The organism is Massilia sp. (assembly GCF_046293535.1).
Lineage (GTDB): Bacteria > Pseudomonadota > Gammaproteobacteria > Burkholderiales > Burkholderiaceae_D > Telluria.
Genome location: NZ_JBKBOV010000045.1, coordinates 1 through 44953 on the forward strand (window position 1 = coordinate 1; position 44953 = coordinate 44953).

Sequence of the window (44953 nt, forward strand, 5' to 3'; positions counted from 1 at the left end):
AACTCGCCCGCCACCACCGCGAAGCCGCGGCCCCGCTCGCCGGCGCGCGCCGCGTACAGCGGTTCGAGTTCGCTGTTCCTCACCGTATCGGCCGTCTGCAGCGCACGTTCGATGCTGTTCACGCGCGCCACCGAGAACGCTGCGAGGATGAGGGTGAGCGACAGGATCAGGGCGAACGCCGTGCTTAGCCTGCTTGCAATACCCGCGTGCTGGAAGAAGCGCATGCCAGCCTTTTCAGGTAAATGGACGGAAAGTTATTAACAAACCAATTGAAACTGATTAAATTGGGCATGATTGCGTATGCGAAATTTCTTGAAGACAACTTAATTTGAGCTATTTGTGTATACCTGAAAGGAATCTATGGAATGCGTGTTTTAAAATGAGGATTTTCGTCATTTCGGGTATACTTCAAGGGATAACCAGGACCGCTAATGCAGAGCAAGTTTACCGAAGAGGACCCGATCCTCACTACCAGTGCCGCGGCGCGCATGCTGGGCGTCGCAACCAGCACCGTTCAATTATGGATGGAGAGTGGCGCTATTCCTTCTTGGAAAACCCCGGGAGGACATCGGCGCACCCGTCAAAGTACGATCCAGGCCATGCTGGACCGTGCAGGCCCCTTGTCGGGCGCGCTTTCCGGCGAAACGCCGGTGCAGGCGCCGACCGATCCCGAATTCATCCTCCAGGGTGACGTGACCTTCCCGGTCATCGCCGACGAGCCGCAGCGCCTGGCCGCGCTGGCGGCCTCGCGCCTGGTCGACAGCCCGCAGGAAGAGCGCTTCAACCGCATCGTCCGCCTGGCCGCGACCGTGACCGCTTCGCCGATCGCCCTGGTGTCGCTCCTGACCGCGCGCCGCCAGTGGTTCAAGGCCAGGGTCGGCCTGGGACCGCAGGAAACGCCGCGCGAATGGGCCTTCTGCTCGCACGCGATCCTGCAGGATGCGCCCTTCATGGTCGAAGACGCCGCCACTGACGAGCGCTTCCGCGAGAATCCGCTGGTGCTGGCCGAGCCGCACATCCGCTTCTATGCCGGCGTGCCGCTGCGCGACCGTTCCGGCCTGCCGATGGGTACCTTGTGCGTGATCGATCGCGAGCCGCGCCGCCTGCGCTCGGCCGAGTTGCAGGCGCTGTGCGACCTGGCCGATATCGCTTCTTCCGAGTTCCAGGCAAAGGTGGCTTGAGCCGGACGCAACAATGCGCGACATTGTGGCGTCCCCGATCCGGTATGCTGGTCGGCACTGACCACCATTCGGAGACCGCCATGAAGCTTGCCGCCGCCGTATTGACCCTCGCAGTTTGCATCCAGCCTGCCAGCGCGCAGGAAAGCGCCGCCCAGGCCGCCGCCACGGCGGCACAGGACTGGCTGGTCCTGGTCGATGCGGGCGACTATGCCGCCAGCTGGACCCAGGGCGCCGCCGCGTTTCGCAGCGCGGTGACCCAGTCCCAATGGAGCGAGGCGATGGGCGCCGTGCGCGCCCCGTTCGGCGCAGTCAAGTCGCGCAAGCTGGTGTCGGCGCAGCCCACCCGCCAGTTGCCGGGCGCGCCCGCCGGCGAGTACGTGGTCATCCAGTACCAGACCGAGTTCGCCGCCAGGACCGGCACCGAAACCGTGATCCCGATGCGCGAGGCCGGCGGTGGTTGGAAGGTGTCGAGCTACTTCATCAAATAGACCCGTTACCTAGAACTGCCCGCCGGTCAGCTTCCATAGCTGCGTCGGCAGGGCCGCCGGCGCATCCGGCTTGAAAAAGGCCGAATCCTGGATGTGCGAGGCGGTCACGTAGACCGTGCCGTCCGGGCCTTGGGTGAAGGTGTCCGGCCAGCGCAGGCGTTCGTCCCGTACCAGCACTTCAGGCCGGCCCGCCGGGCCGGCGTCGAGGTCGCGCACTTTCACCGCGTCGTCCTCGACGGCGCTGAGCAGCATCCGGTTGGTCCCGCGCGGAATCAGGAGGCCGTCCGAGACGCCGTTCTTGCCGAACTCCTCGACCTCGGCGCCCAGGTCCTGCCCCTGCAGTCCCTTGCCCGTAAGCGTGGAGGTGGCGATGCGATACAGGGTGTCGCCCTTGATCGCCTGCCAGTACAGCCACTGCCCGTCATCGGACAAGGCGATGCCGTCGGCCGAGAACTCGACGCCGCGCCCGTCAGGCCGGCGCAGCTCCTGGCCGTCGGCCTTCACGTTCAGGCCTTTCTTCATCTGGGTCGATGGATGGCCGTCGAGCAGGCGCGTGGTCTTGCCGCTGGCCAGGTCGACGACCAGGATCGCCCCGACCACGCCCGAGTCGGTGATGAAGGCGTACTTGCCGTCGTGCGAGAAGCGCACGTCGTTCAGGTAGGACCCCTGCGGGGCCGCTTCCTCGTCGAAAGCGATGCTGCGCTCGACCCGGTCGCTGGCCAGGTCGATCTGCACCAGCTTGGCGCCGTTCGAGACCAGGTGCGCTTGCGCCGGCGCGGCCGGATCCAGCACCCACAGGCTGCCGCGGCCGTCGGCCACGATGCTCTGCACGCATACCCAGTGCCGGTCCGGCGTCAGTTCGTCCTTGCGCGCGTTGCGCCAGGCATTCCATGCTTCGTCCGGATAAGGGCGCAGGCTGCCGTCCTTCCCCAGTTCGGCCACCGAGACCGCGGTGTCCTCGGTCCAGCGCGGAAAGTTCACGAAGATGCGCCCGTCCTCCGAGACCGAGACGCCGGTCACCTGGTGATCGAAGGCCGCGACCTGTTCGATCGTCCATGTCGATTGCCCGCTCATGCTGCTCCTCTCATGGCTTGTGGCGCGCCGCGGCGGCGCGGCGCGCGCTTGGGTTTGTCCTCCTTCGCGGGTGCCGCCCTGGCGCGCTCCTGTTCCTGTTCACGGCGCAGGCGCTGCTGCAGCATGGCCAGCACCGCGGCCTCCTCGGGCTGCAGGGCGTGCAGGTCTTCCGTCAGTTCCTGCTCGGTACGTTCGCGCAGGCTTTCCAGCACCGCGCCGTCGAGGTAGGCGTCGAGCACCACCGGGTGCACGTAGCACTTGCGGCAGACCGAAGGCGTGTTGCCGAGCTTTTCGGCCACCGATTCGATCGCGCGCACGATGTTCTTCTTGGCCTGGGCCTCGGAGTCGAACTTCTCGAACTCCTGCAGGGCCAGGGCGGCCAGCACCGTGCCCGACCAGGTGCGGAAATCCTTGGCGGTATAGTCCTCGCCGGTGATCGAGCGCAGGTAGTCGTTGACGTCGCTCGAGTCGATGGTGTGGGTTTCGCCCTCGTCGTCCACATACTGGAACAGTTCCTGGCCGGGCAGGTCGCGCGAGCGCCGGACGATGCGCGCCACCCGGCGGTCGTGCACCTGCACCTTGTGGTAGACGCCGCTCTTGCCGCGAAAGCGGAACTCGACGTCGCTGCCGTCGACCTTGGCGTGGCGGTTGCGCAGGGTGGTCAGGCCGAAGGATTTGTTGGTGCGCGCATATTCTTCGTTGCCGACGCGCATCATGGTTGCCTCGAGCAGGTAGACGATGGTGGCCAGCATCTTTTCGCGCGGCATGCCCGGCAGCGACAGGGCGCGGTCGACTTCCTTGCGGATGCCCGGGAGGGCCTGGCCGAAGCTCAGCATGCGTTCGTACTTGACTTCGTCGCGCGCGGCGCGCCACTTCGGGTGGTAGCGGTACTGCTTGCGGCCGCGGGCGTCGCGGCCGGTGGCTTGCAGGTGGCCATTGGCCTGCGGGCAGATCCAGACGTCCTGCCAGGCCGGCGGGATCGCCAGCGACTTGATGCGCCCGAGCGTCGCTTCGTCGGTGACCGGGTCGCCGCCGGCGTCGAGGTAGCGGAAACCGTCGCCTGCCTTTTCGCGCCGGATGCCGGGCCGGTCGTCGTGGACGTAGCGCAGGCCGGCGGCTTTCGCGGCGGCGGGTGGATCGCTGAGCGGATTGTCGGCACCGGCCTTGTCTTCGCTGTGCATGGGGCTTCCTTCCAGTCTGGTTGCCCGATCCTACGCCGAAGCGGCGGTGCGCGCCGTACGCGAGCTAACGTAGCGCTAGTGCTTGCCGGTGCCCTGGTAGCGCGCTTCGACCAGGTCGATCTCGCGCACCAGGCGGCGCGCTGTCTCGTCGGAAATCTGCCGGTTGCGCGCCATCCGCAGCAGCACCTGGCGCTCGGCCGCCAGTGCCGCCAGCCGGTAGTGGCGTTCGGCTTCCTCGGCCACCCGCGCCCGGCCCGGATGGCTGCTGTCGCCGGCCCCGCCGAGCCGGTGCTGGTACATGCCACGCACCTGTTCGGCGGCGCTGGCGTGGAGGTCGGCATCCTTCGCGTCGAAGGGCTGGGGCGGGCCGGCGCCGTCGATGGCGCCCAGCGCCGCCAGCGCGGCGGCCTGGCGCGCCCGGTCCTCCTCGTCGTGGAGGGCGGTTTCCGGCGGCAGTTCGAGGCCGTGCAGCACGCGCGGCAGGCCGATGCTGGCCACCACCAGCGAAATGACGATGACGGCGCTGGCCAGGAACACCGCCAGGTCGCGTCCCGGGAAGGGTTCGCCCCCCGGCAGCGCCAGCGGCAGGGTGAGGATGCCGGCCAGGGTGATGGCGCCGCGCACCCCGGCCAGCGAGGTGGCCAGGATCAGGCGCTTGCGCGGCATGAGCCCCTCGCGTCCCTGGCGCCGCGCCGCCGCCGTCGACAGCCGCAGCGAGACCCAGACCCAGGCCAGGCGCAGCGCGATCAGCCCGAAGCTGATGGCCAGCGCATGTCCGGCCAGCCACCAGAAGCCGTGCGGCAGCGCCAGGCCCGGGCCGGCGACGGCCGCGCGCACGGCATTTTCCACGATCGCGGGCAGCTGTTCGCCCAGCAGCACGAACATCACGCCGTTGAGCGCGAACTGCACGGTATCCCAGACCACGTTGCGGCGCACCCGGGTGGTCGCCAGCGCCCGCCCGCTGAGCTCCACGTAGCTCATCGTGACGCCGGCGGCGACCGCCGCCAGGATGCCCGAGGCGCCGATGTGCTCGGCCACCAGGTAGGCGCCGAAGGGCAGCAGCAGGTTGAGCAGGATCGGGGCGCCGGGCTCCTCGCCGAAGCGCTTGGCCAGCAGGCGCTGCACGCCGGCCATGGCCAGCGTGACGAGCACGCCTGCGGCGATGCCGGCCAGCGCCACCCACAGGAAGGTCAGGGCCGCACTCGACAGCGAAAAGCTCCCTGTGAGGGCGGCCGCCACGGCGAAGCGGAAGCACACCAGGCCGCTGGCGTCGTTGAGCAGCGACTCGCCTTCGAGGATGTGCATCAGGCGTGGCGGGATCGGCACCCGCGCCGCGATCGACCCGACCGCCACCGGGTCGGTCGGGGCCAGGATCGCGGCCAGGGCGAAGGACACGGCCAGCGGCAGTTCGGGAATCAGCCAGTGGATCAGGAAGCCGGCGCCGAGCACCGTGAACAGCACCAGGCCGAGCGCCAGCTGGAGGATCACGCCCTTGTCGCGGAACAGCCCGACCTTGGGAATGCGCCAGCCGTCCAGGAACAGCAACGGCGGCAGGAACAGGATGAAGAAAACGTGCGGATCGAGCCGCACCGGGTGCCAGCCCATGCTGGCGATCAGGACGCCGAGCCCGATCTGGACCAGCGGCAGGGGCAGCGCGACCGGCAGCAGCCGCACCAGGTAGCCGCTTGCCACTACCGCCAGCAACATGGCCAGCACCACCCCGACTTCGCCCATGCCCGCCCCTCGACCCAAAGCCCGATGATATGCGAAGCGCCGCCGCGGCGGCGTCGCCTACGGCAAGCCCGGCTGGCCTCAAGCGCCGGCCGGCGCCGCCCCGGCCGAAGCCAGCAGCTCGCTCAGCTGCACCGTATTGACCGGTTTGACCATGTAATGGTCGAAGCCCGCGTCATGAGCGGCGTCGCGGTCCTGCTGGCGGCCGTAGCCGGTGGCGGCGACGAGCAGGGCGCCGGCGGTCTGCGGCAGGCGGCGCAGCCGGCGCGCCAGTTCGTTGCCGTCCAGGTCGGGCAGGCCGATGTCGAGCAGGCAGACCTGGGGCGAGAACACTTTCGCCACCTCGATCGCATCGAAGGCGTTGTAGGCGATCTCCACCCGGTGTCCGCTGGAAGCCAGGAACAGGTTGAGGGTATGGGCGGCATCGAGGTTGTCGTCCACCACCAGCACGCGCAGCGGCGCCTGGGCGCTGGCCGCATGGCGCACCGCGTCCGCTACCGTCGCATCGGTTTCCTGTTCGAAGCGCGGCAGGCGCACGGTGAAGGTGCTGCCCTTGCCGAGTCCCGGGCTGGCCGCGCTGACGCTGCCGCCGTGCAGCTCGACCAGGCTGCGCGCCAGCGCCAGGCCCAGGCCCAGGCCGCCCTGCGAGCGGTCCGGGGTGCGCTCGGCCTGGGTGAACAGGTCGAACACGCGCTCGACCAGCGCCGGTTCCATGCCGATGCCGTCGTCGGCCACCGACAGCACGTAGCTGTCCTCGCTCTGCGCCAGGCGCAGTACGATATGGCCGCCCTCGGGCGTGTACTTGGTGGCGTTGCCCAGCAGGTTGGCCACCACCTGCACCAGGCGCTTGTGGTCGCCCTTCACGCGCACCGGCTCGCTCGGCAGGTCGAGCACCACCTTGTGGCGCCGCGCGTTGAACAGCGGCCGGATCTGCTCGGCCGCGTCGTCCACCACCTTGCGCAGGTCCAGCACCCCGGTCGACAGCGAGACCAGGCCGCGCGTGACGCGCGAGACGTCCAGCAGGTCGTCCACCAGGCTGGTCATGTGCTCGACCTGGCGCGCGATGATGGCGCAGGTCTGGGTGATCTGGGCGTTGTCCGAATGCAGCAGCTTGAGCAGGTGGGCGCCGGTGCTGATCGGCGCCAGCGGGTTGCGCAGCTCGTGGGCCAGCATCGCCAGGAACTCGTCCTTGCGCTGGTCGGCCGCGCGCAGTTCGCGTTCGGCCTGGCTGCGCGCCGCTTCCTTGGCCTGCAGCGCGGCCGCCATCTCGTCGAGGGCGGCGGCCAGGCGGCCGATTTCCTCGTTGCCGTGGCTGATGCCCGAGCGCGCCTGCAAGTCGCCGGCGGCGATGCGGCGCGCGGTGTCCATCAGCTTGCGCACCCGCTGCACGATCAGGATGTCGCCGGCCAGCCAGGCCGCCAGCAGGGCCAGCATGGTGGTCACGCCCAGGCCCAGCAGCGACATCAGCTGGGCCTCGCGCGCCGCCGCGGTGATGGTCTCGACCGGCACGCCGATGGTCACGGTGTACTCCGACAGCGAAGGGCCGCCCACGCGGGCGAACGCGTGCAGGCGCTCGATGCCGTCCTCGCCGCGCAGCAGCACCGGGCGCAGCGCCGGATCGCGCATGGCCGCCAGCAGAGGCGCGCTGATCTTCTTGCCGAACCAGCGCTCCGGGTCGGGCCGGCGCGAGATCAGGAGGCCGTTGGCGTCGGCCGTCTCCAGGATCGAACCGGCCGGCAGGTTGATGTCGTTGACGAAGGTGTCGAGCCCGGCCAGGTCCATGGCCGAGAACACCACCGCCACCACGCGCCCGGCGCGGTCGGTGACGGGATAGGTGAGGTTGATCGTATGACGCCGGATCACCCGGCCGAACACGTAGTCGCCGGCGATGAAGCGGCGTTCGGCGATGGCGCGCCGGAAGTGGCTGCGGTCGCCCAGGTTCACCGGATGCAGCATCGGCACCGCGCTGCAGCTTACTTCGCCACTCAGCTGGATCAGGCCGAAATTGGCGTAGCCCTCGTTGCGGTCCAGGACATCGGCCAGCAGCGCATTGCAGCGCTCGGTCGGACCCATCAGGTCCGGCACGCTGACCAGGTCGACCAGGATCTGGCGCGCGCGGTCGAGCGACTGGGCTTCGTTGGCGGCGGCCATGCCGGTCAGGCGCTGCAGGTTCTCCTCGGAGGCGCGGATCGCCGCTTCGCGTTCGCGGATGCCGCCCAGCACGGTCATGACGGCGATGGGCGTGATGGCCAGCGCGACCAGCAGCATCAGGCGGCTGCGCAGGCTGTTCAGGCGTAGGCGCTGGAGCAATGGATTCATGAGGAGTCGGTGAATGTGCGGTTGCGCATGCACCAACAAGGTGCAATCGTTCTGTATTGTACTAAAACAATGCTGTCGGATATACCGCTTGCGGGCGGCATCTGTCATTACTTGACACTTGAAGCATGCGCCCATGTAAGATGTCGGCAACACCAGGGCACTTCGAAAAACCGTCGCGAGCGGCAGCAATGGTGGTCGGGAAGCGCAGCTGTACGAATGGTACAGCCGGTCCGCCATAGCGGAGCATCGCAGACCACCAGTGCAATGCGCAGTAGGTTTCTCGAGGCGTCCACCAGACTGGGAGCGGGAATGAACATTGTGTGCGTGGGCGGCGGTCCGGCCGGCTTGTACTTCGGTCTCCTGATGAAAAAACGCCATCCGGACTACGCCGTCACCGTCATCGAGCGCAACCGCGCCAGCGACACCTTCGGCTGGGGCGTGGTGTTCTCCGACCAGACCCTCGGCCACCTGGCCGGGGCCGACGAGGACAGCGCGCGCGCCATCCTGCAGTCCTTCAACCATTGGGACGCGATCGACGTCCACTTCAAGGGACGCACCGTCACGTCGAGCGGACACGGCTTCTGCGGGATCGGCCGCAAGCGCCTCCTGAACATCCTGCAGGAGCGGGGCGCCGCGCTGGGCGTGCGCCTGGAATTCGAGCACGAGGTGCGCGACGAGGCCGAGCTGGCGCGCCGATACCGTGCCGACCTGGTAGTCGCCTGCGACGGCGTCAACAGTGCAATCAGGAACCGCCATGCCGGCGTGTTCCAGCCCGAAGTCGAACAGCGCCACTGCCGCTTCGTGTGGCTGGGCACGCGCAAGAAGTTCGACGCCTTCACCTTCGCTTTCGAGGAGACCGAGCACGGCTGGTTCCAGGCCCACGCCTACCAGTACGACGGCGACACGTCGACTTTTATCGTAGAGACGCCCGAGGAAACCTGGCAGGCGGCCGGCCTGGAAGCGATGGACCAGCAGGAGGCGCTGGCATTCTGCGAGCGCCTGTTCGCGCGCCACCTGGACGGCCAGCCGCTGCTGGCCAATGCCGCCCACCTGCGCGGTTCGAGCATGTGGATCCGCTTCCCGCGCATCGCCTGCCGCCAGTGGGTCCACTACCACGACATCGAAGGGCGGCGGGTGCCCGTGGTCCTGATGGGCGACGCCGCCCATACCGCGCACTTTTCGATCGGCTCCGGCACCAAGCTGGCCCTGGAAGACGCGATCGAGCTGGCGCGCTGCCTCGACGAGCCCGCCGCGCCGCTTGGCCAAGCCCTGGGCGCCTACGAGGAAGCGCGCCGGGTCGAAGTGCTCAAGCTGCAGAGCGCTGCGCGCAATTCGATGGAATGGTTCGAGAACGTCAGGCGCTACACGGCGATGCAGGCCGAGCAGTTCGCCTATTCGCTGCTCACGCGCAGCCAGCGCCTGTCGCACGAGAACCTGCGCCTGCGCGATCCTGCGTACGTCGCCGGTTTCGAGCGCTGGTTCGCCGAACGGGCGGCGGCGCAGGCCGGGCTGCCGGCGCCCGAGGGGTTCACGCCGCCGATGTTCACGCCGTATAAAGTACGCGGCGTGCTCTTGAAGAACCGCGTGATCGTCTCGCCGATGGCCCAGTACTCGGCGGTCGACGGCACGGTGGGCGACTTCCACCTGGCCCACCTGGGCGCGCGCGCCCTCGGCGGCGCCGCGCTGGTGATGGCGGAAATGACCTGCGTTTCGAGCGATGCGCGCATCACGCCCGGTTGTCCGGGACTGTACACCGCGGAACACACGGCGGCCTGGAAGCGCATCGTCGACTTCGTGCACGCGCACTCCGACGCCAGGATCGGCGTGCAGCTGGGCCATGCCGGCGCCAAGGGTTCGACCCGGCCGATGTGGGATGGGGTCGACCTGCCGCTCGAGGACGGCAATTGGCCGCTGGTCTCGAGCTCGCCCCAGCAGTACCTGAAGGGCGTGTCGCAGCTGGCGCGCGAAGCCACGCTCGAGGATCTGGAGCGCATCAAGTGCGACTTCGTGCGCGCCACCCGGGCTGCCCACGAGGCCGGTTTCGACTGGCTGGAACTGCACTGCGCCCACGGCTACCTGCTGTCGAGCTTCATCTCGCCGCTGACCAACCGTCGCCAGGACGCTTACGGCGGCAGCCTGGAAAGCCGCTGCCGCTATCCGCTCGAGGTTTTCGCCGCGATCCGCGCCGTCTGGCCGCTCGACAAGCCCATCAGCGTGCGCCTGTCGGCCCATGACTGGGTCGAGGGCGGTGTCACGCCAGGCGATGCGGTGGCGATCGCGCGCCTGTTCAAGGAGCTTGGGGCCGACATGATCGACTGCTCGTCGGGCCAGGTCAGCAAGGAAGAAAAGCCGGTGTACGGGCGCATGTTCCAGGCCCCGTTCGCCGACCGCATCCGCAACGAAGCCGGCATCCCGACCATCGCGGTCGGCTCCATTTACGAGGCCGACCACGTCAACGGCATCGTCTCGGCCGGCCGCGCCGACCTGTGCGCGGTCGCCCGGCCGCACCTGGCCAACCCGGCCTGGACCTTGAACGAGGCGGCGCGCATCGGTTACACGGGCGCCAGCTGGCCGCGCCAGTACCGCCCCGGCAAGCTGCAGCTCGAACGCAATCTCGAACGCGAGCGCCAGATGGGGGCGCTGGGCGGCGGATTGACGCCGCAGCAGCTGGCGGCGCGCCTGCTCGAGGGTTGACATCACTTATTTCAGGAGCCACCGCATGCATCATCTACCGGGCGAAGCGCACCGGCTGCCGGGCAGCCGCGCCAGCCTTGCCGACTACCAGGCCACCCACTTCCAGTACGCCGTGCGGGACCGGGTGGCGACGATCACCTTGCACCGGCCGGAGCGCAAGAATCCGCTCACCTTCGACTCCTACGCCGAGCTGCGCGACCTGTTCCGTGCGCTTGCCTACGCGGACGACGTCAAGGCGATCGTCGTTACCGGCGCGGGCGAGAATTTTTGCTCGGGCGGCGACGTGCACGAGATCATCGGGCCCCTGACAAAACTCGACATGCCGGGCCTGCTGGCCTTTACCCGCATGACGGGCGACCTGGTCAAGGCCATGCGCGCCTGTCCGCAGCCGATCGTGGCCAGCGTCGACGGGGTCTGCGCCGGCGCCGGCGCGATCCTGGCGCTGGCTTCCGACCTGCGCTACGGCACCGCGCGCAGCAAGACCGCCTTCCTGTTCACCCGCGTGGGCCTGGCCGGCTGCGACATGGGCGCCTGCGCGCTGCTGCCGCGCGTGATCGGCCAGGGCAGGGCGGCCGAGCTGCTGTATACCGGCCGCGCCATGAAAGGAGAAGAAGCGGAGCGCTGGGGCTTCTTCAACCGCCTGTGCGAGCCAGGCGAGGTGCTGGCGCAGGCGCAGGCCCTTGCCGCTACGCTGGCAAACGGCCCGACGTTCGCGCACGGCATGACCAAGAAGATGCTGCAGCAGGAATGGAACATGGGCGTGGATGAGGCCATCGAGGCCGAAGCCCAGGCCCAGGCGATCTGCATGGCCACCAAGGACTTCCACCGCGCCTACCACGCCTTCGTGGCCAAGGACACGCCACGCTTCGAGGGGGATTGAGATGGCGGACCGCGACTACCTCGACTGGCCCTTCCTGGAGCCGCGCCACCGCACGCTGGCGCTCGAACTCGACGCCTGGGCGGGCGGGCACCTGAACGACGCGCACGGCAGCGACGTCGATGCCGCTTGCCGCGCGCTGGTCAAGCAACTCGGCAGCGGCGGCTGGCTGCGCCATGCGGTCGGCGGCGCCGGCCGGCCGATCGACACCCGCGCCATCTGCCTGATCCGCGAAACGCTGGCGCGCCATGCCGGGCTGGCGGATTTCGCTTTTGCCATGCAGGGGCTGGGCAGCGGCGCGATCTCGCTGTTCGGCAGCGCGCCGCAGCAGGACGCCTGGCTGCCGCGCGTGGCGGACGGCGCGGCGATTGCCGCCTTCGCGCTGTCCGAGCCCCAGGCCGGTTCCGACGTGGCGGCGCTGCAGTGCGCCGCCCGGCTCGACGGCGACAGCTATGTGCTCGATGGCGAAAAGACCTGGATCTCCAACGGCGGCATCGCCGATTTCTACGTCGTGTTCGCCCGCACGGGCGACGGCGGCGGCGAGGGCGGCAGGGGCGCGCGCGGCATCTCCGCCTTCATCGTCGAAGCCGGCACGCCCGGCTTCGACGTCGCCGAACGGATCGACGTGATCGCCCCCCATCCGCTGGCGCGCCTGCGCTTCGCGGGCTGCCGGGTGCCGCTTGCCAACCGCATCGGCGAGGAAGGGCAGGGCTTCAAGGTGGCGATGGCCACGCTCGACGTGTTCCGCACTTCGGTGGCGGCGGCCAGCCTCGGTTTCGCCCGCCGCGCCCTCGACGAAGCCCTGCGGCGTGCCCGCGAACGGGCGATGTTCGGCAAGACCCTGGCCGACTTCCAGCTCACCCAGGCCAAGCTGGCCCAGATGGCGACCGGCATCGACGCCGCCGCCTTGCTGACCTATCGCGCCGCCTGGATGCGCGACGGGGGAAAACGCGTGACCCGGGAAGCGGCGATGGCCAAGCTGACCGCGACCGAGACCGCCCAGCAGGTCATCGACGCGGCCGTCCAGCTGTTCGGCGGGCAGGGCGTGGTCAGCGGCGAGACGGTCGAGACGCTGTACCGGGAAATCCGTGCGCTGCGCATCTACGAGGGCGCCAGCGAAGTGCAGCTCCTGATCATTGCGCGCGAACTGCTGGCCGGGGAGGGGAACTGATGGATATCCTGCAACCGCCGGGCTGGGTGCGCCCGAAGGGCTATTCGAACGGCATCGCGGTGCGCGGCCGCCAGGTCTACGTGAGCGGCATGGTCGGCTGGGATGCCGAGTGCCGCTTCCAGACCGACGATTTCGTGGAGCAGACGCGCCAGGCGCTGGAAAACGTGGTCGCCGTGCTGAGGGAGGCGGGGGCCGGCCCCGAGCACATCGTGCGCATGACCTGGTACATGCTCGACCGGCAGGAATACCTGCAGGCCGGCGCGGCGCTCGGCGCCGCCTACCGGGACGTGATCGGGCGCCATTATCCGACCATGAGCGCGGTGCAGGTGGCGGCGCTGATGGAAGAACGCGCCCGTATCGAAATCGAAGTGACGGCCGTGGTGCCCGACTGAATGGAAGACCGATGCCTGACCATCTCGTGACCGACCTCGCCTCGCTGGAGGCCCTGTTCGGCGCCGTCGCAGCGCCCTCGCTGGCCAAGGAAACCGATAGACTGCATCCTGTCTACGCGCGCTGGCTCGCCCAGGCGCGTTTCGCCCTGCTGGCCACCGGTGGTGCGCATGGACTGGACGTCTCGCCGCGTGGAGACGCCGGGCCGCTGGTGCGGATCGTCGATGAACATACGCTGCTGCTGCCGGAGCGGCGTGGGAACAATCGGATCGACAGCCTGCGCAACCTGATCTCCGATCCTCGCGTCGGCCTGCTTTTCATGATTCCCGGCGTGGGTGAAACCCTGCGGGTGCGTGGCCGCGCGCGCATCTGCGTCGAACCGGCCTTGCTCGCGTCGTTCGAACATGCAGGCAAGCGGCCGCTGTGCGTCCTGCAGATTGCCGTCGACACGGTATTTTTCCAATGCGCGCGCTCCATCCTGCGCTCGCGGCTCTGGCATCCGCAGGAGCACGATACCGCGGGCGTGCCCTCGCCGGGAGCGATGCTGGCGGCGCTCACCCGGGGGCAGATCGATGGCGGCGCGTATGACAGTGCGCTGCCTCAGCGGCAGCGTGAAACGCTTTATTGAAGACCTCGAACGAAGTCTGCCAGTGGCCCTGAAAGGTTTGCTTCATTTCCGTGGGGCGGTGCAAGGTCGAATTCGGACTTTTGTGACAATTCGCCGATTTTTTTTGTTTAGCAAGCTGTTATCCTCAGGCGAGAGGCTGATTTAAAGTGGAAAGTTCCGCTATACGATCTGCACCATCGCACTGCTGACACAAAATAAAATGACAAATCAAAAACCATCCTTTTGCAGTTCATGCCTTGAGTTCGCAAAAACGTTTCTGATCGTGGTGATCTCGGCATTCATAGCCGGGTTTGTTGTGGGAAGTCTCGGAGGATCCAGGGAAGCGTCGGGTGCCGGTGCGGCCGGGGTGGCGTTGGCTTTGCTCTGGTTGCAAAGGGGCCGCAAAACGCGTAAATCGCGACGCCCGGGCTAAAGAACCGCGATCGCCAACGCGCGTCAAGGACAGGTAGCACGGCTCCAACCCGGGCATTCATCCTCCCCGTAATGGCAGTCCATCCGCAGCAGGTCCTCGAGCATCCCGGGCGGACGCCGCCGCAGGAGCGCTCCTACGTCAACGCAAGTGTCGAGCACCTTGCCCATTTTTTCGCATCGCGGTAAGTTGGCGGAACCACGCTGACATAGGGAGAACCGCCATGCGCGCATTGATTGTGACGGCAGCAAGCGCACTGTGCTTGCTCGGCTGTGCGACACCCCAGGAAAAGGCAATGAAGCAACAGGCCGAGATGGAACGCCTGATGACCGTGTACGGGCCGGCATGCACGCAACTGGGCTTTGCGGCCAATACCGACCCCTGGCGAAATTGCGTCGTCCAACTGGCCGAGCGGGACGGCGTGCGGCGTGGCGGCGTGTCGACCTCGATCTTCGGCGGCTTCGGCAGCGGCGGACGCAGCGGCCTGGGCATCGGGATCGGCATCGGCCGCTAGCCTGCTTCAGCCGTGCGATAAGTGAGTTTCCACGCATATCTTTAGAGCAGGACATGGCATCATTCGCGATGAGATCCTCATCCGAAAGGGAAACCATGAAGTTTGCAGTCCATGCCATGCTCGGCCTGTCGCTGGTCGCCGTGAACCCCGTCCATGCCGCCGCCCCGGCGGCGCCGGCCCAGGTGGCGGCGCAAAGTCCCGCCCACATCAAGGCCGTGCAGGACCTGCTGGCCGCCATGCAGGCCGAGAAGACCCTGCGCGGCGTCGCCGCGCGCAGCCGCTATCCGAGCGAAGCACAGCGCAAGGACGTATTCGCCAAGCTCGACCGCACGCCGGCTGCGGAAGTGCACCAGCGTCTGGCCGTGCCGATGGCCAAGGTGATCTCCGTCGATACCGCGACCGAGATGACCCGCTTCTACAATACGCCCTACGGCAAGCAGGTCATCCAGCAAAAGTACAACAGCGGTCCGCAGATCATGTTCCCGGGCGCCAAGCCGACGGTGCCGCCGGAAGAGAAGAAGGAACGCAAGCGCGCCGCCTACGTCAAGGCGAGCAAGGAGCTCGCCGATGTGCAGCCCGTGCTGGAAAGCGAAGCCTTCAAGCTGCTGCAACAGATCAACAAAGCGCGCTAGAAGCAGGGTGAGCGCCGGCGTGCGGGCATTTCTGGTACGGTCTCTCCATCAGGAATCGATGGAGGCACCATGAACAATCAGATCGTACGTGTGATCGAGAACGTCCAGGATGCGGAGCGCGCGCGCCAGGCGCTGCTGGACGCCGGCTTCGACCGGGACGGCATCGAGATCAGCCATACCGGCGACGAAGCCGGCCCGTCGGAAGCCAACTTCACGGTGGGCGATTCGCCTGCGGTGAAGGGCGGCACCGACTACAAGGACGTGTACACGCCGGGGCTCGAAATCGGCAAGTGCGTGGTCACCGTCACCGCCGACCCATCGCGGCTCGAGAAAGCCGCGTCCATCCTCGAGTATCACGGCGCCAAGGACAACGACCCGGCGCACCGGCATTGAAACGAAACGGGCGCCATCGGCGCCCGTTTACCATCAGCTCCAGCTCAGGTCGTTCTTGCTCAGCGGCAGTTGGCGCACCCGCTTGCCCGTCGCGGCAAAGATCGCATTGCAGACGGCCGGCGCCAGCGGCGGCAGGGCGGGTTCGCCCAGGCCGGTCACCGGGTTGTCGGTCTTGATGAAATGGGTCTCGATCCTGGTCGGCGTGTCCGGCATGCGCAGCAGCCCGTAATCGTGGAAGTTGCTCTGCACGATGCGCCCCTCCTCGATGTTCAGCTCCGGGAACATCATGGTCGACAGGCCGTCGATGACCGAGCCTTCCACCTGGTTCTCGGCGCCCGACAGGTTGACGATCTGCGCGCCGACGTCGGCCGCCACCACCACCCGGTCCACCTTCAGCTTGCCTTCGCGTGACACCGTCACCTCCGCCACCTGGGCTACATAGCCGCGGTGGCTGAAGTGGAAGGCGATGCCCTGGCCTTGCCCGCGCGGGAAGGTCTTCTTGCCCCAGCCGGCGCGCTGCGCCACTTCGACCAGCACATTGCGCATGCGCTTGACGTCGTAGGGCTGGCCGCGCTCGAAGCTGGCCGGCACCAGGTCCCGGCTTCCCAGTAGCTCGAGGCGGAACTCGAGCGGATCGCGCCCGCCGGCATGCGCCAGCTCGTCGATGAAGCTGTGCAGCACCCAGGAAAATACGCAGCTGCCCGGCGCGCGCCAGGGGCCCATCGGCACCCGGGTTTCCAGCATGGTCTGTTCGAACAGGCAGTTCTCCAGCCAGCGGCCGGGAAATTCGTCGCTGGAGAGGTTGCCGCCGCTGCCGGGTTGCAAGACGCTCTTGCCGTCGCGCTCGACGCGGTTGGCGAAGGTCACGAAGTGGTTGTGCCAGGCGACCGCGCGGCCGGCGGCATCGACGCCGCCGCGCAGGAAGTGGAAGCCGCCCGGGCGGAAGTGGTCGTGCTGCAGGTCGTCCTCGCGGGTCCAGGTCAGCTTGACCGGCGCCGCGACCCGCTTGGCGATGGCGGTCGCCTCGACGATGAAGTCCGAGCTCAGGCGGCGGCCGAAACCGCCCCCGCTGCGGATGATGTGGAGCAGGATCTTCTCTTTCGGGATGCCGAAGGTGCTGGTCACCAATGCCTGGCCGGAGCCCGGATTCTGGGTCGGCGCCCACAGCTCGAGCGCGCCGTCGTCCTTGAACCAGGCGGTGCAGTTCTGCGGCTCCATGCTGGCGTGCGAGATGAAGGGGTAGCTGTAGGCGGCTTCCACGACCTTGGCGGCCTTGCCGAGCGCGCCCGGGACGTCGCCGTCCTTGCGCACGGTGGCCGCGCCGGCTTTTTTCGACGCAGCCTGGGCCTGGGCCGTGTAGTCGGCCCAGCTGTGGCGCGCGCCTTCGCCTTCGTCCCACACCACCTGCAGCTCGCGGCGGGCGCGCAGCGCGGCCCAGGTCGAGGTGGCGACGATCGCCACCCCCGGGCGCAGGCCGTTCAGGTTGCTCGTGCCCTCGACGATGAAGGCATCCTTCACGCCCGGCATGGCCTTGATCGCGTCCAGGTTGGCCGTGACGGGCTTGCCGCCGAAGACCGGGCACTTGGCGTACACCGCGTACAGCATGCCGGGCAGGCGCACGTCGATGCCGAATAGCGGGCGGCCGGCGACGATTGCCGCGTTGTCCACGCCGCCGACGCGGGTGCCCAGCAGCTTGTAGCTGGCCGGGTCCTTCAGCACCACGCTCTTGGCGTCGGGCACGGGCAGCTTCGATGCCGCCTGCACCAGCGCCCCGTAGCCGAGGCGGCGCCCCGTGCGGGCGTGGACGACCGCGCCCTGGCTGGCCGCGCATTCGGCCACCGGCGCGCCCCAGGTATTCGCGGCGGCCTGCACCAGCATCATGCGCGCCGCGGCGCCGAGGCGGTGGAAGTTCTCGTAGTTGTTCGGGGTCGAGGTCGAACCGCCGGCGCCCTGCGGGCCGTACAGCACCGGGTCGAGGTCGCCCTGGACGATGCGCACGTCGGACCAATCCACTTCGAGCTGTTCCGCGATCACCATCGGCAGCGAGGTCTTGATGCCCTGGCCGATTTCTGGCTGCTTCGAAATGAGGGTCACGCGGCCGTCGCGGCCGATGCGGATGAAGGCGTTCGGACTGAAGTCGGCGCTCGCGGCCGCATTCGCGGCGGCGGCCAGCGCGCCTTCGGCCGACATGCCGAGCATGAAGGCGCCGCCGGCGGCAGTGCTGCGCAGGAAGCTGCGGCGGGAAGGGGAGCGCAATGCGTTCATTTCTTGCCCTTTCCGGTGGAGGCGATCTCGGCTGCGCGATGGATGCCGGCGCGGATCCGGGTATAGGTGGCGCAGCGGCACAGGTTGCCCGCCATCGCCTCGTCGATCTGGGCGTCGGTCGGCTTCGGATGCTGCTTCAACAGGTGGCAGGCGCTCATGATCTGGCCGGACTGGCAGTAGCCGCATTGCGGCACGTCGAGTTCCTGCCAGGCCAGTTGCAGCGGATGCTGCGCCTTCGGGTCCAGGCCTTCGATGGTGGTGATCTTCTGCTTGCCCAGGCTCGATACCGGGGTCAGGCAGGCGCGCGCCGGGACGCCGTCGATGTGCACGGTGCAGGCGCCGCATTGGCCCAGGCCGCAACCGTACTTGGTGCCGACGAGGCCGAGGCTGTCGCGCAGGGCCCACAGCAGTGGCGTGTCGGCTTCGACGTCCACGGCCTGCGTCCTGCCGTTGATGTGCAGCGTGTATTTACTCATTCGTTGGCCTCGTCGTTTGCGGGGAAAGAAATAAGAGGGAATCCGCCATGCTAATCCAATCCACCGGTCTCAACAATATTGATCGCTCCCCTGTGCAACGGGACGGTATGGATACAAGGAATATGTAATACTTTGTCATTCTCTTGAGCCGCATCGCGACATTTCATGACCCAACACGGTCCACGCCTGGCATCGGCGAACCTCAAGCTGCGCCTCGCCTCGGTGGCGGCCGTACTGGTGTTCGCCGCCACCCTCCTGGTAACCCTGTCGACCCTGTCGGTCGCCGAGCGTGGCATGAAGGGCGTGATCGGCGACCAGGAATACACCTTGCTGTCGGGCGCGGCCTCCTTCATGGACGACCGCCTGGCCGCGCGGCTGGAGCAGATCGAAGCACTCGCCGCCGGTATTCCGCCGAGGCTGCGCACCGACTGGGCCGGGCTGCGGCCCTTCCTGTCCGACCAGGTGAAGCTCTGGGGCGCGGACGAATACCTGAACCTGGTGGTCTTCGATGGCGACGGCGAGATGCGCCTGTCGGTTCGCGAGCTGCCCGGGCCGACCACGCTCAACGCACGCGGCACCGACTACTTCGAGCGGACGATCCAGACGCGCAAGGGCGTGATTTCGCGACCGATCCGCAGCCGCCTGACGGGCAACCACATCGTGGTCTTCAGCGCCCCGGTACTGGACGAGGCGGGCCGGGTGGCGGCGGTGCTGACCGGCAGCGTGGACCTGCGGCGTTCCGGTTTCCTGCGCCAGATCAGTACCCTCAAGCCGGGCAGGACCGGCTACCTGTTCCTGATGACGGCCGATGGGTTGGTCATCGACCATCCCGACCAATCGCGCCTGTTCAAGCACGTCGGCAGCACGCCCGGCGTGAACCAGGGCACCGACCGCGCCCTGGCCGGCTTCGAAGGCTGGCTCGAAACGCAAAGCAAGGACGGCACCGATTCGATCTATGCCTACAAGCGCCTGCGCAGCACCGGATGGATCCTGGCGGCGCGCTATCCGAGCGCGGAAGCCTTCGCGCCGATGGACAGGATGCGCCACAACGCCTTCTTCAGCGCCGGCGGGCTGGCGCTGGCGGCCGGCCTGCTGGCCTGGGTGCTGGTGTTCCGGCTGCTGGCGCCGCTGCAGGACCTGCGCGACAACGTCGCCGCGATCCGCGAGGACGGCGCCGCCATCGACGTGCTGCGCGACGCGCGCAAGGATGAAATCGGCGAACTGGGGCGGGCCTTCCATGCGCTGATGGCCGAGCGCGAACTGGCCGAGAACGATCGGGCCGCGAGCGAGCGGCGCCTGCGCATGATCACCGATAACCTGCCTGTCCTGATTTCCTACATCGACCCCGAGCACCGCTTCCGCTTCGGGAACGCGACTTACGAAAAGTGGTTCGGCATCGCGCCCGAGGAGCTGGTCGGGATGCCGGTGGCAAAACTGCTGGGCGCGGAAACCGAGGCGGACATCTCCCCGCACCTGGACCAGGCCTTCGGCGGGCAGGCGGTGACGCACGAAGTGCGCATTCCGGTGCACGGCGAGCCGCGCATCCTGCAGGCCACCTACATCCCCGACCAGCAGCCGGACGGCAGCGTGGCCGGCGTGTACGCGCTGGTGCACGACATGACCCATGTGAAGGAAGTCGAGGAGCAATTGCAGCAGCTGGCGCGGGTGGACACCCTGACCGGCATCGCCAACCGCCGCATGTTCGGCGAGACCCTGCACCATGCGCTCGACCGCGCACGCCGCAGCGGCAAGCCGCTGGCCCTGGCCTACCTCGACATCGACCGCTTCAAGGGAATCAACGATACCTTCGGACACGGCGTCGGCGACGAGGTGTTGAAGGAGTTCGCGCGCCGCCTCGCCGCTGGCGTGCGCGCCACCGACACCCCGGCGCGCCTGTCGGGCGACGAGTTCGTGGTCATCCTCGAGGAAATCGGCACGCGCACCGAGGCCGAGCGCATCGCCGGGAAGATCGTGGAGAGCATGCGGGTGCCGTTTCGCACCAGCGCCGGGGCGGTAGCGGCCTCGACCAGTGTCGGCGTGGCCTTGTCGCAGCCGCGCCAGCCGCAGGAACAGCTGCTGGCGGCGGCGGACAGCGCGTTGTATATGGCCAAGGGGCAGGGCAGGAATGGGTATGCGTTCTTCGAGGGGTGAGCCTCGGTGCCGCTCGTTAGCGTGCGCTATACCGGTTAAGCCGTCAACGTCGTTCCGGCGAAGGCCGGAACCCAATCATGCGTGCACCGCAACGCTACGAAACCTGGGCCCCGGCCTTCGCCGGGGCGATGGGCTGGGGGTAACTGTGAAATTGATTGCTCTGGCCGTTCAACAATGTGAGCCTAGGCGCTATATCACAAGCCCTGCGGATACGTCTCCGGCGGCTCGTCCGAGTGCCAGCCGCCAGTCGCATCGAGCGGCGTCACCGCGCTGGTACGGTCGATGTGGATCACCGCATCGAACTGGCGCGCCAGCTGGGCCATGAAGTAATGGCTCTGGCGCTCGCTGCGCGGCAGGTAGAGCACGCCGATGGCGCGTTCCAGCCGCCCTTCCATCAGCACCTCGCGCGCGGCGCCGGGTTCGCGCAGCGGCAGGAAGAAGCGCTCCATGCCGACCCTGTGCAGCAGGTGCTCGTAGCTGCCGGGCAGGGCGGGCCGGACCTGCTTGTGCTCGGCGGGGCCGTCCCATTCCGAGGCCGCCGTGACCCGGCCGTCGTAGGTGGTGAAACCGATCAGGCAGGCATCGGGGCCATAGGACTTGCGTGCCAGTTCGCCCACGTTCCATTCGCCCTGGCGGCCGATCTCGGTCGCGCGCGCGTCGCCGATGTGCGAGTTGTGTTCCCACACGACGATCCTGGCCGGCTTGCCCTCGCGCCCCAGGTGCCGCGCGAGTGCGTCGAGGGTTTCGGCCATGTGGCTGTCGCGCAGGTTCCAGGACGAGACGCGCCCGCGGAACATGGTGCGGTAATACTCTTCGGCGTTCTTGACCAGGCGTGCGTTCTGTTGCGCGTAGAAGAAGGCATCCTCGGCGCTGGCGCCGTCGGCCTGCATGTAGTCGAAGGCGCGCTGCTGCAAATCCTGCAGCGCCGCGTGCACGCCCTTCTGGCACGATTCGGACAGGCCGACGCTGGCGGCATAGCCATAGTGCTGGCTGTCCTCGCCGTAATGATCGAAGCAGGCGTAGCGGCGCCGGGTTTCCTCGGCCGCGACCGGGTCGACCTGTTCCAGGTAGCGCAGTACTTCCTGGATCGAGGTGAACAGGCTGTACAGGTCGAGCCCGTAGAAGCCCGCCTTGTTGCGGGGGCTCGCGTCGTTGCGCTCGCGCAGCCACTCCACGAAGGCCAGCACCGAGGTATTGCGCCACATCCAGGCAGGGAAGCGCTCGAAGCCGGACAAGGCGGCGCGCCCATCGGCGTCCGCGCCTTCGCCGCGCACGTAGCGGTTGACGCGCCAGGCATCGGGCCAGTCGGCCTCGACGGCCACCGCCGTGAAGCCCTTTTCCTCGATCAGGCGTTGGGTGATGCGCGCGCGCTCGTCGTAGAACTCGGCGCTGCCGTGGGTGGCTTCGCCGAGCAGGACGAAGCGCGCGTCGCCCACCAGGTCGAGCAGCGCATCGTAGTCGGACGCGTTGCCCGTAAGCGGCCTGGCCGCCGCACGCAAGGCGCCGATGTCCTGGTCGGTGACGCCAGCCATGGCCGATTCGCCTCAGTGCAGGTAGCGGCTGCCGGTCTGCTCGGCAGGCGGGATCATCGGCGCCTGGCCCTGCTCGTCCTGCTGCTTCATCTGCGGCAGGCGGGCCGGCATGTTGTCGCTGACGCGGTAGGTCTTGTCCCGGGTGCCTTGCCACAGGAGGGCCAGGCCGGCCAGTCCGACCAGCAGCCCGGTCGGAGAGCGGCGCATCAGGCTGAGCAGGCCCAGCATGCCGCCGCCCACCAGGGCCGGGTGCGGCGCGCCATCATGGTCCCGGCTGCGATAGTCTTCGCTGCTGCTGCGCAAGCCGCCGCCATGGGAGCCGCGCAGCCAGTCCGACAGCCCGCCACGTGCACGGCTTTCGGCGCCATACTCGTGGGCCGACTCGTAGCTGCCGTAGTTGCCGTGGCGCGCCGGCGAACGGCCGCTGTCGGATGCGTCAGGACGCGCGCTGCCGAAGTCGTTCGCGGTTTTCGCGCGGTCGCGGATGCGCTCGGCGCTGTCTTCCAGGCGCTGGGTCGCATCGAAGGCGCCGTGGCGGGCGCGTTCGAGCATCGGCGCCGCTTTGGCCTGCACGCGGCCGGCGCCGCGCGACAGGGCGCTGGCGGCGCTGTCCTTCAGTCCCACCAGGCGGTCGCCGGCGCTGTGCAGGACACCGTCGACCGTCGCCCCGGTACGGGCGCCGGCGGCGCGCACCGCGGACAGTGCGCGCGAACGGCGCGTGGAACCGCGTTCGGGATCGAGCAGGTACATCAGCAGCGCGCCGGCCGCCGCTGCACCCAGCCATTTGCCCACGCTGCCCACATCGGTTGCCGTCTCGGTTGGAATTGGTTTCATGTCCGCTCCTTTCTGTTGTCCTTGTTCCCCTGCGGTCCGGCATCCGGCGCGGCGGGTGCCGCCCATGCCTGTGCCAGCAGGTCCTGTACTTCTTCGTCCTCCGTCTGCCCGAACGACCGGTAGAACTGGCCGACCGCATGGAAGCGGGGCGGGGCAAGCGGGCAGACGACTTCGTCGGCTTCGCGTGCGAGCCGTTCGAGGGTGTCGGGCGCGCCCACCGGCGCCGCCACCACGAGGTGGCCGACCCGATGCTTGCGCGCGACCTGGACCGCGGCCAGCATGCTGGCCCCGGTCGCGATGCCGTCGTCGACCAGGATCACGCAGCGGCCCGCGAGCCGCGGCGGCGGGCGGCCGCCCCGGTAGAGTCGGTCGCGCCGCGCGAGTTCGGCCAGTTCGCGCGCGGCCACGCGGTCCACCTGTTCCTGCGTCACGCCCAGCAGGCCTGGCACGCCCGGCTGCAGCACGCGTACGCCGCCGCTGCCGATCGCGCCCATGGCGTATTCCTCGTTCCCAGGCATGCCCAGCTTGCGCACCAGGAGCACATCGAGTTCCGCGCCGAGGGCCCGGGCCACCGCGAAGGCCACCGGCACGCCGCCGCGCGGCAGGCCGAGCACGATCGGCTCAAGCTGGCCGGCGAGGTGCCGCAGGCCGAGCGCCAGCTGGCGGCCGGCGTGGGTGCGGTCTCGATAGCCTTCGGTGTCCGGCATGGTGAAGCGCATAGAACGAAACGAGCCATGGTGGAACGCAAAACGGCCGCGCCGCGCCGCGGCAGGGCGCCGCAACGCGGTACGCGGACCATGAACGGCGCCGCCTTACGGCCGGGCGCTTACTGGATGGTCAGGCGGCGTGCTTCAGTGCCCTGCTTTTTGGGCAGGCTCAGCTGCAGTACGCCGTTCTCCAGCTTTGCCTGTGCCGAACCGTCGTCGACCTCGGTGGGCAGGGCGAAGCTGCGCATGAATTTGCGTGCGGTGCGTTCAGCATACACCACGGTTTCACCCTCGCGGCGTTCGTTTGCCGAGCGGCATTCCGCCTCGATGGTGATGCGCTGGCCGTCGACCGACACCTTGACGTCCTCCTTGTTCACGCCGGGAAGTTCGGCCTGGATTTCGTAGGTTTTCTCGGTTTCGCTGACGTCCACGCGCGGCGTCGCGGCGCCCTCGCCAGCCCATTGCCCGCCCTGTGCGAGCGGGGCGAAGAAGTCCTGGAACATGCTCTCGACCATGCGCCCGAACTGGTCCTCGACGGCTCCCGGACGGTAGGCCGGGAGCGGGCTATTGCCTCGTCTAATGAGATTCATGATGGCCTCCATGGATAAAGACTGAGAGTGCCGGTGGGTGCCGGCAATGTCTTTATAGGATGGAGGCAGGTGGTTTTCAAGCGGGCGCAGGCGTGTCCGCCCGGGCTTCAGCCCAGCAGCCTGCGGTGGAAGCGCAGGTGGTCCTCCACAAAAGTCGAGATGAAGTAATAACCGTGGTCGTAGCCCTCATGCCGGCGCAGGCTCAAGGGCTGGCCGGCGCGCGCGCAGGCTTCCTCGAAGGCGTCCGGATACAGCTGCTCGGCCAGGAATTTGTCGGCCAGTCCCTGGTCGATGAGAATTCCGCCCGGGAAGGGCGCCGTGTCCATCGCGGCCATCAATTCGCTCGCGTCGTACTGGCGCCAGGCTTGCTGGTCGCTTCCCAGGTAGCCGCCGAAGGCCTTCTGGCCCCACGGGCAGCGCATCGGCGCCGCGATCGGCGCGAAGGCCGATACCGAACGGAACAGGGTCGGGTTGCGCAGCGCCATCATGAGCGCGCCATGGCCGCCCATCGAGTGCCCGAAGATGCCCACCCGCGCCGGTTCGGCCGGCAACTGGGCCAGCACCAGCTCGCGCAGTTCCAGGATGTGGCTGTACATGCGGTAATGCCGCGACCATGGCGCTTCGGTAGCGTCGACGTAGAAGCCGGCGCCGGCGCCGAAGTCCCAGCTGTCGGTTTCGCCGGGCGCGCCGGCGCCGCGCGGGCTGGTGTCGGGCGTGACCAGGATCAGGCCTTCCTGCGCGGCCACGCGCTGGGCGCCGGCCTTGATCATGAAGGTCTCTTCGGTGCAGGTCAGGCCGGCCAGGTAGAACAGCACGGGCAGGCCATCCTGCGGCAGGCGCTTGCCTTCGGCGCCGGGCGGCAGGTAGACGGAAAAGCGCATCGGCAGGCCGATCGCGGCCGAATCGAAGCGGTAGAAACGCTGGACGCCGCCGAAGCAGGCATGTTCGCTGAGAAGTTCGAGCATGGGTTCGCTGGATGAGTGGTCGATTCCGCAAGTATGCCCTGTGGCGCCGCAGCGTGCCAGTCAGACGAATCCGAGCGCGCCGAGCAGGGCGCCGGCGCCCAGCAGCCACAACAGGTGCAGGCGGGTGCGCCAGATGACCAGGCAGCTGGCCCCGGCCAGCAGCCAGAGCGGCCAGCTGCTGCGCTGCGAACCGGCGCCGGCGAGCAGCCAGCTGGTGGCCAGCAGCATGCCGATCACGACCGGCGCCAGCCCCAGGCGGAAGGCGCGCACCGCGCGCAGCTCGCGGTTGCGGTGTCCCCACTGTGCGATCTGGTAATTCAGGATGGAAGAGGGCAGCAGGATGCCGGCCATGGCCAGCCCCACGCCGGCCAGGGCGGCACCGAGACTGCCGGTGTTCATGCCCAGGTGCCAGCCCATCAGCGCGACGAACAGCACGTTCGGCCCCGGCGCCGCCTGCGCCAGCGCGATCGCATCGCTGAACTGGGATTGCGCCAGCCAGCCCTTGTCGTCGACCAGGAAGCGCTGCATGTCGGCGCTGACGGAAATCGCGCCGCCGAACTGCATCAGCGACAGCATCAGGAAATGGACGAACAGGCTGAGCCAGTCGCGCCATTCCAGCACGAGCGGCGCCGCCGTCATCGCAGCTTCCGCCAGGCCAGCGCGCAGCCGAGCGCGCCCAATGCGGGCAGCACCCAGGCGAGCGGCACGCGCAGCCAGGCCAGCAGCACGAAGGTGGCCGCGGCGATGCCGGCCGCCCAGGGGAGCGGCACCGGGTTGCGTGCCAGCGCGCTCGCGAGCTTCAGGCCGGTGGCGGCGATCAGGCCGGCGGACACCGCCGCCATCCCGCGCAGCGCGCCGGCCACCGCCGGGTGGCCCGCATACCGCGCATGGAAGGCCGCCAGCGCCAGTACCAGCAGCAGCGGCAGGGCGAGCAGGCCGGCAGCCGCGGCCACCGCCCCGGCCAGCCCGAACCAGCGGGCGCCGATCATGATCGAGAGGTTGACGACGTTCGGCCCCGGCATGATCTGCGCCACCGCCCAGTCCTCGACGAATTCTTCCTGCGTCAGCCAGCGCTTGCGCTCGACGAGTTCGCGCTGCACCACCGCCAGCACCCCGCCGAAGCCTTGCAGGGCAAGGACGGTGAAGGAGACGAACAGGTCCGCCGGCGAGGCGGGACGGGAACGGCCAGGATCGGAACCGGTGGCGGGGGGCGCAGCGCTCATTTCCGGATCATCGCGGGGCGCGCCGGCCTGTCCACGCAGGGCGGGCGCTCAGCCGCCGCCAATGCCCCGCATCACCTTGCCGCTGCCGCCGCAGTTGGAGCAGGGCCGGCCATCGGACAGCTTGCCGCTGCCGGCGCAGGCTTCGCAGACGTCTTCGCCGGCGCCGGGCGTACCGGGGTCGGCTTCGTCACCGGGGTTCAGGTCGGGTTCGGGTTGCATGCTCATGGCGTCCTCGCAGTGGTTGGGGTGCGCGGCCATTGTAGGCGGCGCGCACGCGAGGTGGCGCAGCGCTGGAACGCGCGTATCCGAGGTGAATGCAAGATACGCAAAGATCGGGTTTATACACAAAATTACCTTAAAATAATTTTGTGCGACGCCGTGCCCCTGCGCGACAGCTGCGTGTAAACCCTTGATTTAAGGGGCTATCGCGATTGCCTTCCCAATAGGCAAATTGTTGAAAGCCGCACGGATGGCCGCGTTCGGCGTGTCAAGCCCCCGCTTTTCCACATAGTTATTCACAGACTTTGTGGATATCAGGAAAACTTTTTAATTATTAACTACTTAGCATCTCTTCTGCATGTAAGCCTTGACCTGATGCCAGGCAAGACTGCCCTGCCAATCGTGCGCGGGCTTGACGACGGCAGTTTTCATGCTTGCGCAAGAGAACTGGATAAATGTACAGTACGGCATTTTCCCTTCCGTCCATCTCATGTCCGCCGTCCTCCAACAGCCTGCCGCCGACGATCCCTTTTCCGGCTTGAATGCCGAACAGCGCGCCGCGGTCGAGCACGACATCGGCGCCGCCAGCGTGCGGCCGCTGCTGGTGGTGGCCGGGGCCGGCTCGGGCAAGACCAATACCCTGGCGCACCGTGTCGCGCGCCTGATCCAGTCGGGCACCGATCCCCAGCGCATCCTGCTGCTGACCTTTTCGCGGCGCGCTGCCGGGGAGATGAGCCAGCGCGCCAGCGGCGTGCTGCAGCGGCTGCTCGGCAAGGGCGGCAGCGCCAATGCTGCCCAGCTGACCCTGCCCTGGGCCGGCACCTTCCACGCGATCGGCGCGCGCCTGCTGCGCGAATACGCCGGCCGCATCGGCCTGGACGAATCCTTCACCATCCATGACCGCGGCGACTCCGAGGACCTGATGGGACTGGTGCGCCACGAGATCGGCCTGTCGACCACGGAAAAGCGCTTCCCCTTGAAGGGCACCTGCCTGTCGATCTATTCGCGGGTGGTGAACAGTCGCGAGCCCCTGGCGGCCGTGCTGCAGTCCACCTTCCCCTGGTGCAGCGAGTGGGAAGGGCAGCTCAAGACCCTGTTCGGCGCCTACGTCGACGCCAAGCAGGAGCAGAACGTGCTCGATTACGACGACCTGCTGCTGTTCTGGTCCGAGATGGCGAGCGACCCGGAACTGGGCCCTGAACTGGGCGCCCGGTTCGATCACGTGCTGGTGGACGAATACCAGGACACCAACCGCCTGCAGGCGGCGATCATCACCGGCATGAAGCCCTCCGGCGCGGGCGTGATGGTGGTCGGCGACGACGCCCAGGCTATCTATGCCTTCCGCGGCGCCACGGTGCGCAACATCCTCGACTTTCCGAAGCAGTTCTCGCAGAGCGCCCACGTCATTACGCTGGAGCGCAACTACCGCTCGACCCAGCCCATCCTGGACGCGTCCAACGCCGTCATCGCCGCGGCCCGCGAGCGCCATGCCAAGACGCTATGGACCGACAAGGCCTCGAGCCTGAAGCCGCAACTGGTCCTGATTCCGGACGAGGCCGAGCAGGCGCGCTGGGCCTGCCGCCGCATCCTGGAACACCGCGAAGCGGGCATCGCCCTGAAGTCGCAGGCTGTGCTGTTCCGTGCGGCCAGCCACAGCGCCGCGCTGGAGCTGGAGCTGATGCGGCGCAACATCCCCTTCGTGAAGTTCGGCGGCCTCAAGTTCCTGGAAGCGGCCCACATCAAGGACGTGCTGGCGGTGCTGCGCTTCGCCCAGAACCCGAACGGGCGCATGGCGGGCTTCCGCGTGGCCCAGCTGATCCCGGGCATCGGTCCGGCCACCGCCACCCGCCTGCTGGACGCGGTGGACGCGTCCACCGACCCGGTGGCAGCCGTGGAGGCTTTCGCGGCGCCGGGCAAAAGCCAGGACGACTGGGCGGCCTTCGGCGCCTTGTACCGGTGCCTTCGCACGCCCGGTTTGCGCTGGCCGGCCGACATCGAACTGGTCAAGCAGTGGTACCTGCCGATGCTCGAGCGCCGCTACGACGACGCCCAGGTGCGTGCCGCCGACGTCGAGCAACTGGCGCAGCTTGCGGCCGGTCACGGCACCCGCGAAAGCTTCCTGGCCGAGATCACGCTCGACCCGCCGGAGGCCACCAGCGACCGTGCCGGCGCGCCCTTGCTCGACGAAGACTACCTGATCCTGTCGACCATCCATTCCGCCAAGGGGCAGGAGTGGAAGGCGGTGACGCTGCTGAACGTGGTGGACGGCTGCATTCCGTCCGACATGAGTACCGGGAACAACGACGACATCGAGGAAGAGCGGCGCCTGCTCTACGTGGCGATGACGCGCGCCCGCGAACACCTGCACCTGGTGGTGCCGAACCGCTTCTTCATCAAGCAGCAGGCCCAGATGGGCGACCGCCACGTCTACGCCTCCCGCTCGCGCTTTATCACCCCGGCCATGCTCAAGCATTTCGAAGAGGCGGTGTGGCTCAGCGCGGACACGCAGCAGGTGCGTAAACCGGTGCCCGACAGCGTGCGCATGCTGGTGCGCGAGCGTGCCAGGAACGCCTGGAAATAAGCGACGATCGGCGCATGTTACGGACTTATCCCCCGTGTGTCGATTTTGTAGGAATATGCCCCGGACCCCCGCGCCGCAGGAAAGCGGGGTGTGTGCAAGTCCTTGATTTTTAGGGTTTTTCAATTTGCCTGCGGAACGGGCAATTTGTTGAAACCCGCACCATTGCTGGACTTTCGGCTTGTCAAGTAGTGCTTTTCCACATCTTTATCCACAGTTCTTGTGGATATTGGAAAACTTCCTATAAAATCAAATGCTTACGTTCACAGTTTGAGTTTCCTCAAGCTTGCTCAACGTTTTCGCGCAGCAATGTTGAAGTGTGGGGTAATAAGCCGGTGTTGCCGAATCAGGGGCGTGCGCCGGCGCTGGCCTGTTTCAGGCGATCGAGCTCGGCCAGGAAGCGTTCCGCGGCCACGCCGGGCGGCCACGGCTCCCAGGGCGTGCAGCCGAAATAGGACACCAGCGGATCCTGTTCCAGCACCGCCGCACGGATCTTCAGCGTGCGCTTGACTTCGTCCGGCGTCCAGCCGGTCACGTGCACCGCTTCGCTCGCCGCCGCCAGCCGGTCGGCCTGCTTGTGCAACTTGTGCTCTTTCTCGGTCCAGGCCGGCAAGCCATAGCGCAGGAACACCATCTGCTCGAGGCGCCTGGTCAGGGCGCGAAAGCCCTCGCCCAGGAAGGGCTTGATCACCGAGATCGCATCGAAGCCGAGCAGGCCTTCCTCGGCGTCGTGCAGCAGTTCGCGCAGTTCCTGCAGGGGCGTGGGCCGGGGCGCGGCGGCGCGCCGCAGCAGCATCACGGTGAGCGAGTGCTGGGCCACCGACAGCGGCAGCGGCCAGGCCGAATGTCCGCCCCAGCGGTAGGTGCGTGCAAGGCCCAGCGCCAGGTCGGCGTCGTCCCAGTCGAAGGGGGTCGGGTTGAGCAGGTCCAGGCGCTTTCCAGAAGGCATACGGACCCAGGCGCGCACGTCGGCGCTGGATGAGTTGTGCATGTGCTGATTTTACACACGGCCGACGCATTCTCCGCATAATTGATACAAGCAAAGATGCTCCACTGCCGACTGCCTACACTGGACCGGCCAGGCGGGCCCGATCCGCGTACAGGAGACGAGATGAGCGAGGACACCCTACTCGAGTGCGACGTGCTGGTCGTGGGCGGCGGCATCAACGGCGCCGGGATCGCGCGCGATGCGGCCGGGCGCGGCCTGCGGGTGGTCCTGTGCGACAAGGACGACCTCGGATCCCATACCTCGTCCGCCTCGAGCAAGCTGATCCATGGCGGCCTGCGCTACCTCGAGCACCGCGAGTTCGGCCTGGTACGCAAGGCGCTGCTCGAACGCGAAACCCTGCTGTGCAGCGCGCCCCACATCATGCATCCGCTGCGCTTCGTGATGCCGCACGATGGCGCCCAGCGGCCGGCCTGGCTGATCCGCGCCGGCCTGTTCCTGTACGACCGCCTGGCGCCGCGCGCCTTCCTGCCCGGCTCCGAGGCGGTGGAGCTAAGCGGCCACCCTGCCGGCGCGCCGCTCAAGCCGGCATTCACCCGCGGTTTCGTGTACTCCGACGGCTGGGTCGACGATGCCCGCTTGGTGGTGCTCAATGCGCTGGACGCGTACGAGCGCGGCGCCACCGTGCTGACGCACACGCGCTGCACGGCCTTCGAGCGCCATCCCGCATACTGGATGGCGACGCTGGTGGAGGGCGGGCGCAGCCGCAGGGTCAGGGCGCGCTGCCTGGTCAACGCCGCCGGCCCGTGGGCGGCCCGCGTGGCCCAGGTCGCCACCGGGAAGGCAGCGCAGCGGCGCCTGCGCCTGGTCAAGGGCAGCCACATCGTGGTGCCAGCCCTGTTCGAGCACGACCATGCCTATATCTTCCAGCACCCGGACGGCCGCATCGTCTTCGCCATGCCCTACGAGGACGCCTTCACCCTCATCGGCACCACCGACGTCGAGTTCCAGGGCGACCCCGATTCGGTGGCGATCGCCGCGCCTGAAACCGCCTACCTGTGCGAGCTCGCCAACCGCTATTTCCGGCGCCAGATCGCGCCGATCGACGTCGTCTGGTCCTACTCGGGCGTGCGCCCGCTGCTCGAGGACGAGGCGGCCAGCGCCAGCGCGGCCACGCGCGACTACCTGCTGGGGCGCGATACGGCCGGCGCGCCGCTGCTGTCCGTCTTCGGCGGCAAGATCACCACCTACCGCAGGCTGGCCGAGGAAGCGGCGCACTGGATTTCCGGCGTGCTCGGCCGCCCCCGGCCGGGCTGGACGGCGCAGGCCGTGCTGCCGGGCGGAGACCTGTTCGGCAGCGTACCCGACAGCCGCGCCGTGCTCGACTTCGACCGCTGGGTGGCCGCGTTCGAACACCGCCGCCCCTGGCTCCCGCCCAGCCTGGCGCGGCGCTGGGCGCGGGCCTACGGCAACCGTACCGGGACCCTCCTGGACGGCGCTGCCGGACTCGCCGACCTGGGAGAGGAGGTGGCCCCCGGCCTGTACGCAGCCGAGCTGCGCTACCTGATGCGGCATGAATGGGCCGTCTGCGCGCAGGACGTGCTGTGGCGCCGCACCAAGCTCGGGCTGCACCTGCCGCCGGGCTGCGCGAAGGAGGTCGAGGCCTGGATGGATGCCGCGCGCACGGGCGAGGGGACCGCCCCGCTGGCCGAGCCGGCCTGAGTTCGTGCCGGGCCCCGGCCGGTTCGCGCTATCATGGCCACCCGACTTCAAGGATGGAAAAGCCCATGCGCCTCTACGTCAGTCCCCGCGCACCCAACCCGCGCCGCGTCACCATGTTCATGGCGGCCAAAGGCATCGACGGCATCGAACTGGTCGAGGTCGACCTGAATGCCGGCGGCCACCGCAGGCCCGAATTCACCGCCCTGAATCCGCTGGCGCGCGTTCCCGTGCTGGTGCTCGACGATGGCCGCGCACTGAGCGAGACGCGCGCCATCTGCACCTACCTCGAAGGCCTGTATCCGGAACCGAACCTGATGGGGCTCGATAACACCGAGCGCGCCTTCATCGAGATGGCCGACCGCCGCATGGAGCTGCACCTGATGCTGGAAACGGCGTTGTGCGTGCGCCATACGCATCCGGGGCTGGCGGCGCTGGAGCAGCCGCAGTTTCCCGAGTTCGGCGCGGCGCAGGGGCAAAAGATGCGCGCGACGGCGCGCTGGCTCGACGCGGAGCTGGGCAGGCAGCCCTACGTGGCCGGGGACCGGTTCACGATCGCCGACATCACGGCCTTCTGCGCGATTGAATTCGCACGCGGATTGCTGAAGTTCAGGCCGGGGCTGGAAGGGATGCCGCACCTGCAGGCGTGGCGCGACCGGATCGCGTCTGAAAACAGGGGGTAGTCTGCGACCATTCGAACGGCCGCGTGGGCAGGAAACCTGCCCACCCTACAACTGCATTCGTAGGGCGGGCGGGGTAATTTCGGGCAATGCCCGGAATTACAAACGCCCACGCGGTCAACATTAAGTTGCGTCATCGAACGCGCTTGTACCAGCCCCCGTCCTCGAACAGCGCCTGGTAATCCGCCGCCCCCGCATCCGTCGGCGCCAGCTCGCGGTCCAGTCCCAGCACCCCGAACAAGGACAGGCTGTCGCGGAACAGGCGCAGCACGCGCTGGCGCAGCAGCGGCCCGAAGTCGGGCAGGGCGCGGCGGCAGATGATGCCGTGGAACTCGTTGAACGAGGCGTCCGTCACCAGGCTGTACTGCGCCCAGGTGATGCGCTCGCGCAGGCGCGGCAGCAGGCGCGCTTCGCCGTCCGCGACCTCGAAGTAGTCGCTCAGCCGTCCGACGCCCCCGCTGGCCTGGTACTGCGCCTGCGATTGCGCCAGCTGGGCCGCCGGCAGCGTGGCGTTGCGCACCTCGAACAACAGCTCGTCGCTGCCGACGGTGGCGAACACCTCGGTGCGGCCGTACAGCTTCTCCTCGGCCAGCAGGATCGCCAGCGTCCAGGCCTCGGCCACGCCGGCCGGTTCGGCCAGCCAGACCTTGGGCAGGGCGGTCGGGCGCAGGCTGTCGCCGAGCGCGCTGCGCAGGCGGCGCGTGTCTTCCGGCAGGTCGAACAGCGCCGCCTGCGGCACCGTCAGCGTGCGCACCAGCGCGTGCGCGACGCCGGCCTCGTGCAGAACCCGCTCCTGCAGGCTGGAGATGGTCGCGAGATTGCGCGCGCGCAGCAGCGCGAACAGCTTGTCGCGCAGCCTGGGCCGCGCATAGCCACGGAAATCGACACCGAAGCGCTGGTAGACGGCTTCCAGCAGCAGTTCGATTTCGAGTTCCTCGGTCGCCTGGGCGGCGGCAAACCCGGACCAGGCACTCAATTCACCCATCGCCGCGGCCTTAGTGGAGCCAGACACGCATCATCGACAGCAGCTGGGCCACGTCGACCGGCTTGGTGATGTAGTCCGAAGCGCCGGCGGCGATGCACTTGTCGCGGTCACCCTTCATCGCCTTCGCGGTCAGGGTGATGATCGGCAGCGAGCGGAACTTCGGAATGCGGCGGATCGCCCGCATCGTGTCGTAGCCGTCCATCTCCGGCATCATGATGTCCATCAGGACGATCTCGATGGTCGGATCCTTCTCCAGCACCTCGATGCCGTCGCGGCCGTTCTCGGCGAACAGCACCTGCATCTGCTGGCGCTCCAGCAGTGTGGACAGCGCGAAGATGTTGCGCAGGTCGTCGTCGACGATCAAGACCTTGCGCCCGGCCAGGCCGCCGTCGGCCGCGTGGATCTCTTCCAGGATGCGGCGCTGCTGCTCGGGCAGGCTGGCCTGCGAACGGTGCAGGAACAGGGCGGTCTCGTCCAGCAGGCGTTCCGGCGAGCGGGCGTCCTTCATGACGATGGTCTTGGCGTAGCGCTTGAGCTTGGTGACCTCCTTGCGCGACAGCTCCTTGGCGGTGTAGATCACCACCGGCAGGTCGCGCAGGCGTTCGTTGGCGCCGATGCGGTCCAGCAGGTCGAAGCCCGAGACGTCCGGCAGGGTCAGGTCCAGCACCATGCAGTCGAAGCGCGCGCTTTCCAGGGCCTCCATTGCGGCCGCGCCCGTGTCCACGGTCACCATGTGGATGTCGGCGTTGCCGATCAGGGCCACGATCGACTCGCGCTGGGCCATGTCGTCTTCCACCACCAGCAGCGAGCGCTTGCCGCCCATCAGGAACTTCTGGATGCGCTTGAACTCTTCCTGCATCGCCTCGCGGCTCACCGGCTTGTTGATGTACGAGATCGCGCCCTGGCGCAGCGCGCGCTCGCGCTCGCGCAGCGAGGACATCACGTGCACCGGGATGTGGCGGGTGTTCGGGTCGCGCTTGAGGCGGTCGAGCACCGTGAAGCCGTCGATGTCGGGCAGGTCGATGTCGAGCAGGATCGCCGACGGCAGGTAGTCGCGCGCCAGCGACAGGGCCGAGTCGCCGCGCCGGGTGACGACGCCCTTGAAGTTCTTTTCGCGGGCGAAGTCGAGCAGTACCTTGGCGAAGCGCTCGTCGTCCTCCACGATCAGCACCGACGGGTCGCCCGGGGTCACCAGGCCGCGGTCGTCCAGCACCGAGGAGTACTCGACCAGCGAGCCGGCTTCCACCGCCTCGGCGGTCGCCACTTCGCTGGTCGGCTCGGCCACCGGCTGGTAGGACACGGTGGTGGCCGGTGCCGGCGGCGGGGCCAGGCGGGCCGGCTGCGGCTGGCGGGTCTGCTCGTAGTTGATGAAGCCGGCGCGGTTGTACGGCAGGTACAGCGTGAAGGTCGAACCGACGTTGACGGTCGACTCGACGCGGATCTCGCCGCCCAGCAGGCGCGCCAGTTCGCGCGAGATCGACAGGCCCAGGCCGGTGCCGCCGTACTTGCGCGCGGTCGAGCCGTCGGCCTGCTGGAAGGCCTCGAAGATCAGCTGCAGCTTGTCGGACGGGATGCCCACGCCGGTGTCGCGCACCGAGAAGGCCAGCACCGCGTCGGCGTGCACCAGGTTCGGGTGGTCGTGGGTCCAGCCGCTGTTCACCAGCGAGATGGTCAGCTCGACCTGGCCGTGGCTGGTGAACTTGAACGCGTTCGACAGCAGGTTCTTCAGGACCTGCTGCAGGCGCGTGGTGTCGGTCATCACCGCGGTCGGCAGGTTGTCCGCCAGCTCGACCTGGAAGCCGAGGTGCTTGGCCTCCGCCATATGGCGGAAGGTACGGTCCACGTAGTTGCGCAGGTTCGAGAAGCGGTATTCCGACACGTCCAGCGTGACGGTGCCGGACTCGATTTTTGAGAGGTCGAGAATGTCGTTAATCAGGGTCAACAGGTCGGAACCGGAGCCGTGGATGGTCTTCGCGAACTCCACCTGGCGCGCCGACAGGTTGCCTTCCGGGTTATCCGAGAGCTGCTGCGCCAGGATCAGGAGCGAGTTCAGCGGGGTGCGCAGTTCGTGCGACATGTTGGCCAGGAACTCGGACTTGTACTTCGAGGACAGGGCCAGCTGGGTCGCCTTTTCTTCCAGCGCCAGTTTCGCCTGCTCCACCTCGCGGTTCTTGCGTTCCACCTCGATGTTCTGCTCGGACAGCAGGCGCGCCTTCTCCGCCAGTTCCTGGTTGGTCTGCTGCAGTTCCTGGGCGAGGGACTGCGACTGGGTCAGCAGCGACTCGGTACGGCTGTTCGCCTCGATCGTGTTCAGGACCACGCCGATCGATTCCATCAGCTGGTCGAGGAAGGACAGGTGGGTTTCGGTAAAGCGGTCGAGCGAGGCGATCTCGATGACCGCCTTGACCTGCTGTTCGAACAGGATCGGCAGCACCACGATGTTGTTCGGCGGCGCCGAGCCCAGGCCGGACGAGACCACGATGTAGTCGCGCGGCACGTCGGTCAGCCAGATGCGGGTCTTCTCCAGCGCGCACTGGCCTACCAGGCCTTCGCCCGGCAGGAAGGAAGTCGGCAGCTTGCGGCTGGAACGGTAGCCGTAGGAGGCGATCATGCGCAGGCGTGCGTCGGTCTCCTGCGAGTCCATCATGTAGAACACGCCGTGGTGGGCCGAGACCAAGGGAGCCAGTTCCGACAGGATCAGCTTGGTCACGGCCTGCAGGTCGCGCTGGCCCTGCAGCAGGCGGGTGAAGCGCGCCAGGTTGGTCTTGAGCCAGTCCTGCTGCGCGTTCTTCTGCGTGGTCTCCTTCAGGTTGCGGATCATCTCGTTGATGTTGTCCTTCAGGTAGGACACCTCGCCGCGCGCTTCCACCTGAATGCTGCGCGAGAGGTCGCCGCGGGTCACCGCGGTCGCCACCTCGCCGATCGCGCGCATCTGGTTGGTCAGGTTCGCCGCCAGCTGATTGACGTTCTCGGTCAAGTCCTTCCAGGTGCCCGCCACGCCCGACACGTTCGCCTGGCCGCCGAGTTTACCCTCGGTACCCACCTCGCGGGCGACGCGCGTCACTTCCGATGCGAACGAGGACAACTGGTCCACCATGACGTTGATGGTGTCCTTCAGTTCCAGGATCTCGCCCTTCACGTCCACGGTGATCTTCTTGGACAGGTCGCCGCGCGCCACCGCGGTCGTCACCGCCGCGATGTTACGCACCTGGCCGGTCAGGTTCGAGGCCATGAAGTTCACGTTGTCGGTCAGGTCTTTCCAGGTGCCGCCGACGCCCGGCACGTAGGCCTGGCCGCCCAGCTTGCCCTCGGTACCCACCTCACGCGCCACGCGGGTCACTTCCGATGCGAAGGAGGACAACTGGTCCACCATGACGTTAATCGTGTTCTTCAGTTCGAGAATCTCGCCCTTCACGTCCACGGTAATCTTCTTGGACAGGTCGCCGTTCGCCACCGCGGTGGTCACTTCCGCGATATTACGCACCTGGCCGGTCAGGTTACCCGCCATCGAGTTCACGCCGTCGGTCAGGTCTTTCCAGGTGCCCGCGACGCCCGGCACGTTCGCCTGGCCGCCCAGGCGGCCTTCGGTACCCACTTCACGCGCCACGCGGGTCACCTCGGATGCGAAGGAGTTCAGCTGGTCGACCATCACGTTGATGGTGTTCTTCAGCTCGAGAATCTCGCCCTTCACGTCCACCGTGATCTTCTTGGACAAGTCGCCGTTCGCCACCGCGGTGGTCACGTCCGCGATGTTACGCACCTGGCCGGTCAGGTTGCCCGCCATCGAGTTCACCGAGTCGGTCAAGTCCTTCCAGGTACCCGCGACGCCCTTCACGACCGCCTGGCCGCCGAGCTTGCCCTCGGTACCCACCTCACGCGCCACCCGGGTCACCTCGGATGCGAACGAGGACAGCTGGTCCACCATGACGTTGATGGTGTTCTTCAGTTCGAGAATCTCGCCCTTCACGTCCACGGTGATCTTCTTGGACAGGTCGCCGTTCGCCACCGCGGTCGTCACCGCCGCGATGTTACGCACCTGGCCGGTCAGGTTCGAGGCCATGAAGTTGACGTTGTCGGTCAAGTCCTTCCAGGTACCCGCGACGCCCGGCACGTAGGCCTGGCCGCCGAGCTTGCCTTCGGTACCCACCTCGCGCGCCACGCGGGTCACCTCGGATGCGAAGGAGCGCAGCTGGTCCACCATGACGTTGATGGTGTCCTTCAGCTGCAGGATCTCGCCGCGCACGTCCACGGTAATCTTCTTGGACAAGTCGCCGTTCGCCACCGCGGTGGTCACCTCGGCGATGTTACGCACCTGCGAAGTCAGGTTGCCCGCCATCGAGTTCACCGAGTCGGTCAAGTCCTTCCAGGTGCCCGCCACGCCTTTCACCTGCGCCTGGCCGCCGAGTTTACCCTCGGTACCCACCTCACGCGCCACGCGCGTCACCTCGGACGAGAACGAGGACAGCTGTTCCACCATGGTGTTCGCGGTCATCGCCGCGCGCAGGTACTGGCCCTTGAGCGGGTGCCCGTCCACTTCCAGCGCCATGGTCTGCGACAGGTCGCCCTTCGCCACCGCGCCGATGACGCGCGCCATCTCGGTGGTGGGGCGCACCAGGTCGTCGATCAGGGTGTTGACCGAACTGATGATGGTGGCCCAGCCGCCGACCACGCCCGGCAGGTCCGCACGCTGGGTCAGGTGGCCTTCGCGGCCGACCACGCGCGACACGTCGGTGACCGTCTCCACCATCTTCTGCTTGGTTTCGATGATGTCGTTGAGGGTGTCGGCGATCTTGCCGGACACGCCCGTCCAGTCCGAGGGCATGCGGACCGAGAAGTCGCCTTTTTTCAGCGCCATCAGGGTGGTCAGCAATAGCTTGACGTCCAACTGTTCGCCCATGTCGGTCATGTTGTTCATCGACTAAATCCTTGTTTCGCGTGGATGGTGAAAGAGTGCCGCGCCGGAGGGACCGGCGACTGTGAAGTGTTAACTGCTGAGAAGATACTCTTGTATATATTCAAGTCAAGCATCGGAATGGGGGAGTCAGGCGCCTGCTCGCAGCAATATTGCTACTTAGAAAACTTCGAGTGGGCATTCGGCGGAGGGTAGCGTATTCACAGCGAAACTAGCGCACGATTGTACGAATGTTGTTGTATTTGAACGACAGGCCTGTGTAGGCTTTCTCACCTTGGTCGAGGCTGTGGCAATTGGTGAATATTTGAACTCCAAAGTCATTTAGGATGAAGACGTATTGAACCGGATTTGTCCTATGATCGACACCGCACTATTGCTGGGGCTGCTGGAAGCTGGAGACGACCGTATCTGGGCGCAGCGCCTGTTCGCGCTGGCACGTAGCCGGGGTTTTGACCAGATGCTGTATGGCGTCGTACCGTCACGCCATGTACGGTTCGAACATGCCTTTACGCGCAGTAATTATTCGTCCGAATGGCGCAACCGCTACGAAGCCAACGGCTTTCATTATGTCGATCCGACCGTGGTCCATTGCGTCTCGAATACGCTGCCGCTGGTCTGGGCGCCGGCGACCTTCGGCGCCGGCGTCCCCGGCGCCCTGTACGAGGAAGCCAGCGCGCACGGCATCCGCAGCGGCGTGACGCTGCCGATCCACGGCCCCCAGGGCGAACTGGGCATGATCAGCTTCGCCTCCGACCTGCGGCCCGATGCGCCGTTCGAGCGCTCGCTGTTCGAGGCGCTGCCGGCGCTCGCCCTGATCCGCGACTATGCCTTCGCCTCCTCGGCGCGCTTTCGCGAGGCCAAGGCGGAGCCGGAGTTGCCGCGCCTGACCCGGCGCGAACTCGAGGTGCTGCAGTGGGTCATGGTCGGCAAGTCCTCCTGGGAGGTCGCCCGGATCACCAACTGTTCCGAGGCGACCGTCAATTTTCACCTGGCGAACGTGCGCCAGAAGTTCGGCGTGAATACCCGCCAGCAGGCGGTGGTCAAGGCGATTGCCCTGGGCCTGATCACGCCTGCAGATCACCATCGCTGACCCGTCCATTGACGTAGAGGCGCAGCAGGATGGCGACCGGGGGAGGGACCGCAAGGCCGGTCTCGAAGCGGCTTCCGCTCGATTGGGTGACGCCGAAACGGCTCCAGAATTTTTCCTGGCTTTCGCGTTTGGCAATGCGCAGGCGCCGCAGTTCATGCGGCGCCGATCGTTGCGCACCGCCCGCCTGTGCCGCTTGTTGCGCTTCCAGTTCCGCCGCCAGTGCGTCGCACATCATCTCGTTTCCCATCTTTGCTCCTTTCCATCGGTGGCTATGCAAACTGCAAGTATTCCACCGGCGGCGCGCATAGCCACCTAGCAGAGCTGATAGTTCCGGTTCTGCCCGCCATGCATGAATCTTGTATGCGAAGTGCATAGCTTGATCAACCACAACCAGGGGCCAGAAATGACGATGCAAATCAAAATCGCAGCACGCCGTGAATTCAAATCCAAAGACCTGTGGGAAATGCATACCCTGCGCGCCAAGGTGTTCAGCGGGCGTCTGGGCTGGGAAGTGCCCGTCATGTCCGGCATGGAAATCGACGGCTACGACGCCCTGGATCCGGCCTACATGGTGATGCGCGAGCCGGCCGGGGCGCTGCTCGGCTGCTGGCGCCTGCTGCCGACCGAAGGTCCCTACATGCTCAAGGATTCCTTTCCCCAACTGCTCGAGGGCCGCGCCGCGCCGAGCGACGCCCGCATCTGGGAACTGTCGCGCTTCGCCCTCGAGACCGACAAGGAAAACCGCTACGGCTTCTCGGACATGACGATGCAGTGCTTCGAAGCCGTGATCCGTCATGGCATCGAGAACGGCCTGACCCATTACGTGACGGTGACCACCACCGCCATGGAGCGCCTGACCCGGCGCGCCGGCGTGGTCACCAGCCGCCTCGGGGAGCCGCAGCGCATCGGGATCGAGAATGCGGTGGCCTTCTACGTCGACGTGCGCGCCACCTGGGAGGCGCTGTATGCCCAGCGCATGGACCCTCAGGCAGCGTGATCCTTGCCGAGCTGGTGCTGCAGGAAGGTCCAGGTGAGGGCCCACATGCGCGCGGTCTGGGCATTGTCGGCGGCGCCGGCGTGGCCGCCCTCGAGGTTTTCCCAATACAGGACATCGTGGCCCTGTTCGAGCATGCGCGCCGCCATCTTGCGCGCATGGCCCGGGTGCACGCGGTCGTCGCGGGTCGAGGTGGTCAACAGCACGCGCGGATAGCGCCGGCCGGCCCGCACCTGGTGGTAGGGCGAATAGCGGGCGATAGCGCTCCACTCGGCGGAATCGTCCGGGTCGCCGTACTCGCTCATCCAGGATGCCCCGGCCAGCAGCAGGTGGTAACGCCGCATGTCGAGCAGCGGCACCTGGCAGACCACGGCGTTGAACAGTTCGGGGCGCTGGGTGAGCACGGCGCCGACCAGCAGGCCGCCATTGCTGCCGCCCATGATGCCGAGCCGGCGCGCATTGGTGATCTTGCGGGCGATCAGGTCCTCGGCCACGGCGATGAAGTCGTCGAAGGCGCGCTGGCGGTTCGCTTTCAGCGCCGCCTGGTGCCAGCCGGGGCCGAATTCGCCGCCGCCGCGGATGTTGGCGACCACGTAGACGCCGCCGCTTTCCAGCCAGGCCGCGCCGCTGATGGCCCCGTAGGAGGGTTTCAGCGACACCTCGAAGCCGCCATAGCCGTACAGGACGGTCGGGTTGTCGCCGTCGATCCGGGTGTCGCGGTGCATCACGGCGAAGTAGGGCACCCGGGTGCCGTCCTTCGACTGCGCTTCGAACTGGTGGACCTGCAGGCCCTCGGCGTCGAAGAAGGCGGGCATGCTTTTCAGCGGCTCGCGCGCGTCCGCGCCGGCGTTCATCAGGTACAGGGTCGACGGCTCGGTAAAGCCGTTCACGGTCAGGAAATAGCGGTCCGAGGCGATCCGGTCGTAGGCCCAGGTGTCGAGCGCGCCCATGTCCGGCAGCGCGACGTCGCGCGCCCGCCAGCGGCCGTCCGCGCGGCGCAGCTCGACGATGCGGTTCCTGACCTTGTCGAGCACCGTGAGCAGCAGGGCGTCGCGGGTCACGCTCAAGCCATCGAGCGAGGTGGCGGGCGAGGGCAGGAACAGGGTGTCGAACACGGTCGCGCCACTGAGCGCCGCCTCGAAGTCCGCGGCCAGCAGCGCGCCCTGCGGATAGGTCGTGCCGCCCACTTCCCAGCGCGATCTCAGCTCGATGACGAGCTGGTCGCGCACCGCGAAGGCATTCGCGTCCTCGGGCTTGGGCACCTTGAGCAGCCGGCCGTCGCGCAGCAGCAACAGCTCGCTGCTGTAGAAGCCGATCTGGCGCTGCACGAAGGCGCGCTCGAAGCCGGGCGTCGCATCGACCCATGCCGAGGCGGACAGGTCGTCCTGCCGGGCTTCGTACACGGTCTCGGCGTGCGCGAGCGCCGTGCCGCGCCGCCACCGCTTGACGATGCGCGGATAGCCCGAGTCGGTCAGCGAGCCGGGGCCGAAGTCGGTGCCGACGAACAGGGTGTCGCGGTCGATCCAGGCGACGTCGCTCTTGGCTTCGGGCAGGACGAAACCGTCGGGCAGGAAACGGCGTTCGGTCAGGTCGAACTCGCGCACCACGTGGGCGTCGCCGCCGCCGCGCGAGAGCGAGACCAGGCAGCGTCCGCCCTCCGGCTCGAGCCAGGTGACGCCGCCCCAGACCCAGTTTTCGCCTTCCTCGCGCGCCAGCCGGTCGAGGTCGAGCAGAAGCTCCCAGCCTGGCGCCGCCTTGCGGTATTCGTCCAGCGTGGTGCGGCGCCAGATGCCGCGCGCATGGACGGCGTCGCGCCAGAAGTTGTACAGCAGGCCGCCGTGGCAGCGGGCATACGGGATCTTCTCGTTCGAGTCGAGGATGGCGCGCAGGCGCTCGCGCAGGGCGGCGTAGCGCGGCTGCGCTTCCAGTTCGGACTCGGTGACCCGATTGCGCCCTTCGACCCAGGCCCGGGCGCGGGCGCCGTCGACCTCTTCGAGCCAGAGGTAGGGATCATCGGGAATGGGAGCGGGGGGCGTGGCTGAGGACATGGTGGCGAAGTAATATTGTTGAGCAAGCCGGCGCTGCGTATGCCTATACTAGCAATATCGAGGGGACAGATCCGCACACCAGAATCATGGATGCTTCAATGACCGCCAGTTCCGCAGTGAATTCAGCCGATGCCGCCCAGCAGGGCGCGAGCGCCGCCCCCTGGGTGGCCGGGCTGGCGCTGTCGCTCGCGGTCGGCGCGCTGTGCTACCGGGTCGCGGCCGGCGCGGTCGAGGACGATGCGCGGCGTCGTTTCGAGATGGCCGCCGGACTGGCGCAGGAGCGGATCTCGAGCGCCATCGTGTCATATTCCCGCGTGGTGCGCTCCCTGGCGGCACTGCATGCGGCCGGCGACGAGCCCTTGAGCCGCCTGCGCTTCCACCGCTACGTGCAGGCGCTCGACCTGCCTGCGCAGTTCCCGGCGATCGAGGCGCTCAACTTCATCGCCCACGTGCCGGACGAGCGGCGCGAGGCTTTCGTTGCCGGCGTGCGCGCCGACCGCAGCGTGAACCCGGCCGGCTATCCGCGCTTCGACATCCGGCCCGGCGGGCGCCGCCCCTATTACGAAGTGGTGACCTGGATCGAGCCGGCCGACCAGCCCAACGACCGCCTCGGATTCGACATCGCCTCGCAGCCCTTCGCCGCCGCGGCACTGGCCCAGGCGCGCGACCGCGGCCGGATCGCCGCATCGGGCAATCCGATCCGGCTGGCACTGCCCACCCCGCACACCGCGCTCGGCATGCGCGAGCCGCTCTACCGCGGCGGCGGGGTGCCGGCCACGCTGGAGGAGCGCCGTGCGCGCTACATCGGCAGCATCGGCATCGCCTTTTCGGTCGACGCGCTGGTGCAGCGCGCGCTTGGGTCGCGGGAGCGCCAGCCGATCGCGCTCAGCCTGTACAGCGAAGCCGGGCCGCAGCGGCCCGGCATGGAGCCCGCGCCCTTGCGGCTCGACCCGCGCGACCGCCTCCTGATCGGTCCCGAGCTGCGCGGCCAGCCGCCCGCCCGCGGGCGCTTCCAGACCCTGTTGCCGATCGATTACGTCGGCACCCGCTGGAAAGCCCATTTCTCGGCCGAGCGGGCGGCCATGGCGATGGGCAGCGACCGCACCCTGCCGCTGCTGGCCTTCGGTTCCGGCTTCGGCGTCAGCCTGCTGGGCTTTGCGCTGTTCTACAACCTGTACCGCTCGCGCCGCGCCGCCGTCGACCAGCGCCTGCTGCTCGACTCGGTGCTGGACAACCTGGACGCCTACGTGTACCTGAAGGACAGCGCGCGCCGCCTCCTGTACGTGAATGCGAAGAGCGCGGCGATGATCGGGCGCAAGGCAGCGGACATCGTCGGCCGGCGCGACTTCGAGCTGGTGCCGGCGCACAGCGCCGACGCGGGCTGGGAACGCGACCGCGCCGTGCTCGACAGCGGCGAACGGCATGCCTGCCAGGTCGAACTGCCGCTGGCGGACGGCAGCGTGCGCCAGATGTGGAGCGTGCGCGTGCCCCTGTACCCGGAAGGCGAGCTGCCGGCGGTGCTGTGCATCTCGACCGACGTCACCACGCTGCACGAGCTCAAGGCGCGCGCCGATGCGGCCAACCAGGCCAAGAGCGACTTCCTGTCGAACATGAGCCACGAGATCCGCACGCCGATGAACAGCATCATCGGCATGACCCACCTGGCGCTGCAGGCCCGTCCGGATCCGCAGCTGCGCGGCTACCTCGACAAGATCTACCATTCGGGCCAGCACCTGCTGGGCATCATCAACGACATCCTGGACTTTTCCAAGATCGAGGCCGGCAAGCTCGAACTCGATACGGTCGCCTTCATGCTCGACTCCGTGATGCGCCACGTCGAGCAGCAGCTCGGGCAGGCCGCCGCCGCCAAGGGGCTCGGCTTCGACGTCGACATCGCCCCCGAGCTGATGCGCCCCTTGCGCGGCGATCCGCTGCGGCTGGAGCAGGTGCTGCTCAATTTCGCCGGCAACGCCGTCAAGTTCTCCGAGCACGGCCGCATCCTGCTGCGCGCCCGGCTGGAGCACGCCTTCGGCCCCGAACTGCTGGTGCGCTTCGAGGTGCGCGACAAGGGCATCGGCATCGCGCCCGACAAGCTGGCCGGCCTGTTCACGCCCTTCCACCAGGCCGACCCCTCGGCCACGCGGCGCCATGGCGGCACCGGCCTGGGCCTGGTGATCAGCAAGCAGCTGGCGGAGCTGATGCATGGCGAGGTCGGGGTCGACAGCACGCCGGGGCAGGGCAGCACCTTCTGGTTCACGGCCCGGCTCGCGCTGCACCCGGCGCCGGAAGAGGGCGCCGCGCCCGCCGGTGCCGGCCTGGGAGCGGCGCCGCCGCCGGCGGCGGCGCGCGCCGCCCGG

Annotated in this window: 36 protein-coding genes and 1 pseudogene; 17 read left to right on the forward strand and 20 right to left on the reverse strand. The window is 67.8% G+C overall.

Annotated elements, in window-relative coordinates:
* A pseudogene (locus ACK4S9_RS19315) lies at positions 1-224 on the reverse strand (hypothetical protein); the annotation flags it as partial.
* Between the two features lie 207 nt (positions 225-431).
* Here ACK4S9_RS19315 and ACK4S9_RS19320 point away from each other — a divergent pair.
* Together ACK4S9_RS19320 and ACK4S9_RS19325 are read left to right on the forward strand one after the other, a co-directional pair.
* The gene (locus ACK4S9_RS19320; RefSeq protein ID WP_409728983.1) at positions 432-1181 is read left to right on the forward strand and encodes a GAF domain-containing protein; all 750 of its coding nucleotides are present in this window, start codon (positions 432-434) and stop codon (positions 1179-1181) included.
* 80 nt (positions 1182-1261) lie between these two features.
* A complete protein-coding gene (locus ACK4S9_RS19325; protein ID WP_409728985.1) occupies positions 1262-1669 on the forward strand; it encodes a DUF4019 domain-containing protein in 408 nt (135 codons plus the stop codon).
* A gap of 9 nt (positions 1670-1678) precedes the next feature.
* Here the strand turns inward: ACK4S9_RS19325 and ACK4S9_RS19330 are convergent, their stop codons facing one another.
* The 4 genes from ACK4S9_RS19330 to ACK4S9_RS19345 form a co-directional block, all read right to left on the reverse strand.
* The gene (locus ACK4S9_RS19330; RefSeq protein WP_409728987.1) at positions 1679-2743 is read right to left on the reverse strand and encodes an SMP-30/gluconolactonase/LRE family protein; all 1065 of its coding nucleotides are present in this window, start codon (positions 2741-2743) and stop codon (positions 1679-1681) included.
* Positions 2740-3924, reverse strand: a complete 1185-nt coding sequence (locus ACK4S9_RS19335; protein WP_409728989.1) for a DNA topoisomerase IB — start codon at positions 3922-3924, stop codon at positions 2740-2742. Before ACK4S9_RS19335 ends, ACK4S9_RS19330 begins: the two co-directional genes overlap by 4 nt.
* 75 nt (positions 3925-3999) lie before the next feature.
* Complete coding sequence (locus tag ACK4S9_RS19340; protein WP_409728991.1) at positions 4000-5658, reverse strand: Na+/H+ antiporter; 1659 nt, start codon at positions 5656-5658, stop codon at positions 4000-4002.
* Positions 5659-5736: 78 nt separating this feature from the next.
* Complete coding sequence (locus ACK4S9_RS19345) at positions 5737-7974, reverse strand: ATP-binding protein (RefSeq protein WP_409728992.1); 2238 nt, start codon at positions 7972-7974, stop codon at positions 5737-5739.
* A 309-nt stretch (positions 7975-8283) separates the two neighbouring features.
* On the opposite strand from ACK4S9_RS19345, the gene ACK4S9_RS19350 reads away from it, so the two are divergent.
* From ACK4S9_RS19350 to ACK4S9_RS19385, 8 genes are all read left to right on the forward strand, one after another.
* Positions 8284-10668 (forward strand): bifunctional salicylyl-CoA 5-hydroxylase/oxidoreductase, encoded by a 2385-nt coding sequence (locus ACK4S9_RS19350; protein ID WP_409728994.1) that lies wholly within the window; start codon positions 8284-8286, stop codon positions 10666-10668.
* 25 nt (positions 10669-10693) lie between these two features.
* Entirely contained in the window at positions 10694-11548 is an 855-nt protein-coding gene (locus ACK4S9_RS19355) for an enoyl-CoA hydratase family protein (RefSeq protein WP_409728995.1), read from the forward strand.
* A gap of 1 nt (position 11549) precedes the next feature.
* A complete protein-coding gene (locus ACK4S9_RS19360) occupies positions 11550-12716 on the forward strand; it encodes an acyl-CoA dehydrogenase family protein (protein WP_409728997.1) in 1167 nt (388 codons plus the stop codon).
* Entirely contained in the window at positions 12716-13108 is a 393-nt protein-coding gene (locus ACK4S9_RS19365) for a RidA family protein (protein WP_409728998.1), read from the forward strand. Before ACK4S9_RS19360 ends, ACK4S9_RS19365 begins: the two co-directional genes overlap by 1 nt.
* A gap of 11 nt (positions 13109-13119) precedes the next feature.
* Positions 13120-13734 (forward strand): pyridoxamine 5'-phosphate oxidase family protein, encoded by a 615-nt coding sequence (locus ACK4S9_RS19370; protein WP_409729000.1) that lies wholly within the window; start codon positions 13120-13122, stop codon positions 13732-13734.
* A gap of 704 nt (positions 13735-14438) precedes the next feature.
* Positions 14439-14657 (forward strand): hypothetical protein, encoded by a 219-nt coding sequence (locus tag ACK4S9_RS19375; protein ID WP_409729002.1) that lies wholly within the window; start codon positions 14439-14441, stop codon positions 14655-14657.
* 95 nt (positions 14658-14752) lie between these two features.
* Positions 14753-15289, forward strand: a complete 537-nt coding sequence (locus tag ACK4S9_RS19380) for a hypothetical protein (protein ID WP_409729004.1) — start codon at positions 14753-14755, stop codon at positions 15287-15289.
* Positions 15290-15358: 69 nt separating this feature from the next.
* On the forward strand, positions 15359-15682 hold the full coding sequence (locus tag ACK4S9_RS19385; RefSeq protein ID WP_409729006.1) for a hypothetical protein: 324 nt from the start codon (positions 15359-15361) through the stop codon (positions 15680-15682).
* Positions 15683-15715: 33 nt separating this feature from the next.
* Here ACK4S9_RS19385 and ACK4S9_RS19390 read toward each other — a convergent pair whose 3' ends face one another.
* Both ACK4S9_RS19390 and ACK4S9_RS19395 read right to left on the reverse strand, forming a co-directional pair.
* Entirely contained in the window at positions 15716-17947 is a 2232-nt protein-coding gene (locus tag ACK4S9_RS19390) for a molybdopterin cofactor-binding domain-containing protein (RefSeq protein ID WP_409729007.1), read from the reverse strand.
* On the reverse strand, positions 17944-18423 hold the full coding sequence (locus tag ACK4S9_RS19395; RefSeq protein ID WP_409729009.1) for a (2Fe-2S)-binding protein: 480 nt from the start codon (positions 18421-18423) through the stop codon (positions 17944-17946). Before ACK4S9_RS19395 ends, ACK4S9_RS19390 begins: the two co-directional genes overlap by 4 nt.
* 165 nt (positions 18424-18588) lie before the next feature.
* On the opposite strand from ACK4S9_RS19395, the gene ACK4S9_RS19400 reads away from it, so the two are divergent.
* Positions 18589-20574 (forward strand): diguanylate cyclase domain-containing protein, encoded by a 1986-nt coding sequence (locus tag ACK4S9_RS19400; RefSeq protein WP_409729010.1) that lies wholly within the window; start codon positions 18589-18591, stop codon positions 20572-20574.
* Between the two features lie 194 nt (positions 20575-20768).
* Here ACK4S9_RS19400 and ACK4S9_RS19405 read toward each other — a convergent pair whose 3' ends face one another.
* From ACK4S9_RS19405 to ACK4S9_RS19440, 8 genes are all read right to left on the reverse strand, one after another.
* Complete coding sequence (locus tag ACK4S9_RS19405) at positions 20769-22106, reverse strand: erythromycin esterase family protein (protein WP_409729012.1); 1338 nt, start codon at positions 22104-22106, stop codon at positions 20769-20771.
* Positions 22107-22118: 12 nt separating this feature from the next.
* Entirely contained in the window at positions 22119-22940 is an 822-nt protein-coding gene (locus tag ACK4S9_RS19410; protein WP_409729014.1) for a hypothetical protein, read from the reverse strand.
* Complete coding sequence (locus ACK4S9_RS19415; protein ID WP_409729016.1) at positions 22937-23647, reverse strand: phosphoribosyltransferase; 711 nt, start codon at positions 23645-23647, stop codon at positions 22937-22939. The genes ACK4S9_RS19410 and ACK4S9_RS19415 overlap by 4 nt, the downstream gene beginning before the upstream one ends.
* A 119-nt stretch (positions 23648-23766) precedes the next feature.
* Positions 23767-24237, reverse strand: a complete 471-nt coding sequence (locus ACK4S9_RS19420; protein ID WP_409729017.1) for an Hsp20/alpha crystallin family protein — start codon at positions 24235-24237, stop codon at positions 23767-23769.
* A 107-nt stretch (positions 24238-24344) separates the two neighbouring features.
* Complete coding sequence (fghA, locus tag ACK4S9_RS19425) at positions 24345-25202, reverse strand: S-formylglutathione hydrolase (RefSeq protein WP_409729018.1); 858 nt, start codon at positions 25200-25202, stop codon at positions 24345-24347.
* A gap of 60 nt (positions 25203-25262) precedes the next feature.
* On the reverse strand, positions 25263-25841 hold the full coding sequence (locus ACK4S9_RS19430) for a chromate transporter (RefSeq protein WP_409729020.1): 579 nt from the start codon (positions 25839-25841) through the stop codon (positions 25263-25265).
* Positions 25838-26425: a chromate transporter gene (locus tag ACK4S9_RS19435; protein WP_409729022.1), complete on the reverse strand. Its 588-nt coding sequence runs from the start codon at positions 26423-26425 to the stop codon at positions 25838-25840. The genes ACK4S9_RS19430 and ACK4S9_RS19435 overlap by 4 nt, the downstream gene beginning before the upstream one ends.
* 48 nt (positions 26426-26473) lie before the next feature.
* On the reverse strand, positions 26474-26650 hold the full coding sequence (locus ACK4S9_RS19440) for a hypothetical protein (protein WP_409729041.1): 177 nt from the start codon (positions 26648-26650) through the stop codon (positions 26474-26476).
* A gap of 484 nt (positions 26651-27134) precedes the next feature.
* Between ACK4S9_RS19440 and ACK4S9_RS19445 the strand changes: the two genes are divergently transcribed.
* Entirely contained in the window at positions 27135-29225 is a 2091-nt protein-coding gene (locus tag ACK4S9_RS19445) for an ATP-dependent helicase (protein WP_409729024.1), read from the forward strand.
* A gap of 343 nt (positions 29226-29568) precedes the next feature.
* On the opposite strand, the gene ACK4S9_RS19450 is transcribed toward ACK4S9_RS19445, so the two are convergent.
* A complete protein-coding gene (locus ACK4S9_RS19450; RefSeq protein WP_409729026.1) occupies positions 29569-30213 on the reverse strand; it encodes a phosphohydrolase in 645 nt (214 codons plus the stop codon).
* A gap of 120 nt (positions 30214-30333) precedes the next feature.
* Between ACK4S9_RS19450 and glpD the strand changes: the two genes are divergently transcribed.
* Positions 30334-31890, forward strand: coding sequence for a glycerol-3-phosphate dehydrogenase (gene glpD, locus ACK4S9_RS19455; RefSeq protein WP_409729028.1), 1557 nt, complete (start codon positions 30334-30336; stop codon positions 31888-31890).
* Positions 31891-31955: 65 nt separating this feature from the next.
* Positions 31956-32570 carry a glutathione S-transferase family protein gene (locus tag ACK4S9_RS19460; protein ID WP_409729030.1) on the forward strand — a complete coding sequence of 205 codons (615 nt, stop codon included), beginning with the start codon at positions 31956-31958 and terminating at the stop codon, positions 32568-32570.
* Between the two features lie 130 nt (positions 32571-32700).
* On the opposite strand, the gene ACK4S9_RS19465 is transcribed toward ACK4S9_RS19460, so the two are convergent.
* On the reverse strand, positions 32701-33579 hold the full coding sequence (locus ACK4S9_RS19465; protein WP_409729031.1) for a chemotaxis protein: 879 nt from the start codon (positions 33577-33579) through the stop codon (positions 32701-32703).
* Positions 33563-38467 (reverse strand): HAMP domain-containing protein, encoded by a 4905-nt coding sequence (locus ACK4S9_RS19470; RefSeq protein WP_409729032.1) that lies wholly within the window; start codon positions 38465-38467, stop codon positions 33563-33565. The genes ACK4S9_RS19465 and ACK4S9_RS19470 overlap by 17 nt, the downstream gene beginning before the upstream one ends.
* A 352-nt stretch (positions 38468-38819) precedes the next feature.
* Between ACK4S9_RS19470 and ACK4S9_RS19475 the strand changes: the two genes are divergently transcribed.
* Positions 38820-39554 carry a helix-turn-helix transcriptional regulator gene (locus ACK4S9_RS19475; protein WP_409729033.1) on the forward strand — a complete coding sequence of 245 codons (735 nt, stop codon included), beginning with the start codon at positions 38820-38822 and terminating at the stop codon, positions 39552-39554.
* Here the strand turns inward: ACK4S9_RS19475 and ACK4S9_RS19480 are convergent.
* Entirely contained in the window at positions 39529-39801 is a 273-nt protein-coding gene (locus ACK4S9_RS19480) for a helix-turn-helix domain-containing protein (RefSeq protein WP_036206780.1), read from the reverse strand. The two genes, ACK4S9_RS19475 and ACK4S9_RS19480, sit on opposite strands and share 26 nt — an antisense overlap.
* 156 nt (positions 39802-39957) lie before the next feature.
* On the opposite strand from ACK4S9_RS19480, the gene ACK4S9_RS19485 reads away from it, so the two are divergent.
* Positions 39958-40551 carry an acyl-homoserine-lactone synthase gene (locus ACK4S9_RS19485; RefSeq protein WP_409729036.1) on the forward strand — a complete coding sequence of 198 codons (594 nt, stop codon included), beginning with the start codon at positions 39958-39960 and terminating at the stop codon, positions 40549-40551.
* Here ACK4S9_RS19485 and ACK4S9_RS19490 read toward each other — a convergent pair.
* Positions 40539-42596 (reverse strand): prolyl oligopeptidase family serine peptidase, encoded by a 2058-nt coding sequence (locus ACK4S9_RS19490; RefSeq protein ID WP_409729037.1) that lies wholly within the window; start codon positions 42594-42596, stop codon positions 40539-40541. The genes ACK4S9_RS19485 and ACK4S9_RS19490 overlap by 13 nt on opposite strands.
* Positions 42597-42694: 98 nt before the next feature.
* On the opposite strand from ACK4S9_RS19490, the gene ACK4S9_RS19495 reads away from it, so the two are divergent.
* Positions 42695-44953, forward strand: a 2259-nt coding sequence (locus tag ACK4S9_RS19495) for a CHASE domain-containing protein (protein WP_409729039.1), incomplete at its 3' end; no start/stop codon positions are given.

Excerpts from the sequence above, each read along its gene's own strand:
- ACK4S9_RS19320 (WP_409728983.1), top strand. The coding sequence starts at position 432 with ATGCAGAGCAAGTTTACCGAAGAGGACCCGATCCTCACTACCAGTGCC.
- ACK4S9_RS19325 (WP_409728985.1), top strand. The coding sequence starts at position 1,262 with ATGAAGCTTGCCGCCGCCGTATTGACCCTCGCAGTTTGCATCCAGCCT.
- ACK4S9_RS19330 (WP_409728987.1), bottom strand. The coding sequence starts at position 2,743 with ATGAGCGGGCAATCGACATGGACGATCGAACAGGTCGCGGCCTTCGAT.
- ACK4S9_RS19335 (WP_409728989.1), bottom strand. The coding sequence starts at position 3,924 with ATGCACAGCGAAGACAAGGCCGGTGCCGACAATCCGCTCAGCGATCCA.
- ACK4S9_RS19340 (WP_409728991.1), bottom strand. The coding sequence starts at position 5,658 with ATGGGCGAAGTCGGGGTGGTGCTGGCCATGTTGCTGGCGGTAGTGGCA.
- ACK4S9_RS19345 (WP_409728992.1), bottom strand. The coding sequence starts at position 7,974 with ATGAATCCATTGCTCCAGCGCCTACGCCTGAACAGCCTGCGCAGCCGC.
- ACK4S9_RS19350 (WP_409728994.1), top strand. The coding sequence starts at position 8,284 with ATGAACATTGTGTGCGTGGGCGGCGGTCCGGCCGGCTTGTACTTCGGT.
- ACK4S9_RS19355 (WP_409728995.1), top strand. The coding sequence starts at position 10,694 with ATGCATCATCTACCGGGCGAAGCGCACCGGCTGCCGGGCAGCCGCGCC.
- ACK4S9_RS19360 (WP_409728997.1), top strand. The coding sequence starts at position 11,550 with ATGGCGGACCGCGACTACCTCGACTGGCCCTTCCTGGAGCCGCGCCAC.
- ACK4S9_RS19365 (WP_409728998.1), top strand. The coding sequence starts at position 12,716 with ATGGATATCCTGCAACCGCCGGGCTGGGTGCGCCCGAAGGGCTATTCG.
- ACK4S9_RS19370 (WP_409729000.1), top strand. The coding sequence starts at position 13,120 with ATGCCTGACCATCTCGTGACCGACCTCGCCTCGCTGGAGGCCCTGTTC.
- ACK4S9_RS19375 (WP_409729002.1), top strand. The coding sequence starts at position 14,439 with ATGAAGCAACAGGCCGAGATGGAACGCCTGATGACCGTGTACGGGCCG.
- ACK4S9_RS19380 (WP_409729004.1), top strand. The coding sequence starts at position 14,753 with ATGAAGTTTGCAGTCCATGCCATGCTCGGCCTGTCGCTGGTCGCCGTG.
- ACK4S9_RS19385 (WP_409729006.1), top strand. The coding sequence starts at position 15,359 with ATGAACAATCAGATCGTACGTGTGATCGAGAACGTCCAGGATGCGGAG.
- ACK4S9_RS19390 (WP_409729007.1), bottom strand. The coding sequence starts at position 17,947 with ATGAACGCATTGCGCTCCCCTTCCCGCCGCAGCTTCCTGCGCAGCACT.
- ACK4S9_RS19395 (WP_409729009.1), bottom strand. The coding sequence starts at position 18,423 with ATGAGTAAATACACGCTGCACATCAACGGCAGGACGCAGGCCGTGGAC.
- ACK4S9_RS19400 (WP_409729010.1), top strand. The coding sequence starts at position 18,589 with ATGACCCAACACGGTCCACGCCTGGCATCGGCGAACCTCAAGCTGCGC.
- ACK4S9_RS19405 (WP_409729012.1), bottom strand. The coding sequence starts at position 22,106 with ATGGCTGGCGTCACCGACCAGGACATCGGCGCCTTGCGTGCGGCGGCC.
- ACK4S9_RS19410 (WP_409729014.1), bottom strand. The coding sequence starts at position 22,940 with ATGAAACCAATTCCAACCGAGACGGCAACCGATGTGGGCAGCGTGGGC.
- ACK4S9_RS19415 (WP_409729016.1), bottom strand. The coding sequence starts at position 23,647 with ATGCCGGACACCGAAGGCTATCGAGACCGCACCCACGCCGGCCGCCAG.
- ACK4S9_RS19420 (WP_409729017.1), bottom strand. The coding sequence starts at position 24,237 with ATGAATCTCATTAGACGAGGCAATAGCCCGCTCCCGGCCTACCGTCCG.
- fghA (WP_409729018.1), bottom strand. The coding sequence starts at position 25,202 with ATGCTCGAACTTCTCAGCGAACATGCCTGCTTCGGCGGCGTCCAGCGT.
- ACK4S9_RS19430 (WP_409729020.1), bottom strand. The coding sequence starts at position 25,841 with ATGACGGCGGCGCCGCTCGTGCTGGAATGGCGCGACTGGCTCAGCCTG.
- ACK4S9_RS19435 (WP_409729022.1), bottom strand. The coding sequence starts at position 26,425 with ATGAGCGCTGCGCCCCCCGCCACCGGTTCCGATCCTGGCCGTTCCCGT.
- ACK4S9_RS19440 (WP_409729041.1), bottom strand. The coding sequence starts at position 26,650 with ATGAGCATGCAACCCGAACCCGACCTGAACCCCGGTGACGAAGCCGAC.
- ACK4S9_RS19445 (WP_409729024.1), top strand. The coding sequence starts at position 27,135 with ATGTCCGCCGTCCTCCAACAGCCTGCCGCCGACGATCCCTTTTCCGGC.
- ACK4S9_RS19450 (WP_409729026.1), bottom strand. The coding sequence starts at position 30,213 with ATGCACAACTCATCCAGCGCCGACGTGCGCGCCTGGGTCCGTATGCCT.
- glpD (WP_409729028.1), top strand. The coding sequence starts at position 30,334 with ATGAGCGAGGACACCCTACTCGAGTGCGACGTGCTGGTCGTGGGCGGC.
- ACK4S9_RS19460 (WP_409729030.1), top strand. The coding sequence starts at position 31,956 with ATGCGCCTCTACGTCAGTCCCCGCGCACCCAACCCGCGCCGCGTCACC.
- ACK4S9_RS19470 (WP_409729032.1), bottom strand. The coding sequence starts at position 38,467 with ATGAACAACATGACCGACATGGGCGAACAGTTGGACGTCAAGCTATTG.
- ACK4S9_RS19475 (WP_409729033.1), top strand. The coding sequence starts at position 38,820 with ATGATCGACACCGCACTATTGCTGGGGCTGCTGGAAGCTGGAGACGAC.
- ACK4S9_RS19480 (WP_036206780.1), bottom strand. The coding sequence starts at position 39,801 with ATGGGAAACGAGATGATGTGCGACGCACTGGCGGCGGAACTGGAAGCG.
- ACK4S9_RS19485 (WP_409729036.1), top strand. The coding sequence starts at position 39,958 with ATGACGATGCAAATCAAAATCGCAGCACGCCGTGAATTCAAATCCAAA.
- ACK4S9_RS19490 (WP_409729037.1), bottom strand. The coding sequence starts at position 42,596 with ATGTCCTCAGCCACGCCCCCCGCTCCCATTCCCGATGATCCCTACCTC.